Genomic DNA, 48,492 nt, shown 5'->3' on the forward strand with positions numbered 1-48,492 from the left:
AATAAATTAAAATTCTTTTTAGATTCTATTTTATCTAATAACCTTACCAATACTGGATTATCAAAAATGATGCTTGAATCTATATATTTAGAACTATTAAAACTTATTTTATACTTTTCATTAATTCCATTGCTGAAAGAGAAATCTAAAAATTCAACTAATTGAGATTCTTTAATTTTATCATTCTGCAAAAGAGAATATTTTACTGTGTAATCATCTATCGGTTTTTCTTTTTTTAATAAGTAAATCATTGTCTGAATACCAGCCGATTTAAAAACTTTGTAATTCCAAAAATCAGTAAATAATTTAATGGTAGTCTCTTGTAAAACCTTATTTCTAAAAATGGATGCTCCAGCACTTGTTATCCAATTGTTTTGAGCAATAAAACACTCTACACCATTTTCTTTTAATAAGTCTATACTAATACAAGCAAAGCCATACCACAAATCCATTTTACCTTGATAGTAATCAGAATTTCGAAAACCATCAAAAGCCTCTTTACTTGTGTATTCTTTTATGTAAGGCGGATTACCAATAACAATATCAAATCCTGTATTTTCAGTTACTATAGGGTTTAAAATCTCTGGAAAATCTAAACGCCAATCAAAATGATTAAACGGTTCGTTATTCGTTTTTAAAGCATTTACTTTTTGCAAAGTTCGCTTCCAACCCTCGGTTTCCAACCACTTTTCAGTTTCTCTTTTAGTCAGTTTTTTACCTGTCTGTTTCTGATAGCCTTTTGTTTCTATCATTAAGGCTAATTGCTTGGATAGAATATCTAATTTTAAATCTCTAATTTCCTTTTTTAAAGTATCTTTTTGGCTTGAATCGGCACTAAAAAAGTCTTTTTGTTTACTTGATATTGTCTTTAGTAAATCTGTTTTTTCATTTATAAGCTCTTGCGCAAAAAAACCAGCAGAAGTATCATCTGTACTCCAATCAATTTCAACTATTTCATTTTCAAATTTGCCAATTAAAGAGTTACCTACCACAATTTTATATGCTAAATTAGGTAATGGTTTTGGTTCTTCTTCATCAACAATTAGACTTAACCAAAAACGTAATTGCGCAATATCTACTGCTCCTTTTTCTATATCTACACCGTAAATAGAGTTTTGAATAATGTTCTCTTTTACAGTAGCTGGACTCCAAACCTTAAAACCTAAATCGAAAGCAATACGTTCTTTTAAAGCAAATATTTCGTGTAGTAAACCCATTGGGAATGCACCAGAACCAATTGCTGGGTCACATATTTTTACTTTGTCTAAAAGATTATTTATTTCATTTAATTGTGTGTCTGTTAATGCTTCTTTGTTTTTTTGTTTTACAAATTGACTAATACCATCTTTAGCGTTTTCTCCAAGATGCGTTACTAAATACTCTATTAAGGATTCTTGTGTCATATATTGCACAATTTCCTTTGGTGTATAAAAAGCACCTTTGTCTTTATTGTCTTCCAGTAAGTTTTCAAAAATATGTCCTAACATTTCTGGGTCAACTGCAATAGTATGTTCCTCTGGACTGTTTTCGTAAATAGTAAAATTAAAACGATTAAAAAACTCAAATAAGTCTGTAAACAATTCACTTGGAAATACTAAATGGTCGAATTTTTCAGATTCCTTTTCAAATAAGCCACCATTTAAATAAGGGATTTTAACCACCTTACCATCAGGCATTGTAAAATCATCGTGAGTTCTTTTTTGATTTAGTGTATCGTAGAATAGTTTAGATAGCCATAAAGGATAAAATGTGTCATTTTCTCCTGCTTGTTTATAAAAGTTTTGAATGAAATTTTTATCTCCGTTTCCTTCTTTATAATTGGTATCTGTTGCACCTAACCAACCTTTTTTCTGAATAAAATATAAGAACACTATTTGCCCTAATAGTTTTTTACAAAAGTCTCTGGCTTCTTTTTTATCGCCATTAAACACAGATGCTAAAAAAGGTGATGGGTTTTGTACTTCTACTAATTGAAATTTACCACCTTTCTTTTGAAACTCTTCTCCTGTTAAGAACTTTACAAACTTTGCATAATGCGTTTCTCTATACTCATCAAAGAACTCTTTAGACATTGCCTCAACAGCAAAAGCATCTTGTATATCTTTTACCTTTATTTGAAACTTACTATCTAATTCTTTAAAACGGTCTATTGCTGTACGATAAGTTTCGTCCTCATCACCAAAAACATAGGTATATCGTTTGGGGTTGGTTTCTTTAGTTTGTACTTGTCCTTCCTCAAAAAAACTGTCGTATGCTATAAAAGAAAATCGCCAATGTTTATTGGCTACATCTTCATATTTAAATGTTGCGAATACAGCATTATTACCAATAATTAATTTTTTAACCAATGCTCCTAAACCTACACGAGCAATCTTTACTTGTCTAAAATCTTCAACCGTTACTTCATAGAGTTCTATTTTACGATTATCGTGTGTTTTAAACTCACCATACTTAACTACTTTTTTAGCTGTACGCTTTTCAGTATCTGTTAATTCAACTTCTTGTTCTCCATCTTCATCATATAAAACAAAATCTTTAACCGAATTTAGAAAAACAGGTTTCAGTACATTATCCTCGAATGATGTTCGATTATAATCTGAAGTGAATATTTGTGATAATATGCTTTCCATTATTTAGTTTCGATGTAAGACTCTGATATTACAATTTGTGGTTTACTGAATAGTGATGCTCTTTGTTGTTTTATTCTTGCTCTATCACTAAAGTTCATATTTTTTAAAACATCATTAAAAACCTTTTCAACTACTTTTTGTGGGTCATTCTCTGTATTTGATTTAAAAAACTTGTTTAATTTATTAGGTAACTGTCTATGAGAGCCTTTATAGATTTCATCTAATGCTCTTTGTAATTGATTCTTTATAAACTCATTTTCTGCTACACCAATAAAAAATTCTAACTGTGTTATTACTTTCTTTTCAGTTGCAGATAATTGTGCTTTAGTTACATTTTTAGTCTCAATGTTTTTAGCTACTGTTTTAAAGTGTGTTAAGGCTTTTGTGACTTGTTTATGATGATTCTCTGGAAGTTTTACAGCTTTCTCTTTAGTGTTTGCCTTAAATATTTTTGCAGCGTTTACAAAGGTTAATTCGTGTACAACATTGTTTTCATCCGTTTTATAAAATACACCAGGATGTCCTTCACTTTTTATATATGTGATTGACGCATTATCTACATTAATAAAAGAGTCAACCTTACTTGATTTACGAGCAATACGAGATTTTTTAGGAATATTTTTAATCTTATTGAACGTATTGATATGTTCTTTTTTGAATGTTCTTAACTCTTGTAGAAATAATAAAGTCTCATTAATTTCCTCTTTTAATTTAGAACCATATAAACCAGCTTCACCAACTTCTTCTAATTGCGAATATATTTGACTATCCTCTCCAAATGCACTATGGAATGCTTGTAGCTTTTTTATAGCTGTATTGGTTAACTTTATTTGATTATCTGATTTATCTGATGGATAAAAATTGAAAACGTGTATTTCATCTGCTTCTGTACCAATACGGTTTACACGCCCAATACGTTGCATTAATCTGGTAGAGTTCCAGGGAACATCATAATTAACAATAACATTAGAACGATGTAGGTTAATACCTTCTGCCAATACTTCTGTTGTAAAGATGATATTAAAATCGTTTTTCCAACTTGCTTTTTCTTGATTAGCATCGAAGTTGTCTAAAATAGTTGGAAATTTATCTTTTCGGTTATCAGCGCTAATGGTCAATATTTTATTGATACCTATATCGCGTAATGTATCACTAACATATTCGATAGTTTCTTTAGATTCAGAGAATACAACTAATTTACCAGAATGATTATTTTTTTTGTGTAAAAATTTAGTCTTTAAATCTGCTATAAACTTATCTAATTTTGGGTCGTAATCTATTATAGACCATTCATCAACTAACTGTTTTATTTTCTTTGCGTCCTCTTTTAATAAATCAATAAAATCTTCTCTAAAATCTTCATCAGAATAGGTTTCATTATTTCCACCTTTCTCATTCATTTTCTTTTCTAACTCTTCCTCTTTACCTTCATTTAAGTATTTATTTACATCAACATCTGGCGCAATATGTACCTTACCATCCTCAAACATCTTAATCATATGATTCGTGTTTTTGTGTAAGCGAGATAAAGACATTTTAAAAGCATAAAAACTACTTTCTAAACGTTTTACCAATAAGGTTTTCATTATCGCAGCTAACCTTTTAGATATAGACTCTACATTACCGTATCTTTTTCTATCCTCTTCATTTATTAAAAACTCTATTGCTCTATATCTATAAAAACCAATACCATCATAAGAGTTTCTATTTTCATCCATAGAAGTCAACATCGTAATCGTAGTATCAAATAATTGACTTAATTCATCATCAAATTCATATCTAACTTCATTAGGTGGGTTTATTTTAGGAAATACAATACCTTGTTCTGTAATATCTTTTTTAAAGTCTTCGTTATTTTCAATATCCGTACGACTCCTTCTTATTACTAAAGGCTCAATTACTTTATCTCTAATTTTATCGAAAATTGCTTTAACCTTATCTATATCAAGAATATCATCTTTTTTTAATTCATCATACTCATCTTTTAATGGCGTAAAGAAAGATTGTAAATCTTTTACGCTTGGAAGATTTGCATTTCTTTTATCTTGAAATAAATAAATCTGGTTTTCTATATCCGCAGGGTGATTGTTTAAAGGTGTTGCAGAAAGCAACATTACTTTTTTACGAGTATCACCATTAGAGCCTGGTATTCTTCTATCTGTTTTTGTAATGGTTTGCAACTTCTCATACATATTAGAAGTATCATTTCTAAATTTATGAGCTTCATCAATAACAATTAAATCATATTCATTAGGATTTGGATAGTTTCTATTAGTACCATCTATTACTTTATGTAAACTATGAGTGCTAACAAAATATGTGTTGTTGTCAATGTGGAAATCTTTAATTGTTGTCTTCCAGTTTTCTTCTAATGCTGGTGGGTATACTATTAATATTTTAGAATGATACCCATTTTCAAACACAAACTTCTTTGCAATTATAGAAGCAACAATAGTTTTACCTAAACCTACTACATCCGCTAAAAAGAATCCGTTATACTTCATTAACTTTTCATATCCTTCAATTGCAGCTTCGGATTGATAGGTAAGTCTTAAATATTTGTCAGGAAGCAATAAGTCTATGTTTGTAGGGTCGTACTCAATACGTTTTCCAAAATATTCTATTAATAATTTGATGTATAATTCAAAAGGTGTGAAGTTGTCATTTAAAAATGTTTCTTCTTTTAAACCAGAAATATCAACAGGTAAAATATCTATTGATTCACTCCAAAGCAACTCAAACTCTTCTGAAGCAAAACGTATATCATCGTAATCTCTTAATTCAACATTAAATTCATAGTTAGACTTTGCCCGAGAACCTAATCCAGATTCAGTAAGATTTGAAGAGCCTGTTATTACACTACCTGTAGAATATTCATTAAAATCTTTTGGTTTAAAAATATAGATTTTGGCGTGTAAGTTTTTTTCAGGATGCGCCTTAATTGTAATTTTCTTGTTTACAATATCTTTTATGAATTGAATAATACCATCTTCAATTTCTTTAGAGTAATCAGCCTCTTGAATGTCTTCTTTAAGTTTTTTTAAAAACTCATCCTTTGTTTCTTGTGGGTCTATAATATGTTGTTGACCTAATGAGTGATACTTCTCTAAAATAACATCAACATTAATCCCGACTAAAATGCGTATTTCTGGTATGTTTTCTAAATATGGTCTTAACTTGAAATATCCTGTAGCTCTGAAATAGCCAACTAAAGCATCAAAATTATGTATGTTAGGTAAGTTCTTAAAAACTCCCTCGAACTTTTTTAATAAGCTGTTATTTGATTTATTAGTAAAAAACTTTGTTGACATTAACCCTTTTTGAATTATGTCATAAATTTAATAATCTTTTTGGTGGTGACATTAAGGAAATCCATAAAATGCTTAATTATTTCACTCACTTTTTTTTAATAGGACTAAAAAGTCAATCAAATCGTCATCATAATCCAGACTTTTTACTTCTACCAAATTGTTAGATGGAATATTAAATCCACATTATTTTGTTCAATGAACAATTTTATTCTTGGTTTCTAATTAACATAAGTATTGATTGAACATAATTTGTATAAGGTAGAACCTTACTTAAAGTAATGTAATACCTTACTATTTTTATTTTTTTGACCGTTGCTATTGACTTCAAATGAGGTCTAATTGATTACAGATGTAGTCAAAACAGGTCATTATTAACCATTAATTTGAAAATGCACTTACCCTAATATTGGAAACAAAAAACCGTAAAAAGAGTAAGGTGCTACCTTACTTTTTTTACGGTCTTGAAAAAAATCTTATATCTGATTAGGCTGCTAAAGCCTTTTTTTGATTCATAATAAAGTCCACCAAATCATCTCCATCTTCCAAACCTTTTTCTTCTAATAATTTACTACATGAAATATTAAACCCTTCCTTTCTTAATTGCTCTGCTGTTTTATTCCAGATTTCAAATTCCGTCTTGTCTGGGAAAGCAATTATTTTACGTCCTTTTAAAGGTTTTAATAATTTGGATTTAAAATTAGACTTACTGCCTGTTGCCATCCATATAATATCAGGTCTAATTATACTCATGATAATAGCTGTCTTTTCAGATTCTACGATACCAATATCTTTTATATTACAGTCATTCAAATTATGCAATCCAAATAAACATTGTTGTAATACAAAATCATTAAGTCGTAATACACGATGTAACCATGTAATACAATTAAAAGGTTTCTTCACTCTTTTGCCTGTTTGCTTGTCATACAACATCACTTTCCCTGCGTGAACCTTAATACATTCATCCACTTGAAGAAATACAGTTGCACCATTCCAATGATTTGATGTTCCAATAAAGAATTTGTGTATGACATCTGTTACATCTCTTGGTGTGAAGAATTGTAAGAGATAGGTAATAAAGTTGTTGGCTTTATGGTTATTACCGAACCTCCCAATAGTCTCATCTGAATGATAAGTCGGGATTTCAGATTTGTAATATTCTGGAAGCACAGAAATAGGCTCGTTGCCTTTAGGAGTAAAATGATAAGCACATTTGCTTTCTCTATCACATCTTCCCATATGGTGTTCTAAATAGGTTTTAGTTTCAGTTTCAACATATCTTACCATTGTTCTTTTCTTACATTGTGGACATGGAAATTTTTTACTTGATTTATCTAATTGGTATTTGTAGGTATTGTTCATAAATTTTGTGGTTTGTTATTTGGTGGTTAGTATTCTTTTGTACTATTCGTAGCATTCGTAATGATTACGAATAATACGAGGATTACGATTTTTACGAGCGTTACGACTTGTTTTCAGCTTTTAACTTTTCTTGGTGCGTATCTCAAATGGCTTGAAAATTAGATTTAATTCCAGCTGACATGGTTTTAAACTTCTCGTATTAAACACATTAATTACATTCAGTCATGTTATCCAAACTGAATAGGTTCACGTTTGATTGTTTTAAATCATACTAAACTGTAGTCGTAGTATTCGTAATAATCGTAACGGTCGTAAAATTCGTAACTATCGTAATGGTTACGAACCTTACGAATTTTACGAGGGTTACTAATTGGGTTTTCATAAATTAAATTTATCAAATAGGTATTCTAATGCATCTTCGTCTGTAAATTTCACGTCTTCAATAGTTTCATCAATCTTTATTGGAGGCTTTACAGGAAACATTTCAGATTTCAGCATATCGTATAGCTTCGCCAGCTCTTCCTTCGGAAGTGCTTTTGCTACGCTATATACTACTGATGCATCCATTAAACCTATTTATCTAATCGTTTCAACGTGTTTCTAACTGTTCCTTCACTAATACCTAACTTGGAAGCTATTTCCGTATTAGGCAAACCTTCTTCTTTCAAATCGCTTATTGTGTTGTCTCTATCTGATATATCCGAAGTTGAATACTGTTTTAAATGTTCTTCTTCTGAACCAAAACCTTCAAATTCGAATTGTAGAAAATTATGAGGATTCTCAATTCTACATACGGCAACGTTACCAGCGTGAAAAACCTGCTCTGTATTACGCTGTTTAATTTGCTTGATATAACGTACCGAAGGCATCGAAGCACTTTCACCAATTGCAAAAGCACTATCACAAAAATTCATTAGCATCTTGCTACCTGACAAATCGTTTTTAGTGATTGGCTTGGTAGCATCCCGTTTTGGGGTGTGTGCCAATACCAAAATAGATACACCATGCTTTTTATTCAGCGCTTTAAGATGCTTCATAATAACAAGGGCGTCTTTGGCTCTTTCGTTATCACTTTTCAAATACGTTATATTATCAATGATTAAAACTTCTGCTTGATGTTTTTCTATGACAGCTTCAAATGAATGACAGATATACTCTTCGTAATCTTTAAACTGTTTTGGCACATCTACTTCGGTATTAATTTCAACTCTTAAAAAATTGTCATTAAAAACGTAGTGGTCTTTGTAATTATCTGAATAGCGTTTCTCAAATTGCTTGTCTGATAATTCAAAATCGAAGTAAGCCACTTTTTTAGGTTTTGATTCTATTTCAAAACCTTTTATCGCTATACCTTTACTAATACTATTAGCTATTTGAACTGCTAAAATTGATTTACCAACATTGGTGTCAGCAAAAAGAATACACAACTCGCCTTCAAACCAAAATCTATCATATAAGAGTTTTGGGATTGGTCGAAGCCTTGCTTCATTTATCCATTGGTTAGCTGGTTTAACAACAAAGCAACTGGTATTGCTTTGTTGTTTTTTAATTGCTCCTTGAAGCTGATCGATATCATCGTTTACAACTTCAAGTTTTTCTTGATTAATTAGTTTTCTTTCTCCCATATTTACATAAAAATAAAGTGTTTATCCAATAGGACTTGCCGAACGTAAGCCGACACTGTTTGGTTGTTTTTCGCTGCGCGTTTTTCAATCTCTTCTCGGAGATAATCTTCGATGCGAATGGTTAATCCTGTTTTACTCATTGTTCTTTGGTTTTTTAAAGGTTAATAAACAAGAAAGCCACAGCAGGATAGATTCTATCTTACTGTGACTCATTAATAAAAAATTAAATACAACTCCTGTCTTTATTTTAGGAGCGTTGTTTCTTTCTTTTAGAAGGCTCTCATAAGCATCCAATGCTTTGAGAAAATTGTGACGTAATTCGTTAAAATTGTTGTACATGTGATTGTGTTTAAAGTCCGAGTGCAATTTACGTTCGGATTTAAAAAATCACTGAGTGGGAAACATGGTGGAGAGACGTTATTTTATGGTTGGAAACAACGATTTATGGTGTTTTTTGAAAATCATGGATTTTCCGAAGCAAATTCCTTAAATTCTTTGAGAAAAGTATGTATTCTTTTTACATCTGGACTATCAAATTCCGTTTCAATTTTTGGAATATTGGTCTTCGAAATAGCATGCTCATCTTTTAGATAAGTTATGAAATCAGATTTTTTACCTTTTATTAGTTTAAGCTCATTAATCGCATGATATAAACAATTAATGCTAGAAGATACATTTTCCTCAAGGTTCTCAATAGTTAAATGAATTTTTAAGAATGACTCTAAAGTGGTGAAAATATTTGGATATTTTTCAAAGATATTCTTTGCTTTAGCTGCCTTTGAAAAATAGATATCGGTTTCAAATGCATATCTATCATTTAGGCTCAAAATGATTTTCAGTTGGGACTCAAAAAATATAAATTCATTAATGAGGTCATTCTCATTTACAAATTCATCGGTAAAAAATTCCATATTACCATATAGGTATTCTAACACAAAACTACGGATAGCTATATTTCTCTTAATTGCCATTCTTCGCAAGCTCAAATACTCTAAACGTTTTTCTACAGCAATGTTTTCTATACCGAGCGAAGATGTTTCTCGGTTTACCTTATTAAAGCCTTCAATTTTTAAGTCTTTATATATTAATTTGAAATTCTGTAAAGCAATCTTCCTTGCTTCCGCATGAGTTAAGCCATAAATCTCCTCATTAAACTCATGGAAGAAAGCAATAAAGATGTTCTCAATATAAAGCTTATACCGAACTAATAGCAATTCATAAATTTCATCTACCAAAATCTTCGTAGGTTGATTTGAAGGGGTTAAGGACACCCTTACAGATTTTGAGAATGCATCAGACACCGAAACATTACCAGTCCGCATGATACGTTCGTAAAATTCATTTAGAACGAGTATTTCGTCTTGCTTATTTTGAGATTCTTTTTCAAACTTTTTTCTTTCAAGCTTTCCGAAATATTTCATAGTAGGTTAGGGGTTTTATGAGCCACGAAAATACTTTTTTACGAGAACAAAGAAAAGGAGCTTTAACCTTAAATTTATGCTATAATAAATCACCTTTATAACCTATTGCATTACAATGTACTACACCGTAATACATTGTAATACGATGTAATACACTCTTTATTTAACTCTACTTATTGCAGTAAATGCGAGAAATCTTCTGGTAGTTGAGCATCAATATCACGTAAGTAACTCTCCAATGCTGTCATGGATGAATGCCCTGTAATTAACATCAGCTTACTCTTAACTGTATAAGGTGTCATATTGGGTTCTTTAGATAATTCCCTATATATTTCTGAAATAGTGGTATGCCTAAAACTATATAAACCATAATCTTCATTAAGGTCAAAATGATCTTTAACTTTCTTGAATCGCTTTGTAAAATAGTCACGCTTGCTGGCTTCAGTCACATCCCATTCCCCTCCAATTTGGAGATTTGTAAAAAGACAATCATCTTTAGAAAAAGCGGTTAAGTCAGGTAGTTTATCAAATAATATTTTAGGAATTATTTTTTCTTTGACCAGTTTATTTTTTGCTCGAACCTGCATCTTCATGTCCTTGATATTTAAATCACCTATTCTCAATCTGCAAACCTCCATAGGTCTCAAAAATCCATAGGATACAAAATCTACAAAAAGTGATAATAAAGGGTCATTTTCATTCATGTAATCCTTAAGTTCTTTTAGTAAGTCAGAACTGTAGGACTTATTTCGCGAAGGTTTAGCTGTCAGTCTTTTTATTTTGGTAACAAAATTAGTTTGTAATACATCATTGTCAACTAATGTTTCAATGAAAGAGCCTAAATCTGTTCGTGTATTATTTCGATTACGAGGACTTGTCTTTTGTAATACGCTATTTAGATAATGTATTACGGTCTTCTTCGTAATTGTTTCAATAGAATCCTCCTCTACAAAGTCATTCTCATAAAGCCATCTATAAAACTGGTTTATTCGACTTCTGAATTTTGGAAAGGAGTTTTCATTCAGAACTTTTGCCTTTGTATCTAAAACTATTTTTTTAGCTTCTTCAAGCGTCGTTTCAATTAACGCTTCTTTAGGAATTGGTCGAGCAGCTTCCTTTATTTTTTTGGCAGGAGCATCTACTTTTAATTTCGGTTTCTCAACAACAACTGGTTCTGGATTTTCTATAACTGGAGTTTCTGGTTTTCCAGTCAAATTTTCCTTCACATGAGAATTATCTTTTAAATACGGATTATATCCTGCATCTAAAACATTTAATAATTGTCTCCTAATCTTCTCCAAAATGATAAGACGATGTCTTTTGGTTGAAAAACTGTTGGCTGAACCTTTGATTCTTTTCTGCTGTTTTAGCTTCTTTGTCTCTGGGTCTCGGTAAGAATAATAAATATACCAATCTTTCTTAAGCGCCTCTCTCTGTTGCTTTTTAGTAAGTTTTGACCAGTGGTTTATATCCACTCCGCCAGTGTAAATTTTAGGTTCGTTGTAGTTGGGTAACATAGGCAAATCATGTACTGTATCATGTACCTGCAATATAAAACTTAAAACTGAAGTCATAAAAAAAAGGGTTGTGAATACACAACCCTTTGATTTAATTAGACTTAAGCCTTGTAGCGGGAACTGGACTCGAACCAGTGACCTTCGGGTTATGAGCCCGACGAGCTACCTACTGCTCTATCCCGCGATTTAATTTCCAAGTACGTTGTTTAGCTTTTAACTTACCGGTTCATAATGCCGATTCAACCATTTTGGACTGCAAAGATACAATGCTTTTTAAATATAACAAGCAGAATTTAAAAAAAATTATTGCTCAATGTTTTCTGCACGAAAACTAACCAAGTTTTGCCCCTCAAATTGCACCGATATTTGAATGGGATTACAGCAGACCTCACAGTCCTCAATATATTGCTGCTCAGATTGTGAGCTATCTAATAACATTGAAATAGACTCCCAACAATATGGGCATTGAAACTCGTGTTCTTCCATAAAATTAAAATACAAAAAAAAGAGGTTATTAAAAAATAACCTCTTTATTAAAATAATTCTTGTACGTTTCCTTAATCGTTGTCTGTAATAACAGATCCTGAATTTAAGTCCATCATGTTTGGATTATTACCGTTAATAACGCTAATGTACTCCTGGTTTAATTTGTTGTCGCTTACCATAAAAGTTTTTAATTTGGGGAAATAAGATAATTCAAATGGTACGTCTCCTGTTAATAGATTATTAGCTAAAACAATTTCTTCTAATTGTGTTAATGCCATAATTTCAGCAGGAATCTCACCACTAATCTTATTATCGATTAAACTTAATTTTACTAAATTACTCAAAGCACTAATTTCTGTAGGTATCGTGCCGGTTAACTTATTACTGCCTAATTCTAATATGCGTAGGTTTGATAACTTACTAATATTAGTAGGTATAGACCCATCTAGAATATTCATAGATAAGTTTAATGTTTCTAATTTGTTTAAATTTCCTATTGATGAAGGAATGGAACCTGATAGCTTGTTTAAACCGAAATTTAAATGCTTCAAATTAACCAAATTTCCTATTTCTTGGGGAAGTGTTCCTTGTAAGTTATTGAATTCTAAATTTAAATCTACAACTTGGTTGTTTTTAACCGTTACGCCATACCAACTTTCCATAGGAGATGATAAGTCCCAAGCATGTGTCCATTGACTTCCGTTTGTAGAATTATAAAGTGCTACAAGCGCAGCTTTCTCCGTATTTGTAACGTTAGCCAATGACAAGGCTGTTACAAACAAACATAAAATTGATAGTTTAATAGCTTTCATAAGTGATAAATTTGGAATCAAATCTTGAACAATATTAAGTCGAATATAGATTAAAAACAAATTTATTCGATGAAATGCACGTTTTGTTAAGATTTTACACCCAAAATCACAAATTAATCCAAAGCGTCTAAAGATTCTTGAACCTGCTCCCAGTCATGCATTAAACTTTCTAATTTATCTTTTTTACTTTGATAACTTTCGAAAAAGTCCGGATTAGAAACCACTTCATCGTAATTTGTGGCGAGCTCCACATCAATTTCTTTTATCGTTTTTTCTAATTGTTGAATTTTAGATTCAATATTACTCAACTTATTATTAAGCGATTTAAATTTCTTTTGGTATTCGTAACTTTCTTTATTGCTTTCTTTAGGCGCTTGTTTTTCTACATCACGTTTTTCCACCTCACGCAGATTTTCAACATTACGTTGTTGGAGGTAGAAATCAATATTTCCGAGATATTCTTTTATTTTATGATCTTTAAATTCATAAACCGTATCGGTTAAATCTTGGAGAAAATCTCTATCGTGCGATACTAGAATTAATGTTCCTTCAAATTGTTTTAGGGCATCCTTTAACACGTTTTTAGATTTGATATCCAAATGATTCGTTGGCTCATCCATAACCAATACATTAAAAGGCTGCAATAATAATTTGGCTAGTGCCAAACGGTTTCGTTCACCTCCAGATAATACACGAACATACTTATCTACTTCATCACCGCGGAATAAAAAAGATCCTAGAATATCACGAACGCGACTTCTATTTTTCTCATTGGCCGCATCAATCATAATATCTAAAACCGTTTTATTACCATCTAAATATTCAGCTTGGTTTTGTGCGAAATACCCTATTTGAACATTGTGACCGAGTTTTAAACTGCCTTCATGCTTTAATTCGCCCACAATAATTTTAGCTAATGTGGATTTTCCTTGACCATTTTGTCCAACAAACGCCGTTTTAATATCGCGAGCAATATGCAAATCGATATCTTTTAAAACGGTTAAATCGCCATATTTTTTAGTGATATTATTTGCTTCAATCACCACTTTCCCAGGAACAATAGACACCGGGAATTTAAGCGTCATGACGCTGTTATCATCTTCATCAACCTCAATCCTATCCATTCGGTCCAACTTCTTGATTAAGGATTGTGCCATGGTAGCTTTAGATGCTTTAGCACGAAACTTTTCAATTAGCTTTTCGGTTTGTTCAATTTCCTTTTGCTGATTTTTTTGTGTGGCTAATTGTTGCTCTTTTATTTCTTTTCGCAATACTAAAAACTTGGAATATGGCTTGTTGTAATCGTAGATTCTTCCTAATGAAATTTCAATTGTTCGGTTCGTCACATTATCTAAAAACATTTTATCGTGTGATACAATTACCACAGCACCGGAATAGCCTGTTAAAAAGCCTTCCAGCCAGATAATAGATTCAATATCCAAGTGGTTGGTAGGCTCATCCAGAAGCAGCAAATCATTGTTTTGCAATAAAAGCTTGGCTAACTCAATTCGCATACGCCAACCTCCAGAAAAGGTATCCGTTAATTTATTAAAATCCTCACGCTTAAACCCTAAACCTTGAAGTATTTTCTCGGTTTCGCCTTGGTAGTTATAACCACCTAAAATTTCATATTGGTGTTGCATATCATTTACATCCACCATGAGTTGATGATAGCCATCACTTTCATAATCGGTACGTGTTGCCAATTGGGTGTTTATATCATCAAGCTTTGCTTCAACTTCCTTAATTTCTTTAAAAGCTTCGTAGGACTCTTCCAGAACGGTTCGTCCTAATTCAAAATCGATATCCTGTTTTAAAAATCCGATTCGTAAGTTTTTATCGGCTGCCAATTGGCCAGAATCTGGCTCCATTTCTTTTGCTAAAATTTTTAGCATGGTCGATTTTCCTGCGCCATTTTTCCCAATGAGACCAATACGATCGCCTGCGGTTATTTTGAAGGTAATTTCTTCAAAGAGATAATCGCCTTGAAAGGAAACAGAAAGGTTGTGAATATTGAGCATTTTTTTACAATTGTTACTAAACTATATTAAATAATTGGCTAATTTTGTTTTTCTTATAAAGTGCAAAAGTAAACTAATAAAAATGATAACAAAAGGAACGAAGCTTTATAGCATTTTTACAGGTGCTTGCCCTAAGTGCCATCAGGAATCCATGTACGTTAATAAAAATCCGTACGTACTATCTGAAGTTCAAAAAATGCATGAAAACTGCATTCATTGTGGCTTTAAATTTCATATTGAACCCTCATTTTTTTACGGATCAATGTATGTGAGTTATGCCGTTGGCATTGCTTTTGCCGTGGCTGCTTTTGTAATTAGTTATCTTTTTCTAGGTTCCGGATTAATGACGGCCTTTATTGCCATAGTTGGAACATTAATTGTTTTCTCACCTATTATCATGCGTATTTCTCGAAACATCTGGATAAACATGTTTGTAGATTACGATAAGGAAAAAGCTAAATAGTATATCTGCCTATTGCAATTTCTGGGTTTAATGGTTGCTTGTTTTCTATAAAGTTAAAAAGTTGCTTTGCGGCATAAGGCGAAATCATTACCCCTCTAGAGCCCAATCCGTTTAACACATGTAGATTTTTATGACTTGCATGCGTACCTACCAATGGTCTTCTGTCATTTACTGTTGGCCGAACACCCGCTTTATGGCTCACCACTTCAAAAGGTGCTTTTAAAAATGTTTTCAGTTTACTACTTAATTCCGCCTTCCCTTCTTCTGTAGGATTGTTTGTTTTATCAAATCGACTATAGGTGGCACCAACATAATAATCTTCATCTGAATTTGGCATAATAAAAACACTAGATTTTATGGCATAATCTATTTTCAAAACGGGAACGTTTATGGTTAAAACCTCTCCTTTGGTTCCATTTAGTGGTAAGTAGTTAAAAAACGGATTTTGTTTTAATCCAAACCCTTCGCAAAACACAATGTGATTGGCTTCATGGTTTTTATACTGAAGCGTCTCGGCATCTATTTGTAAGGCTTCATATTGAAAGCCATCCGTTACTATTTGTGAATGGCTTTTTAGATAGGTTCTATAATTCGAAATCAAAACGGTTGTATCCACACGTCCAGCATGATAAACTTGACCTAAATTAAATGGCGCATCTATATGTGGGTTTGAATTTGAAACTAATTTAGTAGATAGATAGGGTTCCAAGTTCGGTTTATCGGAAGCGGTAAACCATAGATTTTGCTCTTCAATGGACGCAAAGCGTCTATATAATTTGATTGTATAATCTAGTTTCACATTAAGCAAGCGTTCTAATTCCTTATAATATGGTTGGGCTAAAGCCAATTGCTCCTTTGCCATCCAAACCTCAGTAAAACGCTTTAAAATAACCGGGTTATACATACCAGCAGCAACCAAAGACGCTTGTTGGGAATTATTATCAAACACCAAAAAGGATTTGTTGGCTTTACGTAATTGCTCACAAAAGGCAACACCAGCTAAACCCAGACCTACTATAAAATAATCTACTTTCATATATGCAAAGGTACTGTGCTTTTCGGATTATTAATATCATAAAAACAAAAAACGCTCACTTAAAAAAGTGAGCGTTTTAATATTCTTAACATGTAAGGCTTAATAAGACCACATATCTAATTCAAAGTTTCTAATTTTCTCTTTAATGCGCTCGGATTCTAATAACTGCATTAATGCATTTTCAGAAATATACTCGGTTACCTTACGGTCTCCATATACGTTTTCTTCTTTGTAAATATAGCCGTTAAAACGTCTAGAATTTAACAAATGATCAAATGAATATGGCACTGAGCTGTTTTCATTATTGAAAGCTTTAGCTTCGTGTAAAATTTCACGTGCATCTGGGAAAAATACCCAAAACAATGGAATAGGTTCTTTGTTTGCCTCATCATCCGAATCAATAAAGTTAACATCTGGTGCTGCAGGTGCAATACCAATTAAACGATATTTTAATTCAGCTTGACGCTTATCAAAGTACCAAAGTCCTTTTATTAAATAGGCGCTTACATCATACGATGTTATATCACGTTTCGTAATATACTCCGGAGAAACAAATCCATCCGCATTGTATTGATCGTAACCAATATCTAACGTATCTACTTTAGACATACTAGCACGTAAATCATTAATAGTACGTTCTGCTGTAAAGTATGAATCGTCATAAACGGTAGCAATGTTTCCATTTTTAACGTTTTTCCAAAGTACATCAAATAATGAACGTCTGTGCTTGCCTATGTTGTTTGTATCTACAGGGTAGTACAACGGAAAGTTTACACGCTCATCAAGAACAACGCGTTCCCATGTCATTTTAGAAAACAGAATGTCTCTATCATCCACATAACCATATTCCAATGGTTTATCATTATCCACTGCTTTTTGAGCTTCTGTGCGCACACCAATTTCCTCTGGCGATTTTGCACTCAACAAGTTTGCTTGTGCAAAAGAAGCTGTCACAAAAGACACTCCTAAAACGGTTAATAAAAAACTTTTATAATTCATCTGTTTTAATTTTAATTATTTGGGCTTATCATCAGATGTTAAAACCAATATTAATTTGTTAATTCAACAATTACTGGAGATACACCTTTTAACTTATAAGATGAGTTTCCTTTAATTTGTGCTGAAATATCGAAAATTGATATTTGGTCTCCACGTCTTGCCTTACGTAAGGCATTTTTAGCTTGACTATTTAATTTTGTTCCACTAACATTTACAGATGGCTGTCCAGGTACTTTTACCTTAAATGATGTTACTTGAATTGGTAATTCAAAATCAAAATCATCTAACAACGCTCCAATAGTTGAAATTTCAACACTGTTACGTGGTAACTTTACAATACCTGTTTGACCACTAATAGATCCTGTTGGTTTTGGAATATCTTTAATTCTAAATGTTGCTCTATCGCTAACTTTTGATCCATCAGGTAATGTTCCTGATACATTAATAGACACTTCACGACCTGAACCTGGATTCATTACGTATTTACCTGTTCCAGATGCTTTACTTAAACCTGGCGCACTAGCTGATACATTATTATCCGATACACCAGCAAACGAGATAGTCATTGGGTTTGCAACACCACGATAAACAACGTTCATCTTATCAGCAGAAATAGTTGCTGAATTTGGTTTTGGTACTACTGCATACGTAGATTGCACAGGAATAGAGATAATAGAATCACCTTCCTTAAATTGAAATTCACCAGTAATTTCTCTTTCTCCAACAGCACCTGCCGGGAAATCTAAAATTGTTTTACCAGCTTGCATAGATTCTTTAGATAACTCTTGTCCGTTGATAATAACTTTATCAGCTTGAAGCGTGTTATCCTTTTTACCTAAGATAATAGTTCCAGTAAAGTTTTCTCCTGAAAAGAAAGCCGTTTTACTTGGTACTACAATCGCATCAAAGTTTGTTAGAGAAGCTTCAACTTTTAATTTACCAGCTAACATAGACGATAACACTTCAGATTCTGTTGTTTTAACGTCTGCTTGTAATTGGGTCATTTTAGTTAAAGAGGCTACTAAAGGAAATCCTCTGTAGTGATAGCTTAACCAATCAATTTTGTTACCATCTCTATTTACTACTGGCTCTGTAGAAAACTTTTCTTCCACATCTTCAGCAATATCAGCTAAATCAGGGTTTGTGTTTAATACAGCAACAACACCATCTCTGTAGGCATTTATTTTATCCATGAACTCTTGACCTTCTGGCTTCAACTTTTCGCCTTTAAAGAAGTAGTTGTCTAAAAAGTCACCTTTATCCATAACTTCGTAATCTTGAGGGTCATCAACAGTTGCTGTCATTTGTCCTTTTAAATCACTTAAGTATGAGTTGAAATCGTTTGATAATTCATCAATTTGATCAGCTTGCGCCTTCAATGGTTGATATTTAGCTGGTTGTTCGCTAACTTTTTCAGCTAACCCAGCCATAAACGCCTGATTTCTATCCGTAGTTGCTTCGTTTGATTCGACTAATTTTTCATTCATTAAGCCAAATGCCGAAAGCACTTCTTTTGACATATTCAATGCTAACATCGCAATGAAGATTAAATACATCAAGTTAATCATTTTCTGCCTTGCAGATAATTTTCCTCCTGCCATTTCTAATTTAGTTTTTTGTTATAATTACTTAAAATTGATACTACTAAACTTAATTAGTTTTTATTCATTGCAGATAACATACCGCCATAAACACCGTTTAAAGATGATAAGTTAGATGCTAATGATTGCATTTGTTCTTTTAATTTTTGTGCATTTTCAACAGACTCTTCGTTGATGGTTGCTTGACGATTAACGCTTTCTAATTGAACTTTATACAAGCTGTTTAATGATTCCATTTGTGCAGCAGCTAAAGATAACTCTTCACCATACTTTTTAGTAGCAGCAATTGAATCTACGGTTGGAGCAATTCCTTTTGCAGCACCTTCAAAGTTTTTAATACTGTTTCCTAAAGAAGCCATTAACTCACCGTCAATTTTAGCATCTTTTAATAAATTATCTAATTTTTGAGATAATAATCCTTCAGCATCTTTTGGTTGTTCTTTCTTTTTAGTTGTTGCCATACCTCCAGCTAATTCAGGATATACTAATGACCAGTCTAAATCATTATCTACTGGTTCAAAGGCAGAAAGTGCGAAAATTATTGCTTCAGTAACTAAACCAATTGTTAACATCACGTTACCTGTTAATGGACCGATTTCAAAGTGAATAATTTTGAATAATGCACCAATAATAACAATAGATGCACCTAATCCGTAAGCCATTGCCATAAATTTCTTAAATCCTCTTGATTGTGCCATAATTTTTAATTTTTAGTTTAGTTTAATTTAGTTTATAGTTTAGTTTAATTTTTTGTTTAATTAGTTTAGAGAATTTAAGGTTACATCCGTACCTAAATAATCTTGAACGGTTCTGAAACCAATGTAGCTACGTGCAGAATCTGCATACTCATAGTCTCTTGAACTTACTTGTAAATAATACGCGACATCTTTCCAAGATCCACCACGCACTACTTTCCGGTTATTATTAATATCATTTACACTAGGGTTGATACTTGAAACATACTCATAAGAAGATGGATCGTAAGAAGCATGTACCCATTCTGAAACGTTTCCAGCCATATTGTATAGATTGTAATCGTTTGCTTCGTAAGATTTTGCTTCTACAGTATATAATGCTTGATCGGCCGCATAATCACCACGTAATGGTTTAAAGTTTGCCATAAAGCAACCTCTATCATTTTTAGTGTAAGGTCCACCCCAAGGAAAGGTTGCCGCTTGTAAGCCACCGCGTGCAGCATACTCCCATTCCGCTTCTGATGGTAAACGGTATTTTGGTACATTATGTTGCTTTTTACCTTTTCTGTATGAATTATGATATAAGGTACGCCATTCACAGAACGCATTAGCTTGTTTCCAAGACACACCTACAACTGGATAATCATCATAAGCAGCATGCCAGAAATAATCATTATGCATTGGCTCATTATAAGAGTATGCAAAATCACGAATCCAAGCCGTTGTATCTGGATAAATTTCTACAGCTTCTGTAATTAAGAATTCCGAACGCTTTTTACCTTTATTATGCATTTTGGCAGCTTTCTCGATATCCATATATGTATACTGGAATTTAAATTTCTTTACATCCCAAGTACGTTGACCATTATAAGATTCTTCTATTGGCAAATACATGGTATCCATAACTTCTGCATACAACTCATCAATATAAGCAGCTGTATCAAATTCAATATCGATATCATTGTTTAACTTTCTACCTTCGTAGCCTGTTGGACCTAAACCAGCATAATTATCATACATGTATTTTTCGTACACAGACATATTATCTGGATCTGCATCTACAAATGCATAATCTCCAATAGTACCAGCGTCAGCTTGAGTTAAACCTTCTTCATCGGCTAAAATAGCTAAACGTGTTCTGATTGTTGAATCACGTACCCAGTTAACAAACTGCTTATACTCGCTGTTTGTAATTTCGGTAGCATCCATATAATAGGAACGAACGGTTACCGTTTTGGCTGGTGCATCATTAACTCCAGCAAGATCGTCGTCTGCTTTACCCATTATAAAAGCACCACCTGGAACTAATTCCATTCCATAAGGTTTTTCGGGATGCCATTTTTTTCCTTTAACTCCTACAAGCTGACCTCTGTCTCCAGATCCACAGCTAGTTAGCACAGCTAAAATTGCGGTTAATAACATTAATTTTTTCATATCCATAGAAAACTCGAGGTTAATTATTTCGGTCTTAAAAATTTTAAGAGCGTAAACATATTTATATAATTTGTAAAAAACAACTTTTTTTTCCTAAAATTACTCGTTTCATCGTAAAAAAATGCATCTCATCGATGAAATACCACCTTAAAACGTTAAAGTTTTATACACAATTCTTTTGAAACGCCTTGTACCAGCGTTCTGGCACATTATTATTGCAGGCATTCTGATAATCTTGGTGCGTACAAGGTAATAACGTATGTCTTTTCAATTTATTATTTATTTCTTCTAAAAAAGGAATTTCAATCCACCAACGCCCAGATTTCATACTTTTATAAAAAATAAGCTCTTGGTGGTCGACCAAGGTAATGAATTTTTGGTAGTTATGATCTAATGAAAAATCATCGTCTTTCACCCTATAATTAACACCTTCTATAAAATACCACAACATTTGAGCTATTAAACCAGAGGTTAAATCGTCTATACTAGACGGTTTGTACTCAAAAATTCCAAATGTTGTTACTTTATTACTAATTCCGGCATAACGTGAAATTGCGCAAATTTCTTTTCCATCAAAACCATTTGGTGATACTTGTTGCCTGGAGCCAACTTCCGATCCTTTTACAGACCCTAAATCAACACTCACTATATTGGCATCCCGTAAGGCTGGCTCCACAAGTGTAATATCATTAGACACAGACCCTAATCGGTAAGACTCAAAATAAAGCTTATCCATTAAGTCTATTTCTTCTTGCGAATTAAAATAGGTTTGGTAACCTATAGTTGCGTAATTGAATAAGTTATACGGTTCATCTAATATAATCTTTCCAACAAAGCTATTGTTTTTAATTGGCTTGGTTGAATCGCCTAAATCGAATTTAGAATCTACGTTGGCAATATTCACCATTGGCATCAACGCATCATAAGCACGATAGATAGGATAGGTTAAATCCTGACTTCCACCAAGGATAATTGGTATAATACCTTTGGGAATCAATAGAGCAACGGCAGTTTTTACGGCATAATAGGTATCTTCTATAGATTCTCCTTTATGAATATCGCCTAAATCGGCAATTGTAGTATGCCAATTTCCAGGAAAAAGAGCGTAAAGTGATTTTCTAATTTCGTTTAAATTAAAATCTTCACCTATATAATTAATATCATTCCGGTTTTCCAAAACGCCAATGATGGCTATTTGCACACCATCTAAATCTGGAATCCCACTTTGAGCAGAATGAATACGCAATTTTCTTCCAAGCGCTTGTGTTGACAATAATTCATTATGAGCTACAACACTATCGGGAACGGGAGTCAGAAAACTAAAATTCATTAGCTACTATTACTTTTTAGTCGTGGTTTTTTTCTTGGCTACTTTTTTGGCTGTCGCCTTCTTGGCAGGCGCCTTCTTTTTGGCTGCCTTTTTCTTGGGTGCATTTTTTTCTAGAATTGCTTGTGCCTCTTCTAACGTCATTTCACTAACATCATGTGTTTTTGGTAATTCAATTTTAGTTTTACCTTTTATAATGTTATGTCTGCCCCAACGTGCTTTTTCAACACGGATACCAGCATCTTCCCAATTATGGATAACCTTATCTATTTCTTTTTGAATTTTATCTTCAATTAAAGTTACAATATCATCATCCGATAAATTATCCCAATCATATTTTTTATTTACGTTAATAAACATATCGTTCCATTTTATAAAAGGACCAAAACGCCCTTTTCCTTTCTGAACCGGTAAATCTTTATACATATATATAGGAGCATCTGCTTTTTGCTTCTCTTTAATAAGAACAATAGCATCATCCAACTCTACGCTTAATGGATCTGTACCTCTTGGCAAGGACACAAACTGATCGCCAAACTTAACATACGGTCCATAACGACCGTTGTTTACCTCAACAGGTAATTTTTCGTATTCACCTAAAGATTTAGGAAGCTGAAATAAATCCATAGCTTCTTCATAGGTAATGGTATTTAATTGTTGCTCGGGAGACAGGCTTGCAAACTGTGGTTTCTCTTCATCATCCACGGTTCCAATTTGAACCATAGGTCCAAACTTCCCTAAACGCACACTTACCTGCTTTCCTGTTTCTGGGTCTTTTCCTAATATACGTTCGCCAGATTCCCGATCTGCATTCTCCTGGACATCAACAACAACTGGATGAAAGTCTTTATAGAAATCCTTCATCATTTTTTTCCAATCTACTTTACCTTCCGCAATTTCATCAAAATCCTCTTCCACTTTAGCGGTAAAATTGTAGTCTAAAATAGTTTCAAAATGATTCACTAGGAAATCAGTTACAATCATACCAATATCTGTTGGTACTAATTTCCCTTTGTCTGAACCTACTTTTTCAGAAAGTAATTTATCCTTAACTGCTCCATCTTGTAATGTTAATACCGTGTACTCACGTTCCACACCATCAATAGTTCCTTTTTCTACATAATTTCTGTTCTGAATGGTAGAAATTGTTGGCGCATAGGTGGACGGACGACCAATACCAAGTTCTTCTAGCTTTTTAACCAAAGACGCTTCAGTATAGCGCGCTGGTGGTCTAGTATACCGTTCGGTTGCGGTAATATAATTGTTAAGCAAGGTTTCGTTCACCTTCATGGCTGGCAACATACCATCTTGCTCTTCATCTTCATCATCGGTGCCTTCTAAATATACTTTTAGAAAACCTTCAAAGGTAATTACCTCACCATTTGCAGTAAAATTTTCGTTGTGTGTGGAGGCGTCTATTTTTAAATTGGTACGCTCTAATTCCGCATCGCTCATTTGTGATGCAATAGCGCGTTTCCATATTAAATCATATAATCTCGCTTGGTCGCGATCGATATTTACAGAATGATTTGCAAAATCTGTTGGACGTATAGCCTCATGCGCTTCTTGTGCGCCTTTAGATTTTCCTTTATACGTACGTGGTTTACTGAATTTAGAACCATAAGCACTTTCAATTTCTGCTTTGGCACCTTTTCGGGCCTCATCAGAAAGGTTGACACTATCGGTTCTCATATAGGTTATTAAACCGGCTTCATATAAGCGTTGTGCCATAGTCATGGTTTTACTTACAGAAAAGTATAATTTACGTGCTGCTTCCTGTTGTAATGTGGATGTTGTAAATGGTGCTGCTGGCGATTTTTTTGCTGGCTTTTTTTGTAAATCACCAATTTTGAATGTCGCTTTAGCATTTTTTTCTAAAAAGGCTTGTGCTTCTTTTTTAGATGAAAAATTCTTCGGAAGTTTTGCTTTGAAGGTTTGACCATCTTCATTTGAAAACTCCGCATCAATTCTATAAGATGCCACCGGATTAAATCCTTGTATATCACGTTCACGCTCTACAATGAGTCTCACTGAAACCGATTGCACACGTCCCGCGGACAAACCACCTTTTACTTTTCGCCATAAAACAGGCGATAACTCATAACCTACTATTCTATCTAAAACACGACGAGCTTGTTGTGCATCCACTAAATCGTAATCAATTCCACGTGGATTTTCAATGGCTTTTTGAATAGCGGTTTTTGTAATTTCGTGAAAAACAATCCGTTTTGTTTTCTCTTTATCTAAATTTAAAGACTCGGCTAAATGCCAAGCAATTGCCTCACCCTCGCGATCCTCATCACTTGCTAGCCAAACCATATCGGCTTTTTTTGCTAAATCTTTCAGTTTTTTTACTACTGCTTTTTTATCTTTAGAAACCTCATAAACAGGTTTAAAATCGCCTTCAACATCAACACCTAATTCCTTGGAAGGTAAATCAGCTATATGTCCAAAACTGGATTCTACTTTAAAATCTTTTCCTAAAAATTTTTCAATTGTTTTCGCCTTCGCTGGCGACTCAACAATAACTAAATTCTTTGCCATTTCATGTTTTTTAAGGCTACAAATGTATATGAAAAAAAGTACATGTTCCTAATTTTTAAAAATTCCTATGCTTTATTTTATCCCTACTACCAATAAAAAACCTGTATTTAAACAATTTTAAATACAGGTATTAAATATAAAATTAAATGTTTTTACAATTTACGATACAATATGATTGGTTGGTACTTCATCTTCAAAACCAATTACATTTTTATAAACTAAATACATAGGATGGTATACAAAAGGTGCTGTAACTAAAATACCTATACCGCACATTAACATACCAACAATTTGTGCTAAAAGTGACGCGATTATAGTTAAACCAAATACTAATAACCATTTTTTGTTTCCTAATTTAAAACTAGCCTTTATAATGTCACCAGCAGATAATTCTGGATTGAAGGCAAAAATAATGGAGAAGAAATATATGGGAACAACAACATAAATTATAGGCAATACACAAAGCATAACAGCTATTAAACTAATAAATAAAGCTGCAAACATTAATATCAGTAGCTTTCCAAAATATTTTCCTTTTAGATAATAAAAGAAATCTGATGTTTTAATAGGCTCATTATGGTCTAATCGTTTCATAATTCTAAAAAAACCTGCATTCAATGCTAGGGAAACAACACTTAGCACTAATATACCTGCTATAAAAAACAGCATATACATAATTCCCAAACCTGCAAAATAAGCCTGAAACGCTTCAGGATCTTGATCCCCTGTTGTTGCTTGAGAAATAATTATACCCAACAATGGTAAATATAATAACAGAATAAAAGGTAATACAATAATGAACGTTATAATTTGCAATAAAAAGCCTTGTACCCAAGTTTTCTTAAACAAATCAAACGCGTCGCTAAAAATAGTTCCAAAATCTAACGAAGGTGCATTCGCAATTTTTTCTAAAAGTGAATTCATTGTGTTCATAAGTGGTTAATTAGTTAGTGATAGATTTCAAATTACGGTTAATTATATAGCATGCGCAAAATTATTTTTTATTATATGACACTTTGTCACAGTGTAAAAAATAATTGTAACTTTGCATACTTATTGACTGAACCTCATTTCAGATGCATTTATGGAGAAGATTATAGACGAATCAAAACAAGGTGAAACCCTTATATTAGAAGCCAAAGAATCCAATACACGCAAACTTTTTATTGAAAGTTACGGCTGTGCTATGAATTTTAGCGATAGCGAAATTGTGGCTTCCATTCTTACCAACGAAGGATTTAACACAACCCAAAAGCTAGAAGAAGCTGATTTGGTTTTAGTAAACACCTGCTCTATTCGTGACAAAGCTGAACAAACCATTCGTAAGCGTTTAGAAAAATACAATGCCGTAAAAAAAATAAACCCCAAAATGAAAGTCGGTGTTTTAGGCTGTATGGCAGAACGTTTGAAAAGTAAATTTTTAGATGAAGAAAAAATTGTAGATCTCGTTGTTGGCCCAGATGCTTATAAAGATTTGCCCAATCTGCTTTCTGAAGTGGAAGCTGGTCGTGACGCCATAAACGTCATACTCTCTAAAGATGAAACCTACGGTGATATTTCTCCAGTACGTTTAAATACGAATGGTGTTACGGCATTTGTTTCCATTACGCGTGGCTGCGATAATATGTGTACATTTTGCGTTGTTCCTTTTACTCGAGGTCGTGAACGTAGTCGAGATCCTCAAAGTATTATGGAGGAAATAAACGATTTATGGAGCAAAGGGTATAAAGAAATTACACTTCTAGGTCAGAATGTAGACAGTTATTTATGGTATGGCGGCGGACTGAAAAAAGATTTTGAAAAAGCAAGTGACATGCAAAAAGCAACAGCTATCAATTTCTCGAAATTATTAGAACAATGTGCCCAAGCACAACCTAAAATGCGCATACGTTTCTCTACATCTAACCCGCAAGACATGACATTGGATGTTGTAGAAACCATGGCAAAATATAAAAACATCTGTAACCATATTCATTTACCAATACAAAGTGGTAGCAACCGCATTTTAAAGGAAATGAACAGGCAGCATACACGTGAAGAATATATGGATCTCATTACCAATATAAAACGTATTCTCCCAAATTGCGCTATAAGTCAAGATATGATTGCAGGTTTTCCAACAGAAACAGAAGCCGATCATCAAGATACGTTGAGCTTAATGGAATTTGTTCAATACGATTTTGGTTTTATGTATGCCTATTCAGAAAGACCAGGAACCATGGCTGGTAGAAATATGAAAGATGATGTTCCAGAAGCCACAAAAAAACGTCGTTTACAAGAAATTATTGATGTGCAACGTGCTAATGGTCATAAAAAAACATTGGCAAATTTAGGCCAAATCCATGAAGTGTTGATTGAAAAAGAATCGAAAAAATCCGATTTAGACTGGTCTGGACGAACCTCACAAAATACAGTTGTAGTTTTTCCGAAAGAACATTATAAAGTAGGCGAATTTGTAAACGTAAAAATAATAGACTGTACCACAGCAACACTCATTGGCGAGGCTGTTGGGTATTCAGAATAAAAAGGAGCTATTAATAATTAATAAGATTCCTGCCTTCGCAGGAAATTAGATATGGAATCAGTACAAGCAACCAAACAGCGTTTCGGCATAATTGGAAACGACCCAACACTTAATCGCGCCATTGAAAAAGCTATTCAAGTAGCACCAACAGATATTTCGGTTTTAGTAACTGGTGAATCTGGTGTGGGTAAAGAAAGTATTCCTAAAATTATCCATTCCCTATCTCACAGAAAACACGGTAAATATATTGCCGTAAACTGTGGTGCCATTCCAGAAGGCACAATTGACAGTGAACTTTTCGGCCATGAAAAAGGTGCTTTTACAGGTGCTACAGCCACTCGAAATGGTTATTTTGAAGTAGCCGATGGTGGCACCATTTTTTTAGATGAAGTTGGTGAATTACCACTAACAACCCAGGTACGTTTATTACGAGTTTTAGAAAATGGCGAATTTATAAAAGTAGGTTCCAGTAAAGTACAAAAAACCAATGTGCGCATTGTTGCAGCTACAAACGTTAATATGTTTGACGCAATTAAAAAAGAAAAATTCCGGGAAGATTTATACTACCGCTTAAGTACAGTTGAAATCAATTTACCACCGCTACGAAACCGAAAAGAGGATATTCATTTATTATTTAGAAAGTTTGCTAGTGATTTTGCTTTAAAATATAAAATGCCAACCATCAAATTATCCGATGAAGCTGTCGCTATATTATTAAAGTTTCGCTGGAATGGAAATATTAGACAGTTGCGCAATGTTGCCGAACAAATTTCCGTTTTAGAACAAACTAGGGAAATTTCGGCAGACACGTTGAGACATTATTTACCTTCAGAAAGCTCGCAATTACCCGCTGTAATTAGTAATACAAAATCGGAAAGCGATTTTAGTAGCGAACGTGAAATTCTATATAAAGTGCTTTTTGACATGAAAAGTGATTTAAACGATTTAAAGAAACTCACCATGGAACTAATGAAAACTGGAAATGCTTCAGAAGTTCAGAAGAAAAATGAGAGCCTTATCGATAAAATTTATGGCGAAGTAGATGATGACACGCAGGAGGCTTATGAAGATTTAGAAGTACTTTCCATTCCTGAAAAACCAAGTGACACCTATTCTGATGAACCTATTGAAACAGCAACAGACAAATATCATTTTGCTGAAGAAATTGAAGAAGAAGAAACGCTGTCCTTACATGATAAGGAATTAGAACTCATAAAAAAATCGTTGGAACGCCATGGCGGAAAGCGTAAATTAGCAGCTGCCGAATTAGGCATTAGCGAACGGACATTATATAGAAAAATTAAACAATACGACCTGTAATTGGTTTTAAAAATTAATTTATGAAAATCATAAAAATAGTTTTATCAGCTATCGTTTTAATCACCTTTTTGGGTTGTGGCGCCTATTCGTTTACAGGAGCTTCCATTGCTCCCGATGTTAAAACATTTCAAGTCAATTATTTTCAAAATAATGCTATTTTAGTAGAACCTGGTTTAGATCGGGACTTTACGAATGCTTTAACCGATTTATTAATAAATCAAACCAATTTAGATTTAGTAAAGTCTAGTGGTGATTTGGTTTACGAAGGAGAGATTACAGAATATCGTATTTCGCCTACTACAGCAACAGCCAATAACACAGCCGCTCAAAACCGATTGAATGTTACGGTAAATGTTCGTTTTTACAATATGAAAAACGAAGAAGATAATTTAGAGCAACGCTTCTCATTCTTTTATGATTATGCTGGAGCAGCATTATTAACAGGTTCTCAAAAAGACACCGCTTTAGCTGAAATATTCGAGCGTTTAACACAAGATATTTTTAATGCAACATTAGCAAAATGGTAATATGATAACAGCTGCTGAATTTTCTAAAATCATACAGAAACCCCAAGATATTTCGCCACAACAAACAGCGGAATTGAAAGCGATTTTGGAGCAATACCCTTATTTTCAAGCGGCTCGTGCTAGTTATTTAAAAGGATTAAAATCCAAATCTAGTATTAAATATAATAATGAGTTAAAAGTAACCGCTGCATATACCACCGATAGAAGTATTTTATTTGATTTTATTACGTCTGAAGCCTTTTTGCAAAATGAAATATCACAGCATATTAAACAACATTTAGACCATATTAAATCTATTGAAGTTGATTCTGAAGACATGTCATTTAATAAAAGAAGTCGGGTTGATGATGTTTTAAAGCAACAAATTACAGACACAGAAGGCACGTTAGATCCAGAATTGTTTCAACTTAAAACGAGTAAACCACCCATAGCGCATTTTCAGATTGATGAGGCATTACCAGTTGAAGACATTTCAAAAAATAAAACAATTGAATCGAATACGTCAGACTCGCCTGCTCCTGACCAAGTTTTAAAGCTAGGTCAACCGTTACAGTTTAATCATCAAGAAAAACATTCCTTTAATGAATGGTTAATGCTTACACGTTTTGAACCAATTAATCGGGGAACTGATAATATAAAGAGCGAAAAACCAATTGAAAGTGGTATAGAAAATACAGACAATTCGGAAACAGAACGCAGTAAAAAGTTTGATTTAATTGATGAATTTATCACCAAAAACCCGAAGTTAAAACCAAAAAAAACAACCACTGTAAACACCAATATTGCTGATGCACAAATGATTCAGCCAGAAGCCTTAATGACTGAAACTTTAGCCCGAATTTATTTAGAGCAAAAGAACTATAAAAAAGCAATTCAATCTTACAACATTTTAAGTTTGAAATATCCAGAAAAAAGTGGTTTCTTTGCAGACCAAATTAAAGCAGTAAAACAATTACAAGAACAAAATAACGAATAACATGAGTACGTTTACCATATTTTTAGCACTTATTGTAGTGGTTGCCTTTTTACTAATAGTAGTTATAATGGTTCAAAACCCTAAAGGTGGCGGATTATCATCATCATTTGGTGGTGGTGGCACTCAACAACTAGGTGGTGTTAAAAAAACAACAGACTTTTTAGACAAAAGCACCTGGACACTAGCAACAATTATGTTGGTGTTAATTTTAGTTTCTAATGTTACTATTAGCAGAACAGGAACTGCAGAGTCCAAAGCTATTGAACAAATCAATACACAACAACCTGCTCCTGTTGCACCTGCTGTTCCAGCCGCAACTAATGAAAGCACGGAAACACCAGACGCTTCTAACTAGAACGTGTTACAAAAAAACAAAAAAAGCCAACTTTTCAGTTGGCTTTTTTTGTACCCTAAAAGGAATGAATGAAATTTTGTCAGTATACTGCTATTGGCACATTTTTAGCATACTGCTAAAGCAGTAATTAAAATTATAATTAATAAAACAACATACAAAAATGGCATTAAAAATTAAACCATTAGCAGACCGTGTTCTTATTGAACCAGAAGCAGCTGAAACGAAAACAGCATCAGGAATTATTATTCCGGATAATGCAAAAGAAAAACCACAACAAGGCAAAGTAATGGCAGCAGGAAAAGGCACTAAAGACGAGCCTATGACTGTTAAGGTTGGTGATACTGTTCTTTATGGCAAATACGCAGGAACGGAATTAAAATTAGAGGGTAAAGATTATCTAATTATGCGCGAAAGCGACATTCTAGCAATAGTTTAATCGTAAAAATTCAAACATCCAATAAACAAATTATAAACATTAAAAATTGACACACTTGAATTCCTTTTTGGAATCTGATTACTGATTTTTTAAAGTTTAAAATTTTAAATAAAATTATTCATTATGGCAAAAGATATAAAATTTGATATTGACGCACGCGACGGTTTAAAACGTGGTGTGGATGCATTAGCAAATGCAGTAAAAGTAACATTAGGACCAAAAGGTCGTAACGTAATTATTAGTAGAAGTTTTGGTGCACCACAAGTAACTAAAGATGGTGTAACAGTTGCTAAAGAAGTAGAGCTTGAAAATGAGCTTGAAAATATGGGCGCACAAATGGTAAAAGAAGTTGCTAGTAGAACCAACGATTTAGCTGGTGATGGCACAACTACAGCTACCGTATTGGCGCAGGCAATTGTAAAAGAAGGTTTAAGAAACGTAGCGGCAGGTGCAAATCCAATGGATTTAAAACGCGGTATTGACAAAGCTGTTGAGACTATTGTTGCAGATCTTGCTAAGCAGTCCAAACAAGTTGGGAATTCTTCTGAAAAAATAAAGCAAGTTGCTTCTATTTCTGCGAACAACGATGAAACAATTGGCGATTTAATTGCCAAAGCGTTTAGTAAAGTTGGAAAAGAAGGTGTTATTACCGTTGAAGAAGCTAAAGGAATGGAAACCTATGTGGATGTTGTAGAAGGCATGCAATTTGACAGAGGTTATTTATCGCCTTACTTTGTTACTGATTCTGATAAAATGGTTGCTGATTTAGAAAATCCATACATTTTATTATTTGACAAGAAAATTTCAAACCTACAAGAAATACTTCCAATTTTAGAGCCAGTTGCGCAATCTGGAAGACCATTATTAATTATCGCTGAAGATGTAGAAGGTCAAGCACTTGCAACATTAGTTGTAAATAAATTACGTGGTGGACTTAAAATTGCTGCTGTTAAAGCACCTGGTTTTGGAGACAGACGTAAAGCCATGTTAGAAGATATTGCTATTCTTACAGGTGGTGTTGTTATTTCTGAAGAGCGTGGTTTTTCATTAGAAAACGCCGATTTAAGCATGTTAGGAACTGCTGAAACAGTAACTATTGATAAGGATAATACCACTATTGTAAATGGTTCTGGAGATGCTAGCGCCATTAAAAACCGTGTAAACCAAATCAAAGCGCAAATTGAAACAACAACAAGCGATTATGATAAGGAAAAACTTCAAGAACGTTTAGCCAAATTAGCTGGAGGTGTTGCTGTACTTTATGTTGGTGCGGCTAGTGAAGTGGAAATGAAAGAAAAGAAAGACCGTGTGGATGATGCACTTCACGCAACTAGAGCTGCCGTTGAAGAAGGTATTGTTGCTGGTGGTGGTGTTGCGCTTGTAAGAGCCATTGGTTTATTACAAAAATTAACAGCTGAAAATTTAGACGAAGTTACAGGTATCCAAATTGTAGCACGTGCTATTGAAGCACCTTTAAGAACCATTGTTGAAAATGCAGGTGGCGAAGGAAGCGTTGTAATTGCTAAAGTATTAGAAGGTAAAAAAGACTTTGGTTTTGATGCTAAATCAGGAACCTATGTTGATATGCTAAAAGCTGGAATTATCGATCCTAAAAAAGTAACACGTGTAGCATTAGAAAATGCAGCATCTGTTGCAGGAATGATTTTAACGACTGAATGTGCTTTAATTGACATTAAAGAAGATGCACCTGCTATGCCAATGGGCGGTGGCGGAATGCCAGGCATGATGTAGTCCAAAACTTTATAACTTAAATTATAATTTTAAAAACGCCTCAAGAAATTGAGGCGTTTTTTATTCCCATCCATGAAAAAAATGGATTATTGACGGGAAACCGTTTTTTCATTATTAATAAAAACAGTACTTTTAATCTTATAAAAGCCTCATTCATAACTTTAACCTAAAATGATGATTAAAAACATAGTAGCTTTCTTACTATTTGTACTTTGTTCAACTTATGGCATTGCACAAAACCCAGAGTTTAATTTCGTTGAAAAAAAATATCTGGATTACTACAAACTCCAACCTGAAACTATTTATACTCAGGTTAATAAATCGAAGTATTCAAGTTCAGAAGAGCTTTGGTTTAAAACGTACATTTATAATACACAAACACAAAAACCCTATTTAACAACGAGTAATGTGCATGCTAGCGTTTATGATGCTGACGGCCTTTTAATTGAAAAAAAAATGTACTATGCTGAAAATGGTATAACGCATGGAAACTTCAATTTAAAAGATAATTATTTTCCTGGCATCTATTTTTTAAAGGTGACAACCAATTGGATGAAAAACTTTAATGAACCTCATTACAGTCTTCATCAATTTGAAATTATAGGTAGTGATTCAAATTTTGAAAATCCCACCGAAAGCGAGCAAAAATACGATTTCCAATTATTACCTGAAGGGGGGCATTTACTGCTAAACACTAATAACAGCATTGGTTTTAAAGGAACAGATATTAACGGAGACCCTTTAATTATAACATCCGGAAAAGTACGAGATAGCAAGGGGAATACCATTTCAACCTTTAAGAGTAACGACTTTGGTATTGGGAAATTTAGTATGTTAGTTTCAGAAAATGAAACCTATACGGTTGAAGCTACATTAGAAAACGGTTCTAATATTTATCAAAATATGCAAAAAGCAGATGTTACAGGTTTGTCACTAACTGTAAATACGCTTAACCAAAACACCTTATTTGTTAGTGTAAAAACCAATAAGCGCACCTTACCATATTTATTGGAAAAACCGTACTACTTATTGATTCATAGAGATGGGCTTCTTAAAAAAATAGACATCAAATTTGAAGCTAACACCTTTGAATATACTATAGCAATTCCGAAAACAGATTTGTATAGTGGCATGAATATTCTAACTGTTTTTAATGAAAAAAACCAACCTGTTTTAGAGCGCTTGGTGTTTCATAAAACTGAAAATTTAATTCATGATGTGTCATTTTTAGGAAAAAAGGTTGGATACGATTCTACGCAAATCAGATTGGTTTCGAATAAAAAAAATACATTAAAAAAATACATGAGTGTTTCTGTTTTACCAGCTTCAACAGAATCTTACAACAATAGCAATACCATTATTTCAGCATTTCTATTACAACCATATATTAAAGGTTCAGTCGATAATCCACAAGCATATTTTAAAGATAACGAGCGAAAAACCAATTATAATTTAGATTTATTGCTGCTTACACAAGGCTGGAGTCGTTATGAATGGAATACCATCTTTCATGTACCACAAATTGCAAAATATAATTTTGAAGCTGGCTTTCAAATACAAGGAAAAATTAATGAAACAAATGCTGATGAGTATAAAGAAATCGTACTTTTTTCAGCTAACAATGAATTAATGATATCTACTGAAGTTAAAGACTCCTATTTCAGTTTTGAACATTTATCATTAATGGATAGTTCGGTAGTTTCCTTGAGTGCGAAAAATAAACGCGGGAAATTAGTAACCCCTAGAGTATATTATAATGTGTACCCTACCTTTAAAAATGATTCGCTTGACACCAAAAACATTATCAAAAATCCGGTTACCATTATTTCAACTAATGACAACTTCGTTTACGATGAGTCCATCACCCAGTTGGATACCATTATGTTTAAAGTTAAAAAAGAATCGAGACAAGAAAAGTTCATGATTAATGGAGGAGTTAATAATCGTTCTGTAGATTTAAAGAGCGTTTATAACTTTTCAACACGGATTCTAGATGTTATACGAAGTAATGGTTTTGATGTAATAGAATCTGGACAATCTACCATAAAACTACTTTCTAGGCGAAGTTCTAACTTACAAGGAAGATTAAGCCCGAATGTATACTTGGACGGTATTATTGTTTCAGATCAATTAGAACTTATACAACATTTAACGGTTGCAGAAGTCGAAAAATTATTTGTCGCAAAAACAGGTTATGGTATGGATGGCGCTGGAGGCACCATAAACATTTTCACTAAAGATGGTGGCAGATCCAAAAACAATCCGAAAGGCAAGTTTAGCAGCAATGCCATTAAAATAGGTTACTCTATGCCTAAAAGCTACTATGCGCCAATGTACAACACAACCAAACGTGATGCTTTTTCAAAAATGGGCGTTTTAAATTGGATTCCGAATGTGACACCCAATCAGAATGGCGAATTTGTATTCAATATCCCGAACTATTTCTACAATGAGATAAACCTCTATATTGAAGGTATGTGTGAAGATGGCAGTTTAATTTCGAAAGTAGAAACTATTAAATTAAAATAAAAGGAAACGGAGAAACGATTAATTGTTTACCAAATCCTTAATTACTAATAAAGCTTTGGCTTCATCAGCATCATGAACATGAATTTCAATTTGACCTAAAATTCCCGGATAGGAAGAATCAGATTTATTAATTTCAAAATATGCAATTTGCGCTTCGTCCAAGGCATTTTTTACACCTGAAACTTGCACTTGAGAATTACTGGATAGGATTAGTTTTCTTGACATGGTTCTTCTTTTTTAATGATATAGTAAGTTAATCATTTTAATGGAATATGTCAACAATAAAAAAACCCAAACTTTATGCTTGGGTTTTCTATATAGTTTTCCGTTAATTAATCATTTTTATGATCCTCTTGTACTGCTTCATCTCTATATAAGCAACAGGCATGTAAGCTATTATAAGCATCATCGCTTGCTTTGATTTCTTTGGTATCGTGACCAATATCGGCAATACTTTGATTAATGGTTTTTAAATCGGTTTTACGTTCATCAAAAATCAGCTTTAACTCATGAGTCTCTACATTCCATACAGCCGATTTTACACCTTTTGTTCTAATACATGCTTTCTCAATGCGTTCTTTACACATATTACAAACACCATCTACTTCTATAGAAGCTCTGGCGTTCTTATCTTGTGAAAAGGCTGTTAAACCAAAAAGCATGACTATTAATATTCCTAATTTTTTCATGTTGTTTTTCTTTTATGAATTCTGTAAAAACAGAAATCTGATTATTATTTTTAGTTTTAATTAATTTTAAATCGCAATCCGGCATAATACATACTACCAAATACGGATCCATATACAAATGTGGTATCAAAATTAGCGCCAAACGGATCATCGGCTGCTACAATTGGATTATCTTGACGCACATTGGTGACGTTTTCGCCTCCTAAATATACTTCAAATTTCGGAGAAAATACTTTAGTGACTTGCAAATTTAAAGTTCCAACCGTTGGTGTATACTTTGGTAATTGATACGCTACTGGATTTGTTTGCGTGGACGAAAAACGTTGCTTACTTAACCAATTATATGTGGCATCAAATTTCCAATGACCACCAGAATCGGTTTGATGCGTTTCATATCCAGCGTTGGCAAAGAAACGGTGTTTTGGCGTTAATGGCTTATCCAATTTACCGGATTGGTATTGGGTTTTAACATCGTAATACTTGTAAGCCAAACGTAAATCAAAACGATTAAATATAGTATAATTTACTTCTGCTTGAAAACTATTGGCATAACTATCACCTTCCAAATTATAAAAACTGACTGCCTGTGGGTTTTCATAATCTACGACAATTTGATTTTGAAAATCGGTGCGGTAATAATCAAACGTCACATCACCTTTTCTACCAAACAAATTAAACCCTTGCAGGAATGAAACGCCGTAATTCCAAGCAATTTCTGGGTCTAGCCCATAAACAGCACCTCCAGAATTAACAATGTTAATTGTTCTTGATGTTGCAAACATTTGTTGATTTTCTGTAAAGATATTCGCACTACGTTTTCCACGACCAACGGATGCTCTAAATGCTGACTTTTCCCAAGGTGTATATCGCAAATGCAATCTTGGCGTTACAAAAAATCCGAGTAAATTATGCTCATCTACACGAACACCGGCCGTTAGGTTTAAGTTCTCTAAATTATCATAATTATACTCAAAAAATGCACCTACAGATGATTCCGTTCGTTCGTAATCTTGGGTATTTACCAACTCATCATAATGATCATAAGTAAAACTTAAACCTGTTTTTACTTTATGACGTGTATCACCAATTAAGGTATTGTACATGGCATTGGCATATAAACTGTTTTGAACAATATCATAAACATTCAGCCCAAAATAAGAATCCTGTTCATGCCGACTAAAAGCCGTTTGAACACCAATACTTTGATACGGAATGTTCGGGTTTACATAACCCAACTTTGCAGACACCTCATAACGTTCGGTATCAATTTCACTTCCCCAAGCATTCGTAGTTCCTTTGTCTGTGTCTGGATTAAAATTGACTTCTCCTGTTTGCTTACCATCGTTTAAATACTTCAAATTAATAAAGCTAACAATACCCTTTTCCGGGTTGGTATATTGCCACCTGTTCATTACATTAATCTGATTGTAGGTTGGCATATCCATAAAATTATCATCATTTACGTCATGTTTCGTGTTTTGAGTACTGCCATGAAGATATAAACCGGTTGCCCATTTCTCACTTACTTTGGTATTTACATGAGTATTTAATTCATAGCGATCATTATTGCCACCATAAAGATTGACAAATAATTTTTTATCCGTTGAAGGTTTTACTAGTTCGGCATTTATTTGCCCTGCAATACTTTCAAAACCATTAACCACACTTCCGGCGCCTTTACCAATTTGAATACTTTCTACCCAAGTACCTGGAATAAAACTTAATCCGTAAGCTTGAGATGCACCGCGAATAGACGGAATGTTTTCTGTAGCAATCAAAATATAAGGCGTGGTTAATCCTAACATTTTTATTTGTCGTGTTCCCGAAACGGCATCCGCAAAATTTACATCAATTGATGGATTGGTTTCAAAGCTTTCTGCCAAATTACAACAAGCTGCTTTTAATAATTCATCGCTACTTACCACCATAATATTTTGGGATTGTAAATATGATTTTGCTGTAGCTTGATTTCTGGAGGTTACGACAACCTCATCCAATGCACTTGTTGGTTCTAATAAATGCTTTATAGGCTTGACAGAATGAACAGAAATCGTATCCGTTTTATAACCTACAAAACTGACGACTAATTTTTCATAATCAGATTGATAAGGAATGGTAAAATTCCCGTCAAAATCCGTAACAGCACCAACAGCAGTGTTTAACCAATAAACATTGGCACCTGCCACAGGCATTTCTTTTTGATCTTGATTGGCTTCTAAAATTACACCTTTCAAGTTATCTTGAGACATAACCAAAAATGGCATAAAGCCTAAAATAAATAATATATTTTTCATATTAAGAAAGATTTGGTTTGATGGTGAACTGTTTCGGAAGTGCCTCTTGTAATGTGGACAAGCCTATCTCTTTTTTCAATGTCATGCTTGCTTCTGAAGCTTCTATATGGACTTGAACATCTTGAATGGCATCCAGCTTTATTAGCGCATCTTCCACTAAATTTTCACAGCCATTGCAGGTCATCCCTGAAATGGTATATGTATGTATCATTATTAATATCGAATTAAAATTTAACGTATTTATAAGTTGTTTTGTTAATCAATGAAGCCACTGACACACAAAACCAATAGGGTTTTTATGAGGAAAAACTCACAAAATAAAAATCGTTAAATAATCAAATGATGAAAACTTGATCCAGAATCTGAATATCGAAAATCAAGTTGGGAGGAGAATAGTTTTCATGAGGAATAACCAATTGTGGTAAACCTTCAAATAAATTTAAGTAAGTATGCGCATAAGTCGCTATAAATAACTGCTGATCAAAATCGAGGTCATTGAACGTTTTTACGCTTAATTCATCTTGACCTTTTATAACATCAATCGTGTCTTTACAGCAATCCATAGCTGCTTTTAGCTCATAACTGTCTGATGTGCATTTTTCAGCGGTATCAAAAACGGCTGCATCAATTAAAACATCACCACAAAAATGCTTTTCAACAGTAAAAGATACCGTTGAAAATAAGACTAACAAAGCCATGCTAGCAGAAAATGTTTTATATATAAAGGTTTTTATCATACCGTAATTGTGCTGCAAATTTACAATAAATGTGTTTGATAAAATAATTTTTAAGCTTGATTAATGCGCGGTATTCTTCTTATGATAGAAAAAAGCCGGAATAAGAAGTAAAAGAATAAGTGGCTGAATTAAAAAGCGTCGCGTATTAAAAAACAAATAATAATCCTCTTGTTTCGGATTGATTACAAAATACAAAAACAATAAAATAAGAATCAGATAAGCAGCACCATAAATTAATAACGAAAATTTAAGCACGCTGACATCTTTAAAAATGGCAAATAAAATACCTAGAGACAGAACCGTATTCAATAGAAAACGCAAACTGGTAAAAGCGGTGAGCTTAAACACTTCACGTCTTGGTGAATCAATATAAAGATAATCGTTTTGAAAAAATGCTAAAAACGGATCATAAAACAACTGTTGCTCAAATACACGGATTAACACTAACATTGTAGCTAAAACTCCAATGGTTAAATAAGTTAATGCTTTACTCATTTGTTGGAAGCTATTTTTGAAAATCGGTTAACCCAAACTACCCAAAGCAAACACACCATACCATAAATAATGGCAGGAAAAATAACGGTATGCAAAATATCTTTTCGCCATGGATAATGGTATAACCCAACTGAAAGTATCACCACACGAAACAAATTAACAACATAAATCAAAACGCTTCCAGCTAAAAGGTAAATAATAGTTGTTTTAAAACGACCTGAAAACGCTAGAATAAATGCCATAAACAGAATGATAACACTTACGGAATTACAGCCTTCAATAACACGTGCTACATATTTCTCATTGATAAAAAGTTTCATGGACGCTTCATCTGGATGTGGCAAAACCTGCGCCTCATAACCCAATGTTTGCAGCAAATCCGCACTTTGTTGCGCCACAATATGTGTCATATAATCCGGATAATAAACCGCACCGGTTGATAATTGCAAATAAAATTTATACCCAAACGTCATAACCGCATAAACCAACAAAAACGTGAGTATAAACCTAATAACCGATTTGTATTTTTGAAGTAGTTTTTTCACGCTAAAATTTTAGTCATTTCGTTGTTAAAGTTATACAAATTGACACGTATAAATCATTGCAATTTAAATACTTTTGCGGAAACTTAAAAAACTAATGACACTCCAAGAATTAAAACCTGCTGTAACTGAAATTATTCAAAAAACAGAAACATCTGTAGATGACAGACTATTAGCTATTTGTGCTTTACTTGAAAAAGAAATACCCTATTATAATTGGGTTGGTTTTTATTTTAAAAATGGTGATAAAAACGAATTAAAATTAGGCCCTTATGTTGGTGAACCTACAGATCATACCATTATTCCGTTTGGAAAAGGTATTTGTGGTCAAGTTGCTATTAGCAATCAGAACTTTGTGGTTCCCGATGTGTCTGCTCAAGATAATTATATTGCGTGCAGCCTAACCGTAAAGGCTGAAATTGTAGTCCCTATTTTTGTAAATAGTCAGAATATTGGACAAATTGATATCGATTCCAATACACCCGATCCGTTTACAGAAATGGATGAACGCTTTTTGGAGTTTGTTTGCAAAAAAGTTGCTACAATTTTATAACTGTTAATAACTTCCTTTTTAAGTTGAAAAACAGTTGTGTTTTAAACCAAAACACAACCACTTTTTTTAATGTAATTCCCTACTTTTGCAGGCATAAAACAACACAACACACATGAGTACAACTAAAACTATTAAATCGGCATTAATTTCTGTTTTCAGTAAAGACGGGTTAGCGCCAATTGTAAAAACATTACACCAACAAAACGTTACGATATACTCCACAGGAGGAACCGAAAAATTCATTAAGGATCTAGGCATTCCTGTCGTTCCTGTTGAAGATGTAACCTCCTACCCATCTATTTTGGGAGGTCGCGTAAAAACATTACACCCAAAAGTTTTTGGCGGTATTTTAAACAGACAAAATAATACAAGTGATGTTGCAGAATTGGCTGAATTTAATATTCCGCAAATAGATCTAGTCATTGTAGATTTATATCCCTTTGAAAAAACGGTAGCTTCAGGTGCCGACACACAAGATATTATTGAAAAGATTGATATTGGTGGTATTTCACTTATCCGCGCTGCAGCTAAAAATTATGCCGATGTAGTTTGCGTGGCTTCTGTAAATGATTACAAGGAATTTTTAGAGTTACTTGAAACTCAAAAAGGAGAAACAACGGAAGCAGACAGAAAACGTTTTGCAGCAAAATCCTTCAATTTATCATCTCATTACGATTCGGCTATTTTTAATTATTTCAACCAAGATCATGAGATTGCCAGTTTTAAATTAAGCGAAAACAATGGTCAAGTTTTGCGTTATGGCGAAAACCCACACCAAAAAGGATTTTTCTTCGGCAATTTTGACGCTATGTTTACCAAGCTTCATGGCAAAGAATTAAGCTACAACAACTTATTAGATGTAGATGCAGCTGTAAATTTAATGAATGAATTTAAAGGTGAAGCGCCAACGTTTGCTATTTTAAAACACAATAACGCCTGTGGTTTTGCGCAAAGAAATACCGTAAAACAAGCGTATACAGATGCTTTAGCTGGAGACCCTGTTTCGGCATTTGGAGGCATTTTAATCTGCAATACGAAAATTGACCAAGCAACGGCAACTGAAATCCATAGTTTATTTTGCGAAGTGGTTATTGCACCTTCTTTTTCTGAATCTGCTTTAGAAATTTTAAAAGGTAAAAAGAACCGTATTTTATTAACGCAAAACGATATTGAACTTCCAAAAACTATTGTGAGAACCTGTTTAAATGGTGTTTTAGTTCAAGAACGCGATAGTTTAACAGACACTATTGAGAATTTAACCTATGCCACTAACAATAAACCAAGCGAAAGTGAGTTAGAAGATTTAATATTTGCTTCTAAAATTTGTAAGCACACTAAATCTAACACCATCGTTTTAGCAAAAAATAAGCAATTATGCGCTAGTGGAACCGGACAAACCAGTCGTGTGGACGCTTTAAATCAAGCTATTCACAAGGCACAATCTTTTAATTTCGATTTAAAAGGTGCGGTTATGGCAAGTGATGCTTTTTTCCCATTCCCTGATTGTGTTGAAATTGCCGATAATGCAGGAATTTCAGCGGTCATTCAACCAGGTGGTTCTATAAAGGATCAGTTAAGTGTGGATTATTGTAATGAAAATAATGTGTCCATGGTTATGACAGGAACACGTCATTTTAAACATTAGTATTTTTATGAAAGTGAAAATCAGTATTGCTTTCAACGAAATTTCAAATAAAAACAGATATAAAAATCATCCAATAAGTAAACCACAGATAATAATTGCAATACTTTTATTACATTTACAAGATTTGATTAACAACCCTCAAATAAACGACTTAAGCACATGGGATTTTTTGACTTCTTAACTGAAGAAATTGCAATAGATTTAGGTACTGCAAACACCCTTATTATTCATAATGACAAGGTGGTTGTGGATAGTCCGTCTATTGTTGCACGTGATAGAATTTCTGGAAAAATAATTGCCGTTGGAAAAGAAGCCAGCATGATGCAAGGAAAAACTCATGAAAACATTAAAACTATTAGGCCATTAAAAGATGGTGTAATTGCAGATTTTGATGCCAGTGAGCAAATGATTAGTCTGTTTATAAAAAATATCCCTGCCCTTAAGAAAAAATTATTCCCACCATCCTTGCGTATGGTAGTTTGTATTCCTTCGGGGATTACAGAAGTAGAAATGCGTGCGGTTAAGGAATCTTGTGAGCGTGTTAACGGTAAAGAAGTATACTTAATTCATGAACCTATGGCAGCCGCTATTGGTATTGGAGTAGATATTATGCAACCCAAAGGAAACATGATTGTAGATATAGGTGGTGGTACTACCGAAATTGCCGTAATTGCTTTGGGTGGTATTGTTTGTGACAAATCGGTTAAAATTGCTGGTGATGTTTTCACCAATGACATAATTTATTACATGCGTACACAACATAATTTATATGTGGGTGAACGTACTGCCGAAAAGATAAAAATTCAAATTGGTGCTGCTACCGAAGATTTAGAATTACCTCCAGAAGACATGAGTGTTCAAGGTCGTGATTTACTAACAGGTAAACCAAAACAAGTTCAAATTTCCTACCGTGAAATTGCTAAAGCGCTTGATAAATCTATTTTGCGTATTGAAGATGCTGTTATGGAAACACTATCTCAAACGCCCCCAGAATTAGCTGCCGATATTTATAATACAGGTATTTATTTAGCTGGTGGTGGTTCTATGCTTCGCGGATTAGATAAGCGTTTATCACAAAAAACGGATTTACCAGTGTACATTGCTGAAGATCCTTTACGTGCAGTAGTTCGGGGAACAGGTATCACGCTTAAAAATTTATCAAAGTTTAAAAGCGTCTTGATAAAATAGCATACTAACTCATGCAACAAATCATTAAATTCTTTTTAAGAAACAAAACTTTTTTGTTGTATTTGCTGTTGCTTTTTATTGCGGTTATTTTTACAATTCAATCGCATTCTTATCATAAAAGTAAGTTTATAAATTCGGCTAATTTTGTTACGGGAGGTGTTTATAATTCCGTAAATAACTTAACCGTATATTTCAATTTAGAATCGCAAAATCAACTTTTACAAGAAGAAAATGCGCGTTTAAATTCTGTTTTACACACACCACACGATACTATTAATTCTAGTTTTATATCCGATAGTATTTATTCGGGTGTTAATTATAAGTTTACAACGGCGCGTGTAATAAAAAATAGTTATTCAGTAAAAAACAATGTCTTACTTATTAATCGCGGAAAACGCGACAGCATTCAACAGGATTTCGGGGTTATTACACCAAATGGAATTTTAGGAATAGTAGATCAAACCAGTAATAAGTTCGCAACGGTTTTATCCATATTAAATACTAATATTAAAATTAGTGCTCAATTAAAAAACTCCAATCATTTTGGGTCATTAATGTGGGACACCAAATCACCTCATGTTGTGCAGTTAAATGAAATTTCTAAAATTGCACCCTTAAAAAAAGGCGATACTATTGTAACTTCGGGCCGTTCGGTAATTTTTCCAAAAGGAATTCCCGTTGGAACGATTCAAGATTTTAGGCTAGATGTAGCCGAAAATTTCTATACCATAAACGTCCAGCTTTTTAATGACATGACCGATATTGAATATGTGTACATTATAGAAAATGTTGATAAACCTGAAATAAACAGTTTACTAAAACCTAGCAATGAATAATAACGTCCTTTTATATAGCGTTCAGTTTATTGTGCTTGTGTTGGCTCAAGTTTTGGTGTTTAACCATATTAACTTTTTAGGGTCAATAAACCCGTATATATATGTAATTTTTATCTTGTTATTTCCTGTAAACAATAACCGACTTGTTTTTCTTTTATTAAGTTTTGCACTAGGATTAACAATAGATATGTTTTCAGATTCTGGAGGCGTTCATGCAGCTGCAGCAGTAACTATAGCTTTTATAAGACCTGTTGTACTTAAATTCTGTTTTGGCTCTGTTTATGAGCATCACACTATTAAGTTTAAAAATGTAGATTTTGGAGCCAAAGTCATTTATTTTATCATTTTAATTTTCATTCACCACTTCATTCTATTCGCTTTAGAAATATTTAACTTTAATGATATAATTTTGGTGCTTCAAAAAACGTTATTTTCAAGTATATTCACTATTATACTGTGTTTTATAACAACCATTTTATTCAGTAGGAAAACTTAATGCGACAATTTTTACTCTTTTTTATTATCATTATTGTAGGCTTTACTTTTATTGGTAGGCTATTCTATTTGCAGATATATTCAGCAGAAGCGCATGATATCCTAAATGACAATGCTATCCGTAAAGTATACGATTACCCCAAACGTGGCTTTGTTTATGATAGAAATAACAAACTTTTAGTAGGCAATCAACCATCCTATGATGTGATGGTTATTCCTCGTGACGTAAAACCTTTAGATACAACCGAATTTTGTTCACTTTTAAAAATAACCAAGGAACAATTTTTAAAAACCTATAAACGTGCTTATAATTATTCGCCTAGATTACCCTCTGTTTTTATAGCCCATTTATCTAAAGAGGATTATGCGGTTTTACAGGAGAAAATGCGAAAATACGAAGGATTCTATATCCAAAAACGATTGCTTCGTGATTATCAAACAACGGTTGGAGCCAATGTTTTAGGCTTTATTGCTGAAGCGACACCAAGCCAGATTGAAAAGAATCCGTACTATATTATGGGCGATTTAATTGGAAAACAAGGTGTAGAATTATCTTATGAAGAAGAGTTGCGTGGTGTTAAAGGTATTAAATTCATCCAAAAAGACCGTTTCAATCGGGACATTGGTCCCTATCAAGACGGAAAACACGATACCATACCCAAACAAGGTAAAGACATTACCATTACTATTGACCAACGATTACAGGAATATGGCGAATTACTCATGTCCAATAAGCGTGGTGGAATTGTTGCTTTAGAACCAAAAACAGGTGAAATTTTAGCTTTGGTATCAGCGCCTTCATATGATCCAAATTTATTGGTTGGTCGAAAACGTTCTAGAAATTACACCAGATTATATAATGACAGTATCCACTTACCTTTAATAGATAAAGGACTTTTGCGCGTTCACGAACCTGGTTCACCTTTTAAGGCTATTGTAGCCTTAACCGCTTTACAAGAAGGTGTAATTACACCGCAAACCAATGTGTTTTGCTCTGGTGTTTATCATTATGGTCGTCGTGGCACTATGGGTTGCCACTGTGGTGGAGGGAATCGCGATTTAATTTCTGGAATTTCTAAATCTTGTAACTCCTATTTCGCCACTATTTTCAGACGCAGTTTGGATATTGTTCCTAATTCTAGCAAAGCTATGGATATCTGGAGCGAGCATGTAAAAAGCTTTGGATTGGGACAGTTTTTAGGTACCGATTTACCTATTGGAAAAAAAGGAAATATCCCAGATGGTGCGTATTATGACAAATGGTATCCTGATTTTAATTGGGGCGCAACAACTATTATTTCAAACTCCATTGGTCAAGGTGAAATTTTAGTCACACCTGTACATTTAGCAAATATGACAGCTGCTATAGCCAATCGAGGGTTTTATTATACACCACATATCATTAAACATATTGAAGGTCAAAAATTAGACCCGAAATTTACCACACCAAACTATACAACAATTGATAAAAAACATTTTGAACCTGTAGTAGAGGGCTTATTTGATGTATATGAAAACAATGGAACAGCACGTTCACTCCGCGTTCCAGGTATTGAAATTTGTGGAAAAACGGGAACGGCTGAAAATTTCGCCATCATTGAAGGCAAACGCACACAATTAACAGATCATTCCTTATTTATAGCATTCGCACCTAAAGATGACCCTAAAATTGCCATTGCTGTTTTTGTGGAAAATGGCCATTACGGTTCTACTTATGCAGGAAAAATTGCCAGCTTAATGATTGAAAAATATATTAATGAAACTATTACAAGAACCGATTTACAAGATTGGATTTTAACCTATAGTTTGGAACATGAATATTTGAAACCATATTCTGGCGCGCCGTTTAAAATTAATAGGCAATCCACTTTTCAACCAATTCCACCAGAAGAAGTAGAAAAATTAAAAAGCAAATTACACACCAGTAATTAATACTAATGGCAAGAGAAACAAATAAATATTTCAAGTTTGACTGGATTACCATCGTTTTATTTATGATGTTGGTTGGCTTTGGTTGGATGAACATCCTTTCGGCTTCTCATATTGGTGATACTATAGATTATTTTGATTTTTCACAACCTTACGGTAAGCAGCTCATTTTTATAATACTAACGTTTTTTCTTATCGTTTTAATTTTATCTATTGAAGCCAAATTTTATGAACGGTTTTCAAGTGTTATTTACCTGATAAGCATGCTATCTCTTATTGGGTTGTTTCTTTTTGGGAAAAAAGTAAATGGCGCTATTTCATGGTATGGTATTGGTGGTATGACTATTCAACCTAGTGAGTTTGCTAAAGCAGCCACAGCTTTAGCGGTTGCCAAATATGTTAGTGATTTAAATACCGACATTAAGACCTTTAAAGATCAAATACGCCTTTGCATTATAATAGCACTTCCTGCTATTTTAGTACTCATGCAAAACGATGCTGGAAGCACACTTGTTTACACCTCTTTTTTCTTTGTTTTATACAGAGAAGGCTTACCAAAAATTTACTTATCTATTGTTGTAGTTTTGGCATTTATATCAATAGCCGCTTTAAAATTTGGCATTGTAATTACTATTATAGCTTCGGCTGTTTTAATATTTGCATTTCATTTTTTAAGAAAACGACGACCATCGGTATTACAGCCATTAGCCATGCTTAGTGCGGCCGCTATTATCTCTTTTTCAATAAACTTTTTTTATACAAATATTTTACAAGCGCATCAAAAGGATCGGATTAGTTTATGGCTTCGGTTAGAGAAGGATCCGGTAAAAATTCAAGAAATGCAACGTGACATCCTGTATAATCTCTATGAATCTGAAAAAGCTATTAGCTCTGGTGGTTGGAAAGGGAAAGGCTATTTAGAAGGCACACGAACCACGGGAAAATTTGTTCCCGAACAACATACCGATTATATATTTAGTACTGTTGGCGAAGAGTGGGGTTTTGCTGGAACCACCTTTGTTGTTTTAGTGTTTGTGCTTCTATTATTACGGATTCTGCATTTGGCAGAACTCCAAAAATCGCAATTTAGTCGTGTTTACGGGTATAGCGTTGCCTCCATAATATTCTTTCATTTCATGATTAATATAGGCATGGTAATGGGCCTAATTCCTACCATTGGTATCCCACTACCCTTTTTTAGTTATGGTGGCTCCGGACTTTGGGGGTTTACTATTTTGCTATTTATTTTTATTAAGCTAGATTCTAATCGGATTAATGAGTGGTAAGCATACCTGATGGAATTTGCATCGTAAATCTATAGGTTCATTTTATAAGATATTCTTCATCTAGAAACGTATTAAATTTACTAATTTATAAAAAAACATA

At 33.4% G+C, this 48,492-nt stretch carries 42 protein-coding genes and 1 tRNA gene; 16 read left to right on the plus strand and 27 right to left on the minus strand.

The window, feature by feature from the left end; translation table 11 throughout:
- The 12 genes from ACN0QX_RS10940 to ACN0QX_RS10995 form a co-directional block, all read right to left on the minus strand.
- On the minus strand, positions 1 to 2,630 hold a 2,630-nt coding region (locus ACN0QX_RS10940; RefSeq protein ID WP_417196979.1), incomplete at its 3' end, for an Eco57I restriction-modification methylase domain-containing protein.
- A complete protein-coding gene (locus ACN0QX_RS10945) occupies positions 2,630 to 5,941 on the minus strand; it encodes a helicase-related protein (protein ID WP_417196980.1) in 3,312 nt (1,103 codons plus the stop codon). The genes ACN0QX_RS10945 and ACN0QX_RS10940, both read right to left, overlap by 1 nt.
- Positions 5,942 to 6,424: 483 nt before the next feature.
- The gene (locus ACN0QX_RS10950; protein ID WP_417196982.1) at positions 6,425 to 7,303 is read right to left on the minus strand and encodes a DUF6371 domain-containing protein; all 879 of its coding nucleotides are present in this window, start codon (positions 7,301 to 7,303) and stop codon (positions 6,425 to 6,427) included.
- A gap of 378 nt (positions 7,304 to 7,681) precedes the next feature.
- Positions 7,682 to 7,870 carry a hypothetical protein gene (locus tag ACN0QX_RS10955; protein WP_417196984.1) on the minus strand — a complete coding sequence of 63 codons (189 nt, stop codon included), beginning with the start codon at positions 7,868 to 7,870 and terminating at the stop codon, positions 7,682 to 7,684.
- 5 nt (positions 7,871 to 7,875) lie between these two features.
- Positions 7,876 to 8,928 (minus strand): AAA family ATPase, encoded by a 1,053-nt coding sequence (locus ACN0QX_RS10960; protein WP_417196986.1) that lies wholly within the window; start codon positions 8,926 to 8,928, stop codon positions 7,876 to 7,878.
- 2 nt (positions 8,929 to 8,930) lie between these two features.
- Complete coding sequence (locus ACN0QX_RS10965) at positions 8,931 to 9,068, minus strand: hypothetical protein (protein ID WP_417196988.1); 138 nt, start codon at positions 9,066 to 9,068, stop codon at positions 8,931 to 8,933.
- 321 nt (positions 9,069 to 9,389) lie between these two features.
- Entirely contained in the window at positions 9,390 to 10,349 is a 960-nt protein-coding gene (locus ACN0QX_RS10970) for a hypothetical protein (protein WP_417196990.1), read from the minus strand.
- 173 nt (positions 10,350 to 10,522) lie between these two features.
- Positions 10,523 to 11,923 (minus strand): tyrosine-type recombinase/integrase, encoded by a 1,401-nt coding sequence (locus ACN0QX_RS10975; RefSeq protein ID WP_417196992.1) that lies wholly within the window; start codon positions 11,921 to 11,923, stop codon positions 10,523 to 10,525.
- A 54-nt stretch (positions 11,924 to 11,977) separates the two neighbouring features.
- Positions 11,978 to 12,050: transfer RNA gene (locus ACN0QX_RS10980), tRNA-Met, on the minus strand.
- A 119-nt stretch (positions 12,051 to 12,169) separates the two neighbouring features.
- Positions 12,170 to 12,352 (minus strand): CPXCG motif-containing cysteine-rich protein, encoded by a 183-nt coding sequence (locus ACN0QX_RS10985; RefSeq protein WP_248397929.1) that lies wholly within the window; start codon positions 12,350 to 12,352, stop codon positions 12,170 to 12,172.
- Positions 12,353 to 12,423: 71 nt separating this feature from the next.
- The gene (locus ACN0QX_RS10990; protein WP_417196994.1) at positions 12,424 to 13,164 is read right to left on the minus strand and encodes a Two component regulator three Y domain protein; all 741 of its coding nucleotides are present in this window, start codon (positions 13,162 to 13,164) and stop codon (positions 12,424 to 12,426) included.
- 113 nt (positions 13,165 to 13,277) lie between these two features.
- Positions 13,278 to 15,185, minus strand: coding sequence for an ABC-F family ATP-binding cassette domain-containing protein (locus tag ACN0QX_RS10995; RefSeq protein ID WP_248397925.1), 1,908 nt, complete (start codon positions 15,183 to 15,185; stop codon positions 13,278 to 13,280).
- 82 nt (positions 15,186 to 15,267) lie between these two features.
- On the opposite strand from ACN0QX_RS10995, the gene ACN0QX_RS11000 reads away from it, so the two are divergent.
- The gene (locus ACN0QX_RS11000) at positions 15,268 to 15,648 is read left to right on the plus strand and encodes a DUF983 domain-containing protein (protein WP_417196996.1); all 381 of its coding nucleotides are present in this window, start codon (positions 15,268 to 15,270) and stop codon (positions 15,646 to 15,648) included.
- On the opposite strand, the gene ACN0QX_RS11005 is transcribed toward ACN0QX_RS11000, so the two are convergent.
- The 8 genes from ACN0QX_RS11005 to ACN0QX_RS11040 all read right to left on the minus strand — a co-directional run bounded on the left by ACN0QX_RS11005 (position 15,641) and on the right by ACN0QX_RS11040 (position 26,217).
- Positions 15,641 to 16,684: an NAD(P)/FAD-dependent oxidoreductase gene (locus ACN0QX_RS11005; RefSeq protein ID WP_417196998.1), complete on the minus strand. Its 1,044-nt coding sequence runs from the start codon at positions 16,682 to 16,684 to the stop codon at positions 15,641 to 15,643. The two genes, ACN0QX_RS11000 and ACN0QX_RS11005, sit on opposite strands and share 8 nt — an antisense overlap.
- A 99-nt stretch (positions 16,685 to 16,783) precedes the next feature.
- Positions 16,784 to 17,683 carry a gliding motility protein GldN gene (gldN, locus tag ACN0QX_RS11010; RefSeq protein WP_376859060.1) on the minus strand — a complete coding sequence of 300 codons (900 nt, stop codon included), beginning with the start codon at positions 17,681 to 17,683 and terminating at the stop codon, positions 16,784 to 16,786.
- Positions 17,684 to 17,733: 50 nt separating this feature from the next.
- Positions 17,734 to 19,284 carry a gliding motility protein GldM gene (gene gldM, locus ACN0QX_RS11015; protein WP_248397919.1) on the minus strand — a complete coding sequence of 517 codons (1,551 nt, stop codon included), beginning with the start codon at positions 19,282 to 19,284 and terminating at the stop codon, positions 17,734 to 17,736.
- Between the two features lie 53 nt (positions 19,285 to 19,337).
- A complete protein-coding gene (gene gldL, locus ACN0QX_RS11020; protein ID WP_248397918.1) occupies positions 19,338 to 19,982 on the minus strand; it encodes a gliding motility protein GldL in 645 nt (214 codons plus the stop codon).
- 60 nt (positions 19,983 to 20,042) lie between these two features.
- A complete protein-coding gene (gldK, locus tag ACN0QX_RS11025) occupies positions 20,043 to 21,413 on the minus strand; it encodes a gliding motility lipoprotein GldK (protein ID WP_248400595.1) in 1,371 nt (456 codons plus the stop codon).
- 163 nt (positions 21,414 to 21,576) lie between these two features.
- The gene (locus ACN0QX_RS11030) at positions 21,577 to 22,743 is read right to left on the minus strand and encodes a formimidoylglutamase (protein ID WP_417197001.1); all 1,167 of its coding nucleotides are present in this window, start codon (positions 22,741 to 22,743) and stop codon (positions 21,577 to 21,579) included.
- Positions 22,744 to 22,752: 9 nt separating this feature from the next.
- Positions 22,753 to 25,284: a type I DNA topoisomerase gene (gene topA, locus ACN0QX_RS11035; protein ID WP_248397914.1), complete on the minus strand. Its 2,532-nt coding sequence runs from the start codon at positions 25,282 to 25,284 to the stop codon at positions 22,753 to 22,755.
- Positions 25,285 to 25,443: 159 nt separating this feature from the next.
- The gene (locus ACN0QX_RS11040) at positions 25,444 to 26,217 is read right to left on the minus strand and encodes a hypothetical protein (protein WP_417197004.1); all 774 of its coding nucleotides are present in this window, start codon (positions 26,215 to 26,217) and stop codon (positions 25,444 to 25,446) included.
- Between the two features lie 151 nt (positions 26,218 to 26,368).
- Here ACN0QX_RS11040 and miaB point away from each other — a divergent pair, with 151 nt between their 5' ends.
- From miaB to ACN0QX_RS11080, 8 genes are all read left to right on the plus strand, one after another.
- Positions 26,369 to 27,808, plus strand: a complete 1,440-nt coding sequence (miaB, locus tag ACN0QX_RS11045; RefSeq protein ID WP_417197006.1) for a tRNA (N6-isopentenyl adenosine(37)-C2)-methylthiotransferase MiaB — start codon at positions 26,369 to 26,371, stop codon at positions 27,806 to 27,808.
- Positions 27,809 to 27,859: 51 nt separating this feature from the next.
- Positions 27,860 to 29,128 carry a sigma-54 interaction domain-containing protein gene (locus ACN0QX_RS11050; protein ID WP_376859047.1) on the plus strand — a complete coding sequence of 423 codons (1,269 nt, stop codon included), beginning with the start codon at positions 27,860 to 27,862 and terminating at the stop codon, positions 29,126 to 29,128.
- 20 nt (positions 29,129 to 29,148) lie between these two features.
- Positions 29,149 to 29,655, plus strand: coding sequence for an LptE family protein (locus ACN0QX_RS11055; RefSeq protein WP_248397903.1), 507 nt, complete (start codon positions 29,149 to 29,151; stop codon positions 29,653 to 29,655).
- A 1-nt stretch (position 29,656) separates the two neighbouring features.
- Complete coding sequence (locus tag ACN0QX_RS11060; RefSeq protein WP_248397900.1) at positions 29,657 to 30,631, plus strand: hypothetical protein; 975 nt, start codon at positions 29,657 to 29,659, stop codon at positions 30,629 to 30,631.
- A 1-nt stretch (position 30,632) separates the two neighbouring features.
- Positions 30,633 to 30,986, plus strand: a complete 354-nt coding sequence (secG, locus tag ACN0QX_RS11065) for a preprotein translocase subunit SecG (RefSeq protein WP_066256321.1) — start codon at positions 30,633 to 30,635, stop codon at positions 30,984 to 30,986.
- Between the two features lie 160 nt (positions 30,987 to 31,146).
- Positions 31,147 to 31,422 (plus strand): co-chaperone GroES, encoded by a 276-nt coding sequence (locus ACN0QX_RS11070; protein WP_066248585.1) that lies wholly within the window; start codon positions 31,147 to 31,149, stop codon positions 31,420 to 31,422.
- Between the two features lie 123 nt (positions 31,423 to 31,545).
- The gene (gene groL / locus ACN0QX_RS11075) at positions 31,546 to 33,174 is read left to right on the plus strand and encodes a chaperonin GroEL (protein WP_248397894.1); all 1,629 of its coding nucleotides are present in this window, start codon (positions 31,546 to 31,548) and stop codon (positions 33,172 to 33,174) included.
- Between the two features lie 171 nt (positions 33,175 to 33,345).
- The gene (locus ACN0QX_RS11080) at positions 33,346 to 35,703 is read left to right on the plus strand and encodes a hypothetical protein (RefSeq protein ID WP_417197010.1); all 2,358 of its coding nucleotides are present in this window, start codon (positions 33,346 to 33,348) and stop codon (positions 35,701 to 35,703) included.
- 18 nt (positions 35,704 to 35,721) lie between these two features.
- On the opposite strand, the gene ACN0QX_RS11085 is transcribed toward ACN0QX_RS11080, so the two are convergent.
- The 7 genes from ACN0QX_RS11085 to xrtF all read right to left on the minus strand — a co-directional run bounded on the left by ACN0QX_RS11085 (position 35,722) and on the right by xrtF (position 40,463).
- Positions 35,722 to 35,928, minus strand: a complete 207-nt coding sequence (locus ACN0QX_RS11085; RefSeq protein ID WP_248397891.1) for a DUF2007 domain-containing protein — start codon at positions 35,926 to 35,928, stop codon at positions 35,722 to 35,724.
- A 107-nt stretch (positions 35,929 to 36,035) separates the two neighbouring features.
- Positions 36,036 to 36,392: a heavy-metal-associated domain-containing protein gene (locus tag ACN0QX_RS11090; protein ID WP_248397888.1), complete on the minus strand. Its 357-nt coding sequence runs from the start codon at positions 36,390 to 36,392 to the stop codon at positions 36,036 to 36,038.
- Positions 36,393 to 36,448: 56 nt separating this feature from the next.
- Positions 36,449 to 38,686, minus strand: a complete 2,238-nt coding sequence (locus ACN0QX_RS11095; RefSeq protein ID WP_417197013.1) for a TonB-dependent receptor — start codon at positions 38,684 to 38,686, stop codon at positions 36,449 to 36,451.
- 1 nt (position 38,687) lies between these two features.
- On the minus strand, positions 38,688 to 38,897 hold the full coding sequence (locus ACN0QX_RS11100) for a heavy-metal-associated domain-containing protein (RefSeq protein ID WP_248397882.1): 210 nt from the start codon (positions 38,895 to 38,897) through the stop codon (positions 38,688 to 38,690).
- 124 nt (positions 38,898 to 39,021) lie between these two features.
- Positions 39,022 to 39,423 (minus strand): HYC_CC_PP family protein, encoded by a 402-nt coding sequence (locus ACN0QX_RS11105; protein ID WP_248397879.1) that lies wholly within the window; start codon positions 39,421 to 39,423, stop codon positions 39,022 to 39,024.
- Positions 39,424 to 39,483: 60 nt separating this feature from the next.
- Complete coding sequence (locus ACN0QX_RS11110) at positions 39,484 to 39,918, minus strand: exosortase F system-associated membrane protein (protein ID WP_417197016.1); 435 nt, start codon at positions 39,916 to 39,918, stop codon at positions 39,484 to 39,486.
- Positions 39,915 to 40,463: an exosortase family protein XrtF gene (xrtF, locus tag ACN0QX_RS11115; protein ID WP_417197018.1), complete on the minus strand. Its 549-nt coding sequence runs from the start codon at positions 40,461 to 40,463 to the stop codon at positions 39,915 to 39,917. The genes ACN0QX_RS11110 and xrtF overlap by 4 nt, the downstream gene beginning before the upstream one ends.
- A 94-nt stretch (positions 40,464 to 40,557) precedes the next feature.
- Here xrtF and ACN0QX_RS11120 point away from each other — a divergent pair, with 94 nt between their 5' ends.
- From ACN0QX_RS11120 to rodA, 7 genes are all read left to right on the plus strand, one after another.
- Positions 40,558 to 41,013: a GAF domain-containing protein gene (locus tag ACN0QX_RS11120; RefSeq protein WP_417197020.1), complete on the plus strand. Its 456-nt coding sequence runs from the start codon at positions 40,558 to 40,560 to the stop codon at positions 41,011 to 41,013.
- 112 nt (positions 41,014 to 41,125) lie between these two features.
- Positions 41,126 to 42,658: a bifunctional phosphoribosylaminoimidazolecarboxamide formyltransferase/IMP cyclohydrolase gene (purH, locus tag ACN0QX_RS11125; protein WP_417197022.1), complete on the plus strand. Its 1,533-nt coding sequence runs from the start codon at positions 41,126 to 41,128 to the stop codon at positions 42,656 to 42,658.
- A 159-nt stretch (positions 42,659 to 42,817) separates the two neighbouring features.
- On the plus strand, positions 42,818 to 43,846 hold the full coding sequence (locus ACN0QX_RS11130) for a rod shape-determining protein (protein ID WP_248397866.1): 1,029 nt from the start codon (positions 42,818 to 42,820) through the stop codon (positions 43,844 to 43,846).
- An 11-nt stretch (positions 43,847 to 43,857) separates the two neighbouring features.
- Positions 43,858 to 44,682 (plus strand): rod shape-determining protein MreC, encoded by an 825-nt coding sequence (gene mreC, locus ACN0QX_RS11135; protein ID WP_417197024.1) that lies wholly within the window; start codon positions 43,858 to 43,860, stop codon positions 44,680 to 44,682.
- Entirely contained in the window at positions 44,675 to 45,178 is a 504-nt protein-coding gene (locus tag ACN0QX_RS11140) for a rod shape-determining protein MreD (protein ID WP_417197026.1), read from the plus strand. The genes mreC and ACN0QX_RS11140 overlap by 8 nt, the downstream gene beginning before the upstream one ends.
- Positions 45,178 to 47,109, plus strand: coding sequence for a penicillin-binding protein 2 (gene mrdA / locus ACN0QX_RS11145; protein ID WP_248397858.1), 1,932 nt, complete (start codon positions 45,178 to 45,180; stop codon positions 47,107 to 47,109). Before ACN0QX_RS11140 ends, mrdA begins: the two co-directional genes overlap by 1 nt.
- Positions 47,110 to 47,114: 5 nt before the next feature.
- Complete coding sequence (rodA, locus tag ACN0QX_RS11150) at positions 47,115 to 48,392, plus strand: rod shape-determining protein RodA (RefSeq protein WP_248397855.1); 1,278 nt, start codon at positions 47,115 to 47,117, stop codon at positions 48,390 to 48,392.
- Positions 48,393 to 48,492 lie beyond the last annotated feature (100 nt).

It is taken from the genome of Bizionia sp. (assembly GCF_048259285.1).
GTDB classification, from domain to species: Bacteria; Bacteroidota; Bacteroidia; order Flavobacteriales; family Flavobacteriaceae; genus Algorimicrobium; species Algorimicrobium hallyeonense.

Coding starts and splice junctions, on each gene's coding strand:
- ACN0QX_RS10945 (WP_417196980.1), bottom strand. CDS start 5,941: ATGTCAACAAAGTTTTTTACTAATAAATCAAATAACAGCTTATTAAAA.
- ACN0QX_RS10950 (WP_417196982.1), bottom strand. CDS start 7,303: ATGAACAATACCTACAAATACCAATTAGATAAATCAAGTAAAAAATTT.
- ACN0QX_RS10955 (WP_417196984.1), bottom strand. CDS start 7,870: ATGGATGCATCAGTAGTATATAGCGTAGCAAAAGCACTTCCGAAGGAA.
- ACN0QX_RS10960 (WP_417196986.1), bottom strand. CDS start 8,928: ATGGGAGAAAGAAAACTAATTAATCAAGAAAAACTTGAAGTTGTAAAC.
- ACN0QX_RS10965 (WP_417196988.1), bottom strand. CDS start 9,068: ATGAGTAAAACAGGATTAACCATTCGCATCGAAGATTATCTCCGAGAA.
- ACN0QX_RS10970 (WP_417196990.1), bottom strand. CDS start 10,349: ATGAAATATTTCGGAAAGCTTGAAAGAAAAAAGTTTGAAAAAGAATCT.
- ACN0QX_RS10975 (WP_417196992.1), bottom strand. CDS start 11,923: ATGACTTCAGTTTTAAGTTTTATATTGCAGGTACATGATACAGTACAT.
- ACN0QX_RS10985 (WP_248397929.1), bottom strand. CDS start 12,352: ATGGAAGAACACGAGTTTCAATGCCCATATTGTTGGGAGTCTATTTCA.
- ACN0QX_RS10990 (WP_417196994.1), bottom strand. CDS start 13,164: ATGAAAGCTATTAAACTATCAATTTTATGTTTGTTTGTAACAGCCTTG.
- ACN0QX_RS10995 (WP_248397925.1), bottom strand. CDS start 15,185: ATGCTCAATATTCACAACCTTTCTGTTTCCTTTCAAGGCGATTATCTC.
- ACN0QX_RS11000 (WP_417196996.1), top strand. CDS start 15,268: ATGATAACAAAAGGAACGAAGCTTTATAGCATTTTTACAGGTGCTTGC.
- ACN0QX_RS11005 (WP_417196998.1), bottom strand. CDS start 16,684: ATGAAAGTAGATTATTTTATAGTAGGTCTGGGTTTAGCTGGTGTTGCC.
- gldN (WP_376859060.1), bottom strand. CDS start 17,683: ATGAATTATAAAAGTTTTTTATTAACCGTTTTAGGAGTGTCTTTTGTG.
- gldM (WP_248397919.1), bottom strand. CDS start 19,284: ATGGCAGGAGGAAAATTATCTGCAAGGCAGAAAATGATTAACTTGATG.
- gldL (WP_248397918.1), bottom strand. CDS start 19,982: ATGGCACAATCAAGAGGATTTAAGAAATTTATGGCAATGGCTTACGGA.
- gldK (WP_248400595.1), bottom strand. CDS start 21,413: ATGAAAAAATTAATGTTATTAACCGCAATTTTAGCTGTGCTAACTAGC.
- ACN0QX_RS11030 (WP_417197001.1), bottom strand. CDS start 22,743: ATGAATTTTAGTTTTCTGACTCCCGTTCCCGATAGTGTTGTAGCTCAT.
- topA (WP_248397914.1), bottom strand. CDS start 25,284: ATGGCAAAGAATTTAGTTATTGTTGAGTCGCCAGCGAAGGCGAAAACA.
- ACN0QX_RS11040 (WP_417197004.1), bottom strand. CDS start 26,217: ATGAACACAATGAATTCACTTTTAGAAAAAATTGCGAATGCACCTTCG.
- miaB (WP_417197006.1), top strand. CDS start 26,369: ATGGAGAAGATTATAGACGAATCAAAACAAGGTGAAACCCTTATATTA.
- ACN0QX_RS11050 (WP_376859047.1), top strand. CDS start 27,860: ATGGAATCAGTACAAGCAACCAAACAGCGTTTCGGCATAATTGGAAAC.
- ACN0QX_RS11055 (WP_248397903.1), top strand. CDS start 29,149: ATGAAAATCATAAAAATAGTTTTATCAGCTATCGTTTTAATCACCTTT.
- ACN0QX_RS11060 (WP_248397900.1), top strand. CDS start 29,657: ATGATAACAGCTGCTGAATTTTCTAAAATCATACAGAAACCCCAAGAT.
- secG (WP_066256321.1), top strand. CDS start 30,633: ATGAGTACGTTTACCATATTTTTAGCACTTATTGTAGTGGTTGCCTTT.
- ACN0QX_RS11070 (WP_066248585.1), top strand. CDS start 31,147: ATGGCATTAAAAATTAAACCATTAGCAGACCGTGTTCTTATTGAACCA.
- groL (WP_248397894.1), top strand. CDS start 31,546: ATGGCAAAAGATATAAAATTTGATATTGACGCACGCGACGGTTTAAAA.
- ACN0QX_RS11080 (WP_417197010.1), top strand. CDS start 33,346: ATGATGATTAAAAACATAGTAGCTTTCTTACTATTTGTACTTTGTTCA.
- ACN0QX_RS11085 (WP_248397891.1), bottom strand. CDS start 35,928: ATGTCAAGAAAACTAATCCTATCCAGTAATTCTCAAGTGCAAGTTTCA.
- ACN0QX_RS11090 (WP_248397888.1), bottom strand. CDS start 36,392: ATGAAAAAATTAGGAATATTAATAGTCATGCTTTTTGGTTTAACAGCC.
- ACN0QX_RS11095 (WP_417197013.1), bottom strand. CDS start 38,686: ATGAAAAATATATTATTTATTTTAGGCTTTATGCCATTTTTGGTTATG.
- ACN0QX_RS11100 (WP_248397882.1), bottom strand. CDS start 38,897: ATGATACATACATATACCATTTCAGGGATGACCTGCAATGGCTGTGAA.
- ACN0QX_RS11105 (WP_248397879.1), bottom strand. CDS start 39,423: ATGATAAAAACCTTTATATATAAAACATTTTCTGCTAGCATGGCTTTG.
- ACN0QX_RS11110 (WP_417197016.1), bottom strand. CDS start 39,918: ATGAGTAAAGCATTAACTTATTTAACCATTGGAGTTTTAGCTACAATG.
- ACN0QX_RS11120 (WP_417197020.1), top strand. CDS start 40,558: ATGACACTCCAAGAATTAAAACCTGCTGTAACTGAAATTATTCAAAAA.
- purH (WP_417197022.1), top strand. CDS start 41,126: ATGAGTACAACTAAAACTATTAAATCGGCATTAATTTCTGTTTTCAGT.
- ACN0QX_RS11130 (WP_248397866.1), top strand. CDS start 42,818: ATGGGATTTTTTGACTTCTTAACTGAAGAAATTGCAATAGATTTAGGT.
- mreC (WP_417197024.1), top strand. CDS start 43,858: ATGCAACAAATCATTAAATTCTTTTTAAGAAACAAAACTTTTTTGTTG.
- ACN0QX_RS11140 (WP_417197026.1), top strand. CDS start 44,675: ATGAATAATAACGTCCTTTTATATAGCGTTCAGTTTATTGTGCTTGTG.
- mrdA (WP_248397858.1), top strand. CDS start 45,178: ATGCGACAATTTTTACTCTTTTTTATTATCATTATTGTAGGCTTTACT.
- rodA (WP_248397855.1), top strand. CDS start 47,115: ATGGCAAGAGAAACAAATAAATATTTCAAGTTTGACTGGATTACCATC.